The organism is Streptomyces sp. NPDC025721 (assembly GCF_055558595.1).
In genome coordinates this window covers 113515-171185 of the sequence record NZ_JBVHMF010000018.1, presented here as the reverse complement: position 1 = coordinate 171185, position 57671 = coordinate 113515, and the positions used below count along the sequence as shown (strand labels likewise).

Genomic DNA, 57671 nt, shown 5'->3' with positions numbered 1-57671 from the left:
GTCGCCAGGATCGGCCGCGGCATGGTCGCCGCGCTGCGGGCCGCGCACCGCGCCGGAGTGCTGCACCGCGACGTCAAGCCGGGCAACGTCCTGCTCGGTGTCGAGGGCGGCGCGCCCGTCGAGGGCGCTTCCGCGGAACAGGGCTACGGCAGCGGGCGCGTGGTCCTCACCGACTTCGGCATCGCCCAGGCGTCCGGCACCTCCACCCTCACCCGGACCGGCGAACTCATCGGCTCCATCGACTTCCTGTCGCCCGAGCGGATCAGGGGCGCCCTGCCCGGACCCGAGGCCGACCTGTGGGCGCTGGGCGCCACCCTCTACCAGGCCGTCCAGGGCGAGTCGCCCTTCCGGCGGCCGACCGCGATCGAGACCGCGTACGCCATCGCCGAGGAGCCGGTGCTGCCGGCCGCCAACGCGGGCGCGCTGACCCAGGTGATCGCCGGGCTGCTCGCCAAGGAGCCGGCCGAGCGGCTGTCCGCGGCCGAGACCGAGCGGCTGCTGCGGATTCCGCTGGCAGAACCCGACACCGGGCATGTCGACACCGACCGGTTCACCTACTCCGCGGGCGACGGCCGGACCGCCACCGTGACCCAGGTGCCCGGCGCCCCGCCCCCCGGCGGCGCGCACTCCCCTCCGTACGCCGACTCCTTCGGGCCCCCGCCGCCCTACTCCACGGGAACCGGTACGGGAACGGCCGCCGGTTTCGGTACGGGCGCGGGCGGTTCAGGCCCCGACACCGGCCCGCACTCCGGCGCGCACCGCCCCGAACGGCCGCGCCGCCGTACCGGAGCGTGGATCGCGGGCGTCGCCGTCCTCGCCCTCGTGGCCGCGGGCACCGCCTTCGCCGTCATCCACAACGGCGGCTCCGGTACGGACGCGAGCCCCGGCCCCACCACCGCGGTCAGCACACCGCCCACCGGCACCACGTCCTCGGCCGGTCCCACGCCGAGCACCACGGCGCCGCCCCCGCCGGTCCCCGACGGCTACCACCTGGTCACGGAGTCCGACCACGGTTACGCGGTGCCGGTGCCCGACGGCTGGACGCGGCAGGTCAAGAACGACGGCGACGAGGTCGACTTCATCGACCCGACCGGCAAGATCGGCCTGAAGATCAGCTCGCTGGACTTCGGCAGCGACGACCCGTACGAGCACTGGCTGACTCTGGAGCCGCAGACCCAGGAGCAGGTTGACGAGTACCACCGTGAACGGATGATCCGCACCGTGCAGTTGGGGATGCCCGCCGCGCTGTGGGAGTTCACCTTCCAGGGCTCGGTCCGCAAGTTCCATGCGATCGACCTCGGATTCGGCAAGCCGGGTGGTCGTGAGTACGCGGTCTACCTGTCGGCTCCGGACGCCGAATGGGACACCTACCGACCGGTGTTCACGAACGCTGTGGCCGGTTTCCGGCTATCGAACCCATAAGCCGGGTTCGCTTCCGCGTCCCCCGTTCGGGGATGATGGGTGTTTACACGTCCAGCACTCCAGAGGGATCCCATGAGCGAGGTCGAAAGTACCGACGGACGCGTGCTCGCCGACCGGTACCGCCTCGGCGAAGTCCTCGGCAAAGGCGGCATGGGCACGGTGTGGCGCGCCGTCGACGAGACGCTGGGCCGTACCGTCGCGGTCAAAGAGCTGCGTTTCCCCGGCAACGTCGACGAGGACGAGAAGCAGCGCCTGGTCACCAGGACCCTGCGCGAGGCCAAGGCCACCGCGCGGATTCGCAACACCGGCGCGATCACCGTCTTCGACGTGGTCAAGGAGGACGACCGGCCGTGGATCGTCATGGAGCTGGTCGAGGGCCGCTCGCTGTCCGACGCGATCCGTGAGGACGGCCCGCTCACGCCCAAGCGCGCCGCCGAGGTCGGCCTCGTCATACTCGACGTCCTCAAGGCCGCCCACAACGCCGGCATCCTGCACCGCGACGTGAAACCCTCCAACGTCCTGCTCGCCGACCGCGGTTCGGACCCCGCGGGCCGCGGCGCCGGGCGCGTGGTCCTCAGCGACTTCGGCATCGCCCAGATCGACGGCGACCCGTCCGTCACCTCCACCGGCATGCTCGTCGGCGCCCCCTCGTACATCTCGCCGGAACGCGCGCGCGGCCAGAAGCCGGGCCCGCCCGCCGACCTGTGGTCGCTCGGCGCGCTGCTCTACGCCTCGGTCGAGGGCCGCCCGCCCTACGACAAGGGGTCGGCCATCGCCACCCTGACCGCCGTGATGACCGAGCCGGTCGGGCCGATGACCAACGCCGGGCCGCTCGCCGAGGCGATCAAGGGCCTGCTGGTCAAGGACCCGGCCCAACGCCTCGACCACGACGCCGCGTACGCCCTGCTGTCCACCGTCGCGCACGCCCCCGAACGCCCGGTCGCGCCGCCCACCTCCGACGCCCGTACCGTCGTGCTGAACGTGGACCCGCAGCCCACCCCGACCGACGCTCCCGCTGCCTCCGGCGGGGGGACCCCCACCGCCGGAGGCGAAGCCGCCGCCGACCAGGCCCGGGTCCGCGACGCGCTGCGCTCGGTCCGCAAGGCCGCCGCCGCCAAGATCCCCGCGAAGCCCGCGACGTCGGCCGCCGCCCCTGAGCCGGGCGGCCCCGTCCCGCCGCCCGCCCCGCCGCGCGCGTCGCTCACCGACGTCGTACCGCGCCGCACGATGGTCATCGTGGCCGCGGCGATCGTGATCGTCCTGCTGGGCACGGTGATCGGCATAGCGCTCGCCAACTCCGGTGGCGGCGACGGCGGGAACGGATCGGCGTCGAAGCCGAAGGGCGGGGCCTCGGCCTCCGCGTCGACCGGCGCGAAGAACGACGACGACAGCAAGGGCGGCACGGACGACAGCAAGTCGCCGTCGTCGCCGGGCAGTTCGGCCTCCGCGCCGACCACCCCCGCCTCGTCCCCGCCGGCCACCGGCGGCTCGGACGCCGTACCGGCGGGCTTCTACCGCTACGACGACTCCGAGGGCTTCTCGATAGCCCTGCCCAACGGCTGGAAGCGCGTGGGGGACAACGGGTACGGCAGCGGCTCGAAGTTCCGGGGCTCGGACGGCAGCGAGTTGCTCGTGGACTGGACGCATTCGCCGGGGCCGAGCGCGCTCAAGGACTGGCAGAACGCGGCGAAGACCGCAAAGTCCGGCCGGAACGGCATGCCCGGCTACCAGGAACTCAAGGTGGCCCAGACGCAGTACCGCTCGTACGACGCGGCCGACTGGGAGTACAAGCGGGACGTGAAGGGTAAGCAGGTACACGTCCTGAATCGCGGCATGGTGACGGACCCGAAGCACGGGTACGCCATCATGTTCACGACTCCGGCCGACGCGTGGACCAGCGATACCAGCACCAAGGCCCTCACGACCTTCTTCGCTACCTTCAAACCGGCCAAATGAGCCTTCCGCAGCACGTATTGTGAGTAGCCGTGGACTGTCCGCAGCCGGAATCCGTTCGGATCGGACCGCTTCGGGTACAAGGTGGGGTGCGGGCGAGGGTTCCCGCACGGATGGCATCGGGTCGGGAAGGGCCGGAGAGGGGGCGTCGTGGACGAATACGCGGGCCGCGTGCTCGCCGACCGGTACCGGCTGCCCCGGCCGCCCGCCGACGAGTTCGAACTGGTCGAGACGCGCGCCTTCGACACCTACAGCGGCCAGGAGGTCCTGGTCCGGCAGGTGCTGCTGCCCGAGGTCGTCACGGCCGAGGACCCGGGCGACGACCGGGGCTACGGCGACCAGGACGCGCTGAGCGACAGCGCCCGGCGCGCCCTTGAGGCCGCCCGCGCGGCGGCGGCGATACCCGACCACCCCCGCCTGGTCCAGGTCTTCGACATCTTCATCGAGGGCGGCAGTCTCTGGATCGCGAGCGAACTGGTGTCCGCCCGGCCGCTCGCCGCGTTACTCGCCGACCGGCCGCTGGACGCCTACCGCGCCGCCGAGGTCGCCTCCGACGTGCTCACCGCGCTGCGTGCCGTGCACGCGTACGGCTGGACGCACCGCAATGTGACCGCGAGCACCGTGCTGGTCTGCGACGACGGCCGGGCGATGCTCGCCGGGCTCGCCGCGGGCGCCGCCCAGGAGGCGCTGTGCGGCTACGACCCCGTGCCGCAGCACATCCAGGTCCTCGCGGGCGGCGGCCTGTCGGGCGCGGGTGAGGACCAGTCGTGGCACGGCCCCGAGTCCGCGCTCGAACAGGAGCGGGCCCGGCAGAACCGGATCACCGTCATCGGCGCCGTCACCGAGCGCTGGGCGCCGGAGCAGGCGCACGAGGTGCACGAGAACTGGCGGCTGTCGCCGCCGGTCGGCCCGGCCGCCGACCTGTGGGCGCTCGGCTCGCTGCTCTTCCGTACCGTGCAGGGGCATCCGCCGTTCCCCGAGGAGAGCGCCGCCGAACTGGTGCAGATGGTGTGCGCCGAGCCGCCCGCCTTCGCCGAGGAGTGCGGCGCGCTGCGGCCGATCGTCGAGTCGCTGCTCCGGCCCGACCCCGAGGAGCGGCCGGAGGCCGAGGAGTTGGGCGGCTGGCTGCGGTCGCTGATCCGCTCCGCGCCCGAGCCGGATCTCGGCCTCGACATGGTCCAGGTGCCGACGGATCCGGCCAAATTGCCGATCGTGCGCCGCAAGGGCGAGTTGGTACGGCGGCGGCGCCGCAAGGCCGCCGCCGAGGCCGACGTCGCCGGGATTCAGCACCGCAGGCACGCCCGCGGCAAGCAGGCCAGGGTCACCAAGGCCAAGCGCGAGCAGGCGCGGCGCAGCGAGATGCGGCAGGAGCAGATCCACCAGGAGCAGGAGGTCGTCTACCGCAAGCCCCCGCGCGGCGGCGACGAGGCACCGCGCAAGCTGGGCGTGCGGCTGCTGATCGCGGTCCTGGTGGTGCTCGCGGCCGTCGTCGCGTACGCGGTGCTCGCCATGCCCGGCAACGGCGACACGTCGGACAACGGGGCCAAGGGCGGCGACCGTACGGTCCCGGCCGAGGTGCCGGGCGGGCACAGCGGCGGCAAGAAGCCGACGCCGACGCCCACTCGTACGACCGCGGCGCCGACGACGAAGCCGGCCACCACGAAGCCGGCCCCGCCGCCGAGTACGGCGGTGCCGCCGCCGGACCTCGGCAGCGACTTCGTCATGCGGACCGATTCCGCCGGGTTCACCGTCGCCGTCCACACCGGGTGGCAGCGCTCCGGCAAGAACGGTCAGGGGCAGGTCCGTTACTCCGGCAGCGACCTCCAGCTCACCGTCGTGCCCGGCCGTGACAAGGTCTCCGACCACGGCAGCGATCCGCTCGCCTACCAGCTCGAAGAGCCCGAACTGGCCGCCTTCCGCGGCTCCTCCTGGTCCGCCGCCTCCGGTCTCCACACGCTCGACCTGCGCGGGCACAGTGCCGCCGAGGGCGAGTACAGCTACCGCGACGCCAACGACACGCAGATCTACGCCCTCAATCTCGCGGTCATCATCGACGGCTCGTACCACGTCGTCGTCGTCAGCGGGCCGGACGCTCGGCGCGCCGATGTCCAGCGTGCCTTCGACAAAGCCGTCGAAACCTACGCGGCGAGCTGACGCCCGCCCCACGCCAAGGGCTCGCCGCCCCGGCCCGTTCACCAGGGGCCTGCGCCCCTGCCCGTTCACCTTCCGCGGTGGGGTCCGCCCCCATCGGCCGGTGGTGGGTTGCTCGCGCAGTTCCCCGCGCCCCTAACGGGGCCCACCTCTTCCGCCCGGGACGGTGAGCCGATCTTTTAAGGGGCGCGGGGAACTGCGCGACAAGCCACGACGCTTCCGCTGGTCACCACCGGCCCCGGTGGGGCGGTTCGGTTGTTTTCGGGCCGCGGGCCCGGTGGGGGCTGGTCGCGCAGTTCCCCGCGCCCCTGGAAGACAGGCCCTGCGCAAAGGGGGGCGCGCTGGGGAGGAGGCCCTGGGAGCGGACGCCCTGCGGGGAGGGGCCGTTCGGGGCGGGGGCCCTGGAGGGTGGGCCGGGGTGGGGAGGGTGGATAGCCTGGGGGGTATGGGGAGTGACGGGGGGTGGACGGCGGAGGCGGAGCCTCGGGATGTGGTGGCGGGGAGGTACCGCATCACGGGGCGGCTCGGCCGCGGGGGGATGGGGACGGTGTGGCGGGCGGAGGACGAGCTGCTGCACCGACCGGTGGCGGTCAAGGAGCTGCACCTGCCCGAGGGCGGCCAGGACCGGGCACTGCGCGAAGCGCGCAGCGTGGCCAGGATCAGGCACCCGCATGTGATCGTCGTGTACGACGTGCTGGAGCAGGACGGCCGCCCGTGGATCGTGATGGAGCTGGTGGACGGCCGTTCGCTGGCGGACGTGCTGGCACAGGACGGCCCCCTGGAACCGCGGGAGGCGGCGCGGATCGGCGCGGCCGTGGCGGGCGCGCTGCGGGCGGCGCACGCGAGCGAGGTCCAGCACCGTGACGTGAAACCGGCGAACGTGCTGATCGAGCGCGGCACCGGACGCGTCGTGCTGACGGACTTCGGAATCGCCCGGGTCGCGGGCAGCGCGACGATCAGCGAGACCGGGTCCTTCGTGGGGTCGCCGGAGTACACCTCGCCCGAGCGGATGTCGGGCCGTGCGGCGGGCCCGGAGTCCGACCTGTGGTCGCTCGGCGCGCTGCTGTGCGCGGCGGTGGACGGCGAGTCCCCGTTCCACCGCGAGTCGATAGGCGAGATCGTGCACGCGGTCGCGATCGACACGATCAGGACGCCCGAGGCGGCGGAGCCGCTGCTGCCGGTGGTCACGGCGCTGCTCGACCGGGACCCGGGCCGCCGGATGGGCGCGGCGCGGGCGCAGACGCTGCTGACGGCGTACGCGGAGACCGGTGAGCCGCCGCCCGCCCAGCACGTACCGGTGGTCCCGGCGGCCGAACCCCCGCGTGACGCGGAGCCCGAGCGGCGGGCGACCCCCCGCCCGAAGGGCCGCAGGCGCCGTGTCCTCGCCGCCGCCGTGAGCGTGGCGGCCCTCGCGGTCGGCGGCGGCGCGCTGGCCGCGGTGCTGGTCGTCCGGCACGACGACGGCGGCGCCCGCGCCGCGTCGCCCCCGCCGAGCACGGCGCCGGTGACGGGCACGACCCCGCCGCCCACGACGCCGCCCACGACGCCGAGCCCGACGACACCCCCGCCGACGGCCCCGGCCCTCCCGGCCGGGTACGAGCGCGTCACCGATCCGACCGGCTTCTCGCTGGCGCTGCCCGCCGGATACGTACGCGACGCGCAGCGCGACAGCAGCGGCGTCCTGCGGGTGTACTACTGGTCGCCCGACCGCGCCTTCCGCTTCGGTGAGCGCGAGCAGTCGCCCGACCCGCGCGGCCCGTACGCGGTGCTGCGCGACCAGGATCTGGCAGGTCCCCGGGCGGGCAGTGTCTATCCCGGGTACCGGGACGGCGTGATCACCGAGACCACGCAGCGCGGGCGGCCCGCCGCGCTGTGGCAGTTCACGTACGACGGTTTCGCGGACGGCAACGGCGCGCGCCGGACGTTCGACCTGTGCTGGACGGAGGGCGGCCGGATGTACGACATGTGGCTGTCGGCGCCGATCGAGCAGGTCGAGCGGGCACGGGACACCTTCGACGCGGCGCGCGCCGCCTTCCGTCCGCACTGATGTTCCACCGACACGTACGCGCCCCGAGGGCGCCCGGCACCTGCCGCCACTGCCCCTCCGGGCAACCCTCGTGACCTGCGAAGATCCGTATGACGCCACCGATTGCTGGCTTAGTTGCACGGATCACGAGGAAAATACTTACTCACGGGTATCCAATCGGTGCCGGACGGTCGTAATCTCACCGGCATGACGGATTCGCTGGAGCGCAGCACGCCCCCCGCAGACGGCCGCCCCACCGACGGCCCCACCGACGGAAACCCGGTCGCGCCCACCACGGCGCGCGGCCCGAAGGACGTCGTCACCCCCGATCTGGTCGCCCGCCTCACCCGCGACGTCATCGGCTGGGGGTCCCCCCGCTGGCAAGCAGGGGGAGGCCGTACCGCCAGCCACACCCCGCTGACCGGCGACAGGCTCGCCGAGCTGCCGGAGACCACGCCCGAGGAGGTCGCGGAGGCGTTCGCGCGCGCCCGCACGGCGCAGAAGGCGTGGGCCGCCACCCCCGTACGGCAGCGCGCCGCGGTCCTGCTCCGCTTCCACGACCTGGTGCTCGCCCGGCAGGCCGAGGTGCTCGACCTGATCCAGGTGGAGACCGGCAAGGCGCGCATGCACGCGCACGAAGAGGTGCAGGTGGTCGCGATGGCGGCCCGGCACTACGGCCGCAAGGCCCCCGCGTACCTGAAGCCCAAGCGGCACACCGGCGCCATCCCGACGCTGACCAAGGCCGTGGAGCTGCGGCAGCCGCGCGGGGTCGTCGGCCAGATCGCGCCCTGGAACTACCCGCTGGAGCTGTCCGTCGGCGACGCGCTGCCCGGACTCGTGGCGGGCAACGCCCTGGTGATGAAGCCGGACACCGAGACCGCGCTGACCGCGCTGTGGGCGCGCGAGCAGTTGGTCGAGGCGGGGCTGCCCGCCGACGTGTGGCAGATCGTGATCGGCGAGGGCCCGGTCGTCGGCCCGGCCCTGGTCGAGCACGCCGACTACGTGTCCTTCACCGGCTCGACGCGCACCGGCCGCGACGTGGCCCAGCGCGCCGCCGCCCGGCTGATCGGGGCCTCCCTCGAACTCGGCGGCAAGAACCCCCTGTTGGTGCTGCGCGACGCGGACCTCGACAAGGCCGCCGACGGCGCCGTCCGCGCCTGCTTCGCCTCCGCCGGTCAACTCTGCGTCTCCGTCGAGCGGTTGCTGGTGGACGAGTCGGTCGCCGACGCGTTCCTGGAGAAGTTCGCCGCGCGCACGAAGGCGATCAGGCTCGGCACGGCCCTCGCGTACGGCGCGGGCATGGGATCGCTGGCCGGGGAACGGCAGTTGGAGACCGTCGTCCGGCACGTCGAGGAGGCCCGCGAGAAGGGCGCCACGGTGGTGGCCGGCGGCCGGGCCCGCCCCGACATCGGCCCGTACGTCTACGAGCCGACGATCCTGGACGGCGTCGAGGCCCCGATGGCCGTCTGCGCGCAGGAGACCTTCGGCCCCGTCGTGTCCGTCTACCGCTTCCGCGACGAGGAGGAGGCGATCGAGCGCGCCAACGACACCGACTACGGCCTCAACGCCAGTGTGTGGACCAAGGACACCCGGCGCGGCGCGCGGATCGCGGCCCGGCTGCGCTCCGGCACGGTCAACATCAACGAGGCGTACGCCGCCGCGTACGGCAGCGTCCGGGCGCCGATGGGCGGCATGAAGGACTCCGGGCTCGGCCGCAGGCACGGCTCCGAGGGCATCCTCAAGCACACCGAGGCCCAGACCGTCGCCACCCAGCGCCTCCTGCCGATGGCGCCCTCGCTCGGCATGACCGACGAGACGTACGCGAAGTTCCTCACCGTCTCGCTGAAGGCGATGAAGGCCCTGCGGATGCGCTGACCCCCCGCCCGCCCGCGCGCTGCCCGGCCCTCGCCCGCCGCCCGCGCCCCGCCCACGCCCTGCCCGCGGACCCGGCCGGACCGGACGAGTCCCGCACCGACGCACGGAGGATCACGTGTCACAGGAAGACGGCTACGACTACGACGTCGTCGTCATCGGCTCCGGCTTCGGCGGCTCCGTCTCCGCGCTGCGGCTGACCGAGAAGGGCTACCGGGTCGGCGTGCTGGAGGCCGGCCGCCGCTTCGCCCGCGACGAACTGCCGAAGAACTCCTGGGACGTCCGCAACTACCTGTGGGCGCCCGCGCTCGGCCTCTACGGCATCCAGCGCATCCACGTCCTCGGCAACGTCCTGGTGCTGGCGGGCGCGGGCGTCGGCGGCGGCTCGCTGAACTACGCCAACACCCTGTACGTGCCCCCGAAGGCGTTCTTCGAGGACCGGCAGTGGGGCGCGATCACCGACTGGCAGCAGGAGTTGGCGCCGTACTACGACCAGGCCCAGCGGATGCTCGGGGTGCGCACCAACCCCACGCTCACCCCCTCGGACGAGCATCTGAAGGCGGCGGCCGAGCGGATGGGCGTCGGCGACAGCTTCCACCTCGCGCCGGTCGGGGTGTTCTTCGGCGACGGCCAGGACGCGGGCGGCGCGTCGAAGGCGGCGCCCGGCGGCGAGGTGCCCGACCCGTACTTCGGCGGAACCGGCCCCGCGCGGCGGGCCTGCACCGAGTGCGGCGAGTGCATGACCGGCTGCCGGCACGGCGCGAAGAACACCCTCACGGAGAACTATCTACACCTCGCCGAGCGCGCGGGCGCCGTCATCCACCCGATGACCACCGTCACCGACCTCACCGAGGACCCCGAGGGCGGCTACCGTGTCACCGCCGTCCCCACCGACCAGCGCAAGAAGGGCGAGCGTGCGGTGCTGAGGGCCCGTCAGGTCGTGGTCGCGGCGGGCACGTACGGGACGCAGACGCTGCTGCACGCGATGCGCGACGGCGGCCGGCTGCCCGGCATCTCGGCGAAGCTCGGCGAGCTGACCCGTACCAACTCCGAGGCGCTGGTGGGCGCGCAGACCTCCACCCGCCGCTACCGCAAGCGGCACCCGGACCGCGCGCTGGACTTCACCAAGGGCGTCGCGATCACCTCGTCCGTGCACCCCAACGACCACACCCACATCGAGCCGGTCCGCTACGGCAAGGGCTCCAACGCGATGGGGAATCTGTCGATCATGGCGGCGCCGTACGGCGGGAAGGTGCCGCGCTGGGCCGAATTCGCCGTCAACTACCTGCGCCACCCGGCGGTCGGCCTCCGCTCGCTGTCCAACTTCCACTGGTCGGAGCGGACGATCATCGGCCTGGTCATGCAGACCAGCGACAATTCGCTGACCACCTACCGCAAGACCAAGGGCCTGGGCAAAGGGCTGCTGACGGCCCGTCAGGGCCACGGCGCTCCCAACCCGACGCACATCCCGGAGGGCGCGCGGGCCGCGGAGTTGATAGCCGAGGAGATCAACGGCTTCGCGGGCAGCAATGTCGGCGAGGCCACCGAACGCCCCATGACCGCGCACTTCCTGGGCGGCTGCCCGATCGGCGAGGACGCGGACCACGGCGTCATCGACCCGTACCACCGGCTCTACGGGCACCCGGGCATCCATGTGGTCGACGGTTCGGCCGTCTCGGCGAATCTCGGCGTCAATCCGTCGCTGACGATCACCGCGCAGGCGGAGCGCGCGATGTCGCTGTGGCCCAACAAGGGCGAGGCGGACCCGCGTCCGGCCCAGGGCGAGGGCTACCGCAGGATCGCCGCGGTACGGCCCGCCGCCCCGGTGGTGCCGGAGGGAGCCTTCGGCGCGCTGCGGCTTCCGATGCTGCCGGTCCCCGCGGTGCCGCCCAGGTCCGCGGCAGAGTGACGCGGCTGAACCGGCTGAACCGGCTGAACTGCCTGAACTGACTGCGGTGACTGACGCGTTCGGGTGACGCGTCCGCGCGCGCCGACGCGTACCCGTGCGCACGGGCACGCGCTGTGTCACCCGATCGTGGACGGGAAGTCCGTGCCGGGAGCCGTACATGAGTAATGTGGGTTCTCGCAGAGCGGCCGGATCCAAGCGTCCCCGGAGCCGACCGCCTCTTTGAGTCGTGACCGGGCTGCTGTCCCCTGCCGTCCGGTCACATAGCACCGACACGAGGTCCCACGGCGACCGCACACCTGCGGTCGCCTCATCGCATCGGTCACACCCCGCCTAGCTGCGTCTAGGCGGTGTCCAGTTCCACGCGTGGTGTTGGGTTACCGCCCCTGGATGGCACGGACACCACCTCCAACGAAGCCATCGCGGGCCGGTCACGTGCCGTACGGGTGATGCCGCTCGAAAGGGCGAAACGTCACGCCTCGCGGGCCGCTCCGGCCGCGCCGCTCACACCTTGCCGCGGCACAGTTCCAGCAGCGTCATCGCCAGTGACGTGCCCGGCCTCCCCAACTCCGCGCTGTAGTGCGTCAGCACCTCCATCTCGCGGTTCAGGCTCACCCGGCGACCGCCGGACGTCATGCGGGCGCGCTGGATGTCGGCCGACTCGGTCATCCGTTCCCTGACCAGGCCGATGATCCGGGTGTCGAGATCGTCGATCCGCCGCCGCTTGCGCGCGATGACCGCGTCCGCGGACTCCGGGACGCCGTGGGTGTCCGGGGCGTCCGGGACGCTCTCGGTGCCCGCGGTCGCGGGGGCCGGGGCCGGAATGGGGGCCGGGACGGAGATAGGTGTCGGGGTCGGGGTCGTCATGTCTGCTCTCCTCGGGAGGGGCGGGCGGCGCCGCGGGCCTCGGGTCCCGGGGGAGCGAAACGACAGGCGCCCCGGGCCGTCCGGCCCGGGGCGCCTGGGAAGTCGCTCGTCAGCTCACGCGACGCGACCATGGCAGCCGGACCAGCCGGTGCCATAGGTAAACGTGACGCTGCGCGTGTGCATGGCGTCAGTGTGCCCCCCTCGCCTCCCGCGGGGCAAGCCGGGGGAAGGAGGGAGTCCGCCGCCCCGGTAGAATCGGGTCCTATCCCCGTTGGAACCGCCGGAAGGCACACCGTGGTAACGCCAGTCGCCCCCGCCCCCTCGTCGGGCACACCGGATACACCGGACCTGGTCCTGGTCGTGGACTTCGGTGCGCAGTACGCGCAACTGATCGCGCGCCGGGTCCGTGAGGCCCGGGTGTACAGCGAGATCGTGCCCTCCACGACGCCGGTGAGCGAGATGCTGGCGAAGCGGCCGAGCGCGATCATCCTGTCCGGCGGCCCGTCCTCGGTCTACGAGCCGGGCGCCCCCACCCTGGACCCGGCGATCTTCACGGCGGGCGTCCCCGTCTTCGGCATGTGCTACGGCTTCCAGCTCATGGCGACGGCGCTCGGCGGGACCGTCGACAACACCGGGGCGCGGGAGTACGGCCGCACCGCGCTGGCCGTCTCCAAGCCCGGCTCCACCCTCTTCGAGGGCACCCCCGCCGAGCAGTCGGTGTGGATGTCGCACGGCGACGCCTGCTCGGCCGCGCCCGAGGGCTTCGCCGTGACGGCGTCCACCGACGTGGTGCCGGTCGCCGCGTTCGAGAACGACGAGAAGCGGCTGTACGGCGTCCAGTACCACCCCGAGGTGCTGCACTCCACGCACGGCCAGCAGATCCTGGAGCACTTCCTCTACCGCGGCGCGGGCCTCGCGCCGACGTGGACGACCGTCAATGTCGTGGACGAGCAGATCGCGCTGATCCGCGAGCAGGTCGGCAGCAGCCGGGCCATCTGCGGGCTGTCCGGCGGCGTGGACTCCGCGGTCGCCGCCGCCCTCGTCCAGAAGGCCATCGGTGACCGGCTCACCTGCGTGTACGTCGACCACGGTCTGATGCGCAAGGGCGAGACCGAGCAGGTCGAGAAGGACTTCGTGGCCGCGACCGGCGTCCAGCTCAAGGTCGTGGACGCCACCGACCGCTTCCTGGACGCGCTCGCCGGGGTCAGCGACCCGGAGCAGAAGCGGAAGATCATCGGCCGGGAGTTCATCCGGGTCTTCGAGCAGGCGCAGGCGGAGATCGTCGCCGAGGCGCCCGGCGACGAGCCGGTGGAGTTCCTGGTCCAGGGCACCCTCTACCCGGACGTGGTCGAGTCCGGCGGCGGCACCGGCACCGCGAACATCAAGTCGCACCACAATGTCGGCGGCCTGCCCGAAGACCTCCAGTTCACGCTCGTCGAGCCGCTGCGCAAGCTGTTCAAGGACGAGGTGCGGATGGTCGGCCAGGAGCTGGGCCTGCCCGAGGAGATCGTGCAGCGGCAGCCGTTCCCCGGCCCCGGGCTCGGCATCCGGATCGTCGGCGAGGTCACCCGCGACCGGCTCGACCTGCTGCGCGAGGCCGACGCCATCGCCCGCGAGGAGCTGACCGCGGCCGGGCTCGACCGCGACATCTGGCAGTGCCCGGTGGTGCTGCTCGCCGACGTCCGCTCCGTCGGCGTCCAGGGCGACGGCCGCACCTACGGCCACCCGATCGTGCTGCGCCCGGTCTCCTCCGAGGACGCCATGACCGCGGACTGGTCGCGGCTGCCGTACGAGGTGCTGGCGAAGATCTCCACCCGGATCACCAACGAGGTGGCCGACGTCAACCGCGTGGTGCTCGACGTGACGAGCAAGCCGCCGGGCACCATCGAGTGGGAGTGACGCGCGGTCAGTGCGCCGCCAGGCTCTCGCGGGCCGCGGTGACGTAGCGGCTCCTGGCCGCCTTGTACTCCTCCCACGCGCTGTCCGGGATCTCGTCCATGTCGTAGAAGGACCGGATGCGGCCGACCAGGGCCTTCGCCTCGGTGAGCGGGCCGCCGCCCTCGATGTCCAGCACATTGAGGGCGGCCTGGGTCCTGCCGTACGCGGCCTCCGTACGCTCCAGGAGGTCGGCCCTGTCGGTGTGGTCGCCCTGCCTGCGGTGCCAGACGACGGACGCCTCCTCGTCGGTCGCGGTGAGGAAGTCCGCGTAGTCGTCGCGGTGGGCCAGGTAGATCGTCAGGTCGTACGGCAACTCGGATACCTCCACCCGTCGGGTCCGTGCGATGCCTGAGTATCGGGGGCGGGGCCGCGTACTGCCAGAGACGTGCGGGTCTTTCTGCGGGTCCCACGGTTTCCGCCCGCCGCCTTGAGTGACAGCCGCCGGGCGTACGTATGTCCCCCCGAGGGCGCCGTACCGGCAGAATCGTTCTCATCAGGGAACGCACGGGCGGCGGGATTGGCGGAACACGATGCTCGAACGGCTCGACGTCCGGCGGGACACCGCCCGTCGCTACGCACTGCTGCCGCTGCGGATCTTCCTCGGCGTTACGTTCATCTACGCCGGGCTCGACAAGCTGACCAGCGACACCTTCTTCACCGACTCCGCGAACGGCTCGCTGGTGCAGATCCTGCACGGCGCCCACGACACCGCGGCGATCCCGGCGATGATCGACCTCGCGCTGAAGGCGCCGCACGGCTTCGGGTACGCCATCGCGCTCGGTGAGACAGCGGCGGGGCTCGGCACGCTGTTCGGGCTCCTCGGCCGGGTCGCCGCCCTCGGCGGCGCGCTGGTCTCGCTCAGCCTGTGGCTGACGGTGAGCTGGTCCTCGACGCCGTACTACTACGGCAACGACCTCGCGTATCTGATGGCCTGGCTGCCGCTGGTGCTCGCGGGCACGCCCTATCTGTCGCTGGACGCGCTGCTCGCGCGGCGGCGCGGCAAGGGCGACGGCGCGGTGCCGGGGCCCGGCGCGCACGCCGCCGACGGCTCGGGCTCCGCTACGCGCGGCGGCGCTTCCGGCGCCCCCGTACCGCCCTCACGACCTGTGTGACGATCGCGGTGGCCACCGTCAGGGCCAGACCGCTGACGACGAGCGGGACGGAGTCCTCGGGCCGCAGGTCCCAGACCTGGCAGGCGTCGAGGATGAAGCACGCCGTCAGCCAGAGCAGCACCAGGCCCATGACCAGGACGGCGGGTTCGAAGCGGTGCCTTCTCATCGGTTCACCTGTCCTGCGGGCGGGCCGGGCACGCCGGGTACGGGCACGTGGCGCGCGCCGGGTACGGCGGGCGCGGTCGGCGCGAGCGGGGCCGTCCCCGTGCCGGTCCCGGCGGTGGCGGGCTCGATCCGCAGGTCACCGGCGCCGATCCGCACGTGGACGTTGACCGTGCCGGTGTTCATGGTGCCCGCGGGCGGGGCGAAGACGACCGGCACGGCCCCTTCGCTGTTGACGTTCAGCCCGCCGTGGTCCTTCTCCGGCAGGCGGATGGCGCCGACGGCGACGTGGTAGGTCAGGTGCACGGTCGCGTCCTTGGGCAGTCTGATCAGCACTTCGCCGACGCGCAGGTCGACCCGTGTGTTGACCGTCCTGCCGTCGAGCGTCAGGTCGGTCAGGTCGAGGACGCCCTGTCCGCTGCCGCGTTCGTACGTCGGCTGGACGGCGGCGGCGGTCATCGGCCTCCAGGTGTCGCGCCACCCGGCGTTGTCGTGCGGCACCGACGCGGTGCCGATCAGCCCGGCGAGGGTCAGCAGGGTGAAGAAGACGGTGCCGCCGCGCGCCCGCCCGGCGAACGACGCGACGACGAAGGCCAGGCCGAAGACGCCGAGCACCGCGATCAGGCCGATCTCGACGCTCACGGCGGGGGACTGGTACGGCGCCGCGGCCCCGGTGCCGATCGCGCCCGCCGCCACGACCAGCACGAAGACGGTCAGGCCGAAGACCCACGAGCTCTCCTTCTTGCGGGCCGCGCGCTTGCGCTCCCGCCAGGCGACCTTGTCCTCGTCGCCGTAGGGGCCGTCGTCCGGGCCCCACAGATACGACGGCTCCTTGGTCAGCGGGCCGCGCCACCAGGACGCGGAGCCGCCGGGCTCCGGCGGCGCCTGCACGGCGGGCGGCGCGTCCACCACCGCGCTCGCCGCGCCCGACGGGGAGGCGGCCTCGCCCGCGGCCTGCCGACGCCGTACCTGGGCCCAGTAGTAGACGGCGCCGGTCGTCGCGGCCAGCAGGATCAGTGAGAACGCCTGGTCGTCGCCGTTGTCCAGCATCGAGGCGTACAGCCCGCAGCCGACCAGCGCCATCAGCACGGCGGTCAGCGGCGCGCCCTCGATCCGGCCGGACAGCAGCCGCTGCGCCTCGCTCTGCCGCTCGCCCTCCAGCGGGATGACCAGCCAGCCCATGCCGTAGATGATCAGACCTATGCCGCCGGTGAGGGAGAGGACGGCCAGCACCACGCGGAAGATCACCGGGTCGATGTCGAAGTAGCGGCCCGCCCCGTCGCACACGCCCGCGAGGACTTTGTGGTCGCGGCCACGGGTCAGCCGCCGCTTGGGCGCGGCGCTGTCGCCGTCCGGGCCGCCGGTGCCGCCGGTGCCGAGGTCGCTGCCGTCGGCGTCGTCGGCGCGCGGTGCACTCGGCCGGTCGCGCGGCTCGTCGCTCGGCTCTTCGGGTGGCTGGTCCGTCATACGACCATGGTGACGGTTCGCGGGGGCGGCCGGCATCGGCCCCGACCCTGGTACGTCCCTGATCCGTACCCTGCCCTACCCCTGGGGGGACAACCCTGATGCCCCGGGCGGCCCGGACGTGTGACGATCGGGGTATGTCAGCGAGCAGCCCGGCCGGAGCGTCCGGCATGCCCGGAGCGTCCCGTATGCCGGGCGGGTCCGGCGGACCCGGCGTGCCGGGCGGTCCCGGTCCCGGCGGTCCCGGCCCGGGCGGCTCCGGTGGTCCCGGTCTCGGCGGGCCCGGTGCTCCGCGGGGTCCCGGCGGTCCCAGCGGGGCGTCCTTCCTCTCCTCGCCCCTGTCCTCGCACGAGCCGGGGGACTCCGGGGTGCGCAAGCTCTACCGCAGCTCCGAGGGGCGGATGGTCGGCGGCGTCGCGCGCGGCCTGGCCGGGCACTTCGGCCTGCCCGTGCTGTGGGTACGCGGCCTGTTCGTGCTGCTCGCCTGCTTCAACGGCATCGGCGTGCTCCTCTACGCCGTCTTCTGGTTCTTCGTACCGCTCGGCGTCGGCGGTGTCGCCATGGCCAAGGAGCCGCGCGACGCCCGCTCGTGGCTGGCGGGCAAGCGGCCCGACAAGGGCCAGATCATGGCCCTGATCGCGCTGGCCGTCGGCGCGGGCATCCTCATCGACAACCTCAACCTCGGCGCCGCCAACCGCGCCGTGTGGCCGCTGCTGGTCATCGGCCTCGGTGTCGCGCTGGTCTGGCGGCAGGCCGACAACGCCCGCAAGGCCCGCTGGGTCGAGATGAGCCACGGCAAGCGGTTCTGGCCGCTGGCCCGCGCGGCGGCCGGTGTCGCCCTGGTCGTCGCGGGCGTCACCGGCTTCATCGTGGTGCGCGGATCCGGCAGCCACCTCGGCGGCATCCTCCAGGCCGCGCTCGCCGTCCTCGTCGGCGTCGCGCTGATCGCGGGCCCGTACCTGGTCCGTATGACACAGGACCTGTCGGCGGAGCGGCTGATGCGCATCCGGGCTCAGGAGCGCGCCGAGGTCGCCGCCCACGTCCACGACTCGGTCCTGCACACCCTGACCCTCATCCAGCGGCACGCCGACGAACCCCGCGAGGTCAACCGGCTGGCCCGCGCCCAGGAACGCGAGCTGCGCGCCTGGCTCTACCGCCCCGAGGGCACCGGGCGCGACGACGAGCCGACGACGGTCGCCGAGGGCGTACGCGCCGCCGCCGCCGAGGTCGAGGACGCGCACGGCGTCCCGGTCGAGGTCGTCTGCGTCGGCGACTGCCCGCTGGACGAGAAGCTGGCGGCGCAGATGCAGGCCGCGCGGGAGGCGATGGTGAACGCGGCCAAGTACGGTGGCAGCGGACCCGTTCAGGTCTACGCGGAGGTGGAGGGCGTCAAGGTGTTCGTCTCCGTGCGCGACCACGGCCCCGGATTCGACCTCGACCAGGTGCCGGACGACCGCATGGGCGTCCGCGAGTCGATCATCGGCCGGATGCAGCGCAACGGCGGCGAGGCCCGGCTGCGGGCCGCACCCGGCGGCGGTACGGAAGTCGAACTGGAGATGGAGAGGGTGGCGGCATGAGCACACCGAGTGCGCCTTTGGCGGGGGAGCGGCGGGTACGGGTGGTGCTCGTCGACGACCACCGCATGTTCCGTACCGGGGTCCAGGCGGAGATCGGCGCCACCGAGGAGACCGGTGTCGAGGTCGTCGGCGAGGCTGCCGACGTCGACCAGGCGGTCAGTGTCGTCACCGCGACCCGGCCCGAGGTCGTCCTCCTCGACGTGCACCTGCCCGGCGGCGGCGGTGTCGAAGTCCTGCGCCGCTGCGCCCCGTTGGCCGCCGACCCCGACAACCCGGTGCGTTTCCTGGCCCTTTCGGTCTCCGACGCGGCCGACGACGTCATCGGTGTCATCCGGGGCGGCGCGCGCGGTTATGTCACCAAGACCATCACCGGGCCCGACCTGATCAACTCGATCTTCCGGGTGCGCGACGGAGACGCCGTCTTCTCCCCGCGGCTGGCCGGTTTCGTGCTGGACGCCTTCGCGTCCACCGACGCCCCGCCGGTCGACGAGGACTTGGACCGGCTCACCCAGCGCGAGCGCGAGGTCCTGCGCCTGATCGCGCGCGGCTACGCGTACAAGGAGATCGCCAAGCAGCTCTTCATCTCGGTCAAGACCGTCGAGTCCCATGTCTCGGCCGTCCTGCGCAAGCTCCAGCTCTCCAACCGCCATGAGCTCACGCGGTGGGCGACGGCACGGCGCCTGGTCTGAGCCGGGCGCGCATGCGGGAGCCCGCAGGAGAGCCCGTACGCGAGCCTGTACGCGAGCCCGCAGGAGAGCCTGGCCGCGAGCGTCGCGTCACGCCCGGGCGTGTGCTGTGGCTGGCGTGCCTGGTCCTCGTGTGGGCGCTGCTGCTGCTGGCCGGGGTGCTGGACGTCGTCGCCTTCGTCGCCAGCGCGTCCGACACCCCTTACCAGGGCCGGGCCGACGACCGTACCGCCGCCTGGTGGACGCTCTTCGGCCTGGTGATCCCGCTGGCCTTCCTGGCCGCCGTCCTGACCTCCCTGGAACGCCGCGCCCGCCGTCGCCGCGGCGGTCCGCCGGGCGGTGACCGCAGGTCGCTGACGGACGGCAGCGTCGGATAAGCGGTGTCAGAGGGCGGCGATACGGTCGCCCGCATGACGGAATCCACCGACCTGACGGACATCCGCGCGGCCTACGACACCGTCGCCGACAGCTACGCCGACCTGCTGCGGGACGCGCTGGCGGCCGGCGTCCTGGACCGCGCGACGCTGGGGGCGTTCGCCGAACTGGCCCAGCGGGGAAGGCCGGTGGCGGACATCGGATGCGGCCCCGGCCGGATCACCGGGTATCTGGCGGAGCTGGGACTCGACGTCTTCGGCGTCGACCTCTCGCCCGAGATGGTCGCCGTGGCCCGCCGCGATCTGCCCGGACTGCGCTTCGACGTCGGCTCGATGACCGACCTGGACCTCCCGGACGGCTCCCTCGGCGGCCTCGTCGCCTGGTACTCGATCATCCACCTGCCCCCGCGCCTGCTGCCGCGCGTCTTCGCCGAATTCCACCGCGTCCTGGCCCCCGGCGCCCCGCTCGCCGTGGCCTACAAGATCGGCGACACCCGCCACCACCTCTCCCACGGCTACGGCCACCCCATCTCCCTCGATGTCTACTGGCATCCCCCCGCCCGTATCACCGCCCTCGCCGAATCCGCCGGCCTCACCGTCACCGCCACCACGACCCGCGCTCCGGCCCCGGACGAACGCCAGCCCCAGGGCTACCTGTTGGCGGCCAGGCCCGTCTGAAGGGCGGGGGTCAGGCCAGGGCGACGGTGATGATCTCGCGGCTGGCCGGGGTGATCGGGGTGCGGGGCCAGTCGCCGTAGCGGGACTCGGTGCGGAAGCCCGCGGCGGTGAGGAAGGTGTCGAGGGCGGGCTCGGAGAGGAAGCGGAGGGTGGAGCGGTCGGTGTGGAGGGGGGTGCCGTCCGGGGCGGCGGTGGTGGTGGTGAAGGTGACGAGGTCGGGGGTGACGGAGTCGACGCTGTGCCAGACGCGGAGCGGACCGGCGGTGGGGTGGGTGGTCGTGACGGGGTGACCGGGGGTCCAGGACAGCCAGGCGCGGGCCTGGGGGTGGCGGGTCTCGAAGACGAAACGGCCGCCGGGGCGCAGGGCGGCGCGGACAGCGGCGAGCGAGTCGCGGATGTCGTCGTCGGTGAGCAGGCACTGGAAGGCGTGCCCGGTCATGATCGCCAGGTCGAAACCGGCGCCGGGCGGGGCGTCGGCGGCGCGGCCGTCGAGCCACTCGATGTCGGTACGGCGCCGGGCCCGGCGCAGGGACGGGGGGTGCGGGTCGAGGCCGACCAGACGGCCGTGGTGGCCCAGCGCCCGCGCGTGATGCAGCGTCATGCCGGTGCCGCAGCCCACGTCGAGAACGGAGTCGGCGGCCATGACCAGGTCGGTGTAGAACCGGTCGCCGGGTGACCGCTCGGGGTCCCACTGATTGAGCAGGTCGTAGAGCACGGCATCGTCGTCGTCGGTGAACACCGGGACAGTATTGAGGCGCGGCCGTCCGCGGCCAACCGGTTATTCCGGCCGCCGGGAAGGTGCCCCCGGCACGTATGCCTTTCCGGCGCGCTCCGCTATTCGGCCGGCCTCGCCGTTCCGCGCCAATCCTTACGAACACGGGGGTTCGTAGTCACCACCCGGCGACCGGTGATTCGATACGCGGCTGTAGGTATCGCTGAGCGTGGGGTGGGGGAAATGGCTCGGGGTGGAGCGGGGCTGTTCGGCGTGCGCGAGGGGCGGTTGAGGCCGCGCGCGGCGGGTGCGGTGCGTGTGAGCGCCGCCGTACCGCCGACGACGGGAGCCATTCCGGGAGTGCCGCCCCTGCCGACGTCACCTACGGATTCCGGTCGTCCGGATTCCGCCGCTCCGGATTCCGCCGCTCCGGATTCCGGCTATACGGATTCCGCCCGTCCGGATTCCCGCGCGAATACAAAAGCGTCCACGGCTTCCGCCCCGTCCGGGGCCGTCGCCTCGCGAACGGCCCTCTCCTCCGGCGGCGGCGACACGGCCGGGGCGGCGGCGCGTCGGGAACGGGCCGCCGCGGTCGTCGGCGGGTGACGGCCGCCGGGCGGGGCGGGACGGACCGGCCCGGCCAGGCGCGTGGTGATCGTTCGTGGGGTTGTACGGCCGCGGGGCGGGATGTCCGTCCGCGGCCGGTGTCGGGACTGCTCGTGCCGCGGTGCTCCGGTCCGCGGCCGTCATTCACCAGGGGGTTGTCATCGTGAGATCGGGATTCGCCGGCCGCGGGCGGCGGGCACGCGCCCGCGCGTACCTGCCGGGCAGGCGCGCCAAGCTGTTCGTCGTGGCGCTCGCCGCCGCGCTGACCGTGCCGGTCGGGCTGAGCCCGCTCGCGCACGCCGCGCCGGGGCCGCTGGGCCGCCCCGATCTGCCCGCGCCGCGCAACGGCACGGTGCACACCGCGGGCCTCGGCGCGCAGCAGGCCCGCGCGAAGGCCGCGGCGGGCAAGGCGGCCGACGACCGGAGCGCGCGGCGCGCGCTCGCCGAGCAGCACACGACCTGGCCCAAGGGCAGCACCCTCAAGAGCGCCGCGTCCGGCACCTCCGAGGTCACCGTCCTGGACCGGGCCGCGACGGACGCGGCAGGCGTACGAGGTGTGCTGCTCGCCGTCACACCGCGGGCGCGCGAGGCGAGTTCGGCCTCCGCCGCGCACACCGGCCCGGCCGGCGCACGCGCCCACGTCTCCGTCGACTACTCCTCCTTCGCCTCCGCCTACGGCGGCGACTGGTCCGGCCGCCTGCGCCTGGTGCGGCTCCCGGCGTGCGCCCTGACCACCCCGCAGAAGGCGCGGTGCAGGACCCGGACCCCGGTCCCTTCGTCCACCAACGACCTTGCCCGGCAGACGGTTTCGGCCGACGTCAGTGCCGATGCCGGTGCCGGTGCCGGTGGTGACGCCAGCGCTGACGCCACCGACGACGCCCCCGCCACGGCCGGTACCGACGCCGGCACCCTGAGCGCCTTCGCCGTCACCGCCGACAGCGGCGAGTCCGCCAAGGGCAGCGGCGACTACGGCGCCACCCCCCTGTCGGCGTCCTCCAAGTGGTCGGCGGGCACCTCCTCCGGCTCCTTCGACTGGTCGTACCCGATGGAGGTCGCCCCGTCCGTCGCGGGCCCGGTGCCCGCGGTGACGCTCACCTACGACTCCGGCAGCATCGACGGCCGCACCGCATCGACCAACAACCAGGGCTCGCAGGTCGGTGAGGGCTTCACCGTCTCCGCCGACTCCTACGTCGAGCGCCAGTACGGCGGTTGCGACAAGGACGGGCACGCCGAGGTCTTCGACCAGTGCTGGAAGTTCGACAACGCCTCGGTCGTCCTGAACGGCAAGTCCACGGAGCTGGTCAAGGACGACACCACGGGGAAGTGGCGGCTGGCCGACGACGACGCCTCCACCGTCACCCACTCCACGGGCGCCGACAACGGCGACGAGGGCGACAGCGTGGACGGCGCGGGCGAGTACTGGACGGTGACGACCGGCGACGGCACCCAGTACGTCTTCGGCCTCAACAAGCTCACCGGCGCGGGCACGCAGCGCACCAACTCCGTATGGACCGTCCCGGTGTTCGGCGACGACTCCGGCGAGCCCGGCTACGCCAAGGGCAGCGCCTTCGCCGACCGCTCCTACAACCAGGCGTGGCGCTGGAACCTCGACTACGTCGTCGACACCCACGGCAACGCCGAGTCGTACTGGTACACGGCGGAGTCCAACTTCTACAAGAAGAACGGCTCGAAGACCGCCAACGCCTCCTACACGCGCGGCGGTCACCTCGACAAGATCCTCTACGGGCAGCGCTCCGACACGCTCTTCAGCGCCACCGCGCCCTACGAGGTGACCTTCGGCTACACCGAGCGCTGCACCGCCTCGGACTGCTCGAAGCTGACCAAGGACACCGCGCACAACTGGCCCGACGTGCCCTTCGACGCGATCTGCGCCTCCGGCGCGTCCGACACCGACTGCGCCGCCCAGGCGCCGTCGTTCTTCACCCGCAAGCGCCTCACCTCGGTGCAGGCCCTGGTGCTCTCGGGGACCTCGTACACGCCCGTCGACACCTGGGCGCTGGCGGAGAAGTACCTGGACGCCGGTGACCTCGGCGACAGCAGCGACCAGACGCTGGTGCTCGACTCGATCAAGCGGACCGGCGAGGCCGGCACCGCGGTCCCGCTGGACCCGGTGTCGTTCACCTACCAGATGCTGGCGAACCGGGTCGACGCCACCGACGACATCCTGCCGCTGCACCGGCCCCGCATCCAGTCGGTCACCTCGGAGACCGGCGCGGTCACCAGCGTCACGATGTCGACGCCGGAGTGCGTGCGCGGCTCGCACATGCCCGCCGCCGAGGACAGCGACACCATGAACTGCTATCCGCAGTACTGGCACATCAACGGCGCCGAGGACGCCGGGCTCGACTGGTTCCACAAGTACCGCGTCGTGGACGTCACCACCTCCGACCCGGCGGGCAACAACGAGGCGCTGGAGCAGAGTTACGTCTACACCGACCCGGCCTGGCACTACAACGACAGCCCGTTCACGCCCGACGACGAGCGCACCTGGTCGGTCTTCCGCGGCTACGGCACGGTCACCTCGTACTCCGGGACCGGCGCGGGCAACCGGCTCAGGACCGTCACCCGCTACATGCAGGGCATGAACGGCGACAAGGTGAAGGCGGGCGGCACCCGTACGGTGACCGTGGCGGGGCTGACCGTGCCGGGACTGACCACGGCGGCGCTCACCGACTCCGACCAGTACGCGGGCTTCCAGCGCCAACAGGTCACCTACAACGGGGACACGCCCGTCTCGGCGACCGTCAACGACCCGTGGTCGGTCAGGACCGCCACGCAGCACAAGTCGTACGCCGACGTCGAGGCGTACTACGTGCGCACCGCGAAGACGTACTCCGACACCTATCTGACCGTGCCCGCCAAGTGGCGCACCAGCACCACGGCCAGCACGTACGACTCCTACGGCATGCCGGTCACGGTCGACGACGCGGGCGACACCGCCAAGAGCGGCGACGAGACGTGCACCCGCACCTGGTACGCCCGCAACGACAGCGCGGGCATCAACTCCCTGACCTCCAGGGTCCGTACGGTCGGCCAGCCGTGCGGCACCGCCGACGCGTCGCTGTCGCTGCCCGCGAACAGCACCACGCGCGGCGATGTGCTCGCCGACACCGCGACCGTCTACGACAGTTCGGCCGCGACGGCCTGGACCGCGAACCAGAGCCCGGCCAAGGGCGACGCGATGTGGAAGGGCCGGGCCGCCGCGTACCCGGCGGGCGCGGACGCCAACGGCGACCGCAACCCCAGTAGTTGGCAGACCACGGGCACCTCGGCCTACGACACCCTCGGCCGGATGACCCTCGCCAAGGACGGCGCGGGCAACCCGACGTCCAACACCTACACCCCGACCGGCGCGGGCGTCCCGACCCGTTCGGTGATCACCAACGCCAAGAGCCAGAAGACCACGACCTTCTACGACGGTCTGCGCGGCCTGCCGACCACCACCTACGACGTCAACACCAAGAAGACCGAGCTGACCTACGACGGTCTGGGGCGGCTGACCGGCGTGTGGCAGCCGGGCCGCGTCAAGTCGGCGGGCGACAGCGCCAGCATCGTCTACGGCTACCACATGGAGCGCGGCTCGGCGCCGTACGTCAGCACCTCCACGCTCGGCCCGAACAACGTCCGCAGGGTCACCTACCAGATCGACGACGCGCTGCTGCGCCCGCTCCAGACGCAGTCGCCGAGCCCGCTGGGCGGCCGGGTCCTCACCGACACCCGTTACGACTCACGGGGGTTGGCGTACGAGACCTTCGCCGGGATCTTCGACCAGGACCACACGCCGAGCGGCACGTACGCCCGCGCCGAATACGGCGGCGCGCCCACCCAGCACGAGATCACCTTCGACGGCGCGGGCCGCACCACCTCCGACAAGCTGCTCGTCTACGGCGTGCAGAAGGGCGTCACCGTCACCTCGACGTACACCGGTGACTCGACGGCCACCAGCGCCCAGCCGGGCGGCACCGCCTCCCGCGTGATCACCGACGCGCTCGGCCGCACCGTCGAGCGCCGCGACTACTCGGGCGCCTCGCCCGCCGACGCGGACTACGGCGGCGCCGCCCCGCTGCCCGCGCACACCAGCACCCTGTACGGCCTGACCAGGGACGGCAAGCAGTCCACCGCCACCGGCCCCGACAACGCCAAGTGGAGCTGGGGCTACGACCTGTTCGGCCGTCAGGTCTCCGCGAACGACCCGGACATGGGCGCCACGTCGACCACGTACAACGCGCTCGACCAGATCGCCACGACGACCGGCTCCACGCACAAGACGCTGCTGTTCGATTACGACACGCTCGGCCGCAAGACCGGCGAGTGGGAGACGGCCAGGACCGACGCGACGAAGATCGCCGCGTGGACGTACGACACGGCCGCCGCGGGACAGCTCGACACCTCCACCCGCTACGACGGCGGACTGGCCGGGAAGGCGTACACCCAGAAGGTCACCGCGTACGACGACGCCTACCACGTCACCGGCAGCGAGATCGACCTCGACGCCAACGACCCGCTGGTGAAGTCCGGTGCGGCGAAGGCCAGTTACAGCTACTCCGCCTACTACAACGTCGACGGCAGCCTCCAGCACACCACCGAGCCCGCCGTCGGCGGCCTGCCGCAGGAGTCGGTCAGCTACGGCTACACGCCGACCGGCCAGATCGAGACCGCCACCGGCACCAGCGGCTACCTCCAGGACACCGCCTACTCCGCGCTCGGCGAACCGCAGCAACTCACCCTGGCCACCGCGGCGTCCGGGGTGAAGAAGGCGTACATCACCAACGTCTACGAGGAGGGCACCAGCCGGCTGACCCGCTCCTCGGTCACCGACCAGACCCACGCGTACATGACGCAGGACCTCAACTACAGCTACGACGACGCCGGGAACGTCACCAAGATCGCCGACCCGACCACGCAGGGCGGCACCGCGCAGGCCGACACGCAGTGCTTCGGCTACGACGGCTACCAGCGGATGACTAGCGCCTGGACGCCCGCCAACGCCGACTGCGCGAGCACCACGACCGGCGGCGCGGCCCCGTACTCCACCGGCTGGACCTACAACCCGGCGGGGCTGCGGCTCACCCGGACCCAGCACACCGCGACCGGCGACAGCACCGCCCAGTCCTGCTACAACGACTCCGCCCACCCGCACGCCCTGACCACCGTCACGGCGGCGGCGAGCTGCACCGGGGCGACCGCCACGTACGGCTACGACGAGGCGGGCGACACCACCAAGCGGCCCGGCCCGAGCGGCACTTCGCAGACGCTGGCCTGGAACAGCGAGGGCGACCTGACCAGGACCACCGAGGGCGCCAAGGTCACCGACTACCTCTACGACGCGGGTGACAACCTGCTGATCCGCCGGGCGTCCGCGGGCGACGGCGAGAGCGTCGTCTACCTGGGCGCCACCGAGATCCACAGCAAGGTCAGCGCCGGGAAGACCACCACCTGGGCGGTCCGCACGTACACCGCGGGCGCCGGGGGACCGGCGATCGCGGTGCGCTCCACCCAGTCCGGCGCCACCACCCTGACCTGGCTCGCGGGCGACAACCACGGCACCAGCAGCCTCGCGGTGGACGCCGGCACGCAGGCCGTCACCAAGCGCTACACCGACCCGTTCGGCGCCGCCCGCGGCAGCGCGCCCGCGACGGCGTGGCCCGACGACAAGACCTTCCTCGGCAAGCCCGCGGACACCGGCACCGGACTCGTCCACATCGGCGCCCGCGAGTATGACCCGTCGACCGGCCGCTTCATCAGCGTCGACCCGCTGCTCCAGACCGACAAGGCGCAGACCCTCAACGGCTACGTCTACGCCGCCGACAATCCCACCGGGCTCGCCGACCCGACCGGCGAGGGCGTTCCCGAGTGCATGACCGGTGTCATCACCGGCTGCCACAACGGCGTGCCCGGCAAGGGCTCGGTCTACCACCCGGACCGCGACCCGGGGAACCGGCCGTCCCACAGCGGCGGCAAAGGCAACGGCAACAGCAACAGCAGTGGCAGCGGCGGCTGCGACCGGGCCTGCCAGAACGCGCTCGCCGCGCTCCAGCAGAACACCTGGAAGGACGACAAGAACGAGAAGAACGTCCACGCGGCGCTGGCCAAGGAACTGCGCGACTACGTCCTCGCCCTCGCCGGGAACACCAACCCCTGCAAGGTCGGCGCGTCCGTGACCTCCGGCACCATGGCCGCCTGCAACCAGATGGGTGGCAACTCGCCGCAACTGACCTGGACCGACCTGCTGCAACTGTGGCTCGGCGGCAAGGGCGCCAATGTGCCCTTCGACGCGAACAGCCTGCTCACCAAGCAGTTGGCGTTCAACGGCCACAGTCTCCAGATCATCAAGAATCTGGCCAGGGCGGTCTCGGACGCCGACTTCGGGGCCGACATTGACGCGCTCGGAGGCCAGGACGACTATGTCGACGGGAAGAACCTCGGGGAGAAGATGAAGAACCTGCCCAAGGACCTCAGCGGCATGGCCACCAGGGGGCGCGTGGGCACCAAGGTCCCCGAAGCCTTCACCGGCGGCTACGACCTCGTGTACCAGGTGATCAACCAGAACAAGAAGGACCACTCCATGACCGTGGCCTTCGCCGCGTTCAACGACACCGGCACCGCGTCCGCCTTCCACTTCGGGGTCCCGGACATCAAGCAGGGCTACGGAGGAGCGAGCGTGTACCAGGAGTACTACTGGTCCGTCACGGTGAGCGTCGAGTGACCACCGGTCCGCAGGCCACGCTCCCCGCCGCACCGGACGGCGGGGAGCCCGGGGGGCCGGGCTCCGGCGGTCACGGCTCCGGGCCCGCCGCCCGGCTCGACCGGCTCTGGGGGCCCGCCCGCTGGGCGCTGCTCGCCGTGCTGGTGCTGTCGTTCGCCACCGTCCTGCTGCGGATCGTGCCGGGCGGCGGGTCGACCGGCGCCCTGGCGCGGGACATCGAGGCCGGGCGGACCCACTCGGTACGGGTCGACGACCAGGGCTCCGACGGGATCACCGTCCGCTGGAGCGCCGGGCCGCTGACCGAACGGCAGTACACCTACCGGCCCGCGAACCCCTTCCCCGGCGGCCGGAACGGTGTCGTCGGGGAGTTCACCGCGGACATCAGGCGGCAGGCGGGACCCGCGGCCGACGGCCTCGCCGTACGGAGCTTCGACAGCTCCTACGGCGCCGGGGGCCTGACGCTGCTGGTGCCCGTCGCCTACGTCCTGCTCACCCCGTGGGCGTGGCTGCGGGCGGCGGCGCTGCTCGCCGGTCTCCTGGTGGTCGTACGGACGCTGGCGGTGACCCGGCACCGGCGCGCGAGCGGCCCCGCGTGGCTTCTGGCGTGCGCGGTGACGGGGGCCGGTTTCTTCGGCTACCTGTGGGCGGAGCCGGGAGGCGGCCCCGGCACCTCGGGGGACGGGTCCGTACGGGCGCCGCGGTGGACGCGGGCCTGGCTGGCGTCGCTCGCCTCGGCGGCCGGGCTGGCCGTCCTCGGCGCGCTGCTGCTGCTCGTCGCCGGGCGGTACTGACCCGGCGACCGGCGGAGGCGCACGGCCGCGGGCGCGCGCTCAGCGCAGGATGCCCGCGGCCGTCGCCGTGCTCAGCGCAGAATGCCCGCGGCCGTCGCGGCCTTCAGCCAGGTCGGGAACTCGGTGAGCAGGCGGTCGTACAGCTCGGCGTCGGAGAGGCTGGCGATGTCGTCGACGGCGAAGAAGCCGACGTTGTCCACGCGGCGGCCGGTCATGGTGTCGAAGCGCTCCAGGACGCCGTAGTTGGACTGGCCGAGTCCGACGAACTGCCAGAACAGCGGCTCCTCGACGGCCCCGCGCAGCTCGCGCTCGATCTCCGCGTTGCGGTAGACACCGCCGTCGGAGAAGAAGAGCACGAGGGTCGGGGCGGCGGACGGCTCGCCGCGCACGTAGTCCCGTACCTGCGCGATGACCTTCTGCTCCTCGTTGCCGAAGCCGACCAGCTTCATGTCCACCTGGCCGTTCGGAGACGGCTTGCGGCGCTTGAAGATGCCGATCGCGCCGACCCGGACGTGCAGTTCCAGCCACTGCGGCAGCGAGCCGAGGTCGAGGTCGGGCAGCCGCGCCGGGTTGCTGGCGAAGGTCCACGCCTGCATGACGCCGTCCGGTACGAGCGCGGCGGCCACGGCCGCCATCCGCTCCACCACGTCGTGCACCACGCGCCGCGAGTACAGGTGGGACATCGACCCCGACGCGTCCAGCACGATGATCACCCGCGCCCGGACGTTGTCGGCGCCGTGCTTGCGCAGGCTCACCGCGACCTGCTCCTTGCGCAGCGACAGCCGCTTGCGCATGTCGACCGGCAGGTGCTCCTCGCCCTTGACGAGCGAGGGCGCGCCGGAGCCGGGGGCAGGCGCCGACGCGTATCCGGACGCGGGCTGCGCGCCGTACGCAGAGCCGTACGGGGAAGCGGGCTGGGCGGGCGCAGAGCCGTACGGGGAAGCGGGCTGGGCGGGCGCAGAGCCGTACGGCGAGGGCGCCGCGTACGGGGACGCGGGCGGCGGGGGCGCGGCGGGCATCGGCGGCGCGGCGGCGGGCGCCGTCACGGGAACGGGCGCCGCTTCCTCCTCCTCCGCGTCCACGCTGATGCCGAAATCGGTGGCGAGCCCCGCGAGGCCCGAGGCGTACCCCTGGCCGATCGCGCGGAATTTCCAGCCGTCGCCGCGCCGGTACAGCTCACCCGCGACGAGCGCCGTCTCGGATGTCGCGGTGACCGGGAAGTACGCCAGTTCGGCGCCGGACGCCGCGTCCAGCAGCCGCAGCCCGAGGCCGGTCATCGCGCCGAAGGTGCCGCCGTCGGCGGACGCGCACAGCATGATCCGCTCGATCCCCGGCTCGACGCGCGCCAGGTCCACCTCGATGGTGTCGGTGACCACGGCCGCCTGCCGCTTCCCCGCGTGCCGTACGGCCCCCGACGCGTGTCCTGGCTGGTTGTAGAAGACGAAGTCGGCGTCGTCCCGCACCTTCCCGCCGCCCGCCAGCAGCAGCGCCGACGCGTCGGCGTCGGGCCCGCCGCCCGCTCCCCAGGCCAGTTCGGCCCGTACGGCGGGCACGGCGACCGGCACATTCGCACCCTTGCTCAGCGGCGTAGACGTCATGGGGCAAGTCTGCCCGGAGTCGGGCGGTTCGTCAGGAGAAGAGCTTGTCCGGATTTCGTATCAACATCTGACGTACGGACCGGTGGGCGGGGCGGACGGGCCGACGGCCGGGCTCAGCGGGCGGGGCGGACGGGCCGACGGCCGGGCTCAGCGGGCGGGCGGCCTCGGTCAGGTGGGGCGGGTGGCTCCCGCGAAGGGCATCTCGGAGATCGGGGCGATACGGACCGGGGCGCCCGGGTGCGGGGCGTGGATCATCTGGCCGTTGCCGATGTAGAGGCCCACGTGGCTGATGCCGGAGTAGAAGAAGACCAGGTCACCGGGTTGGAGCTGGGACTCGGAGACCCGGGTGCCCGCGTTGATCTGGGTGTACGTGGTGCGCGGGAGCGAGACCCCCGCGGCCCTCCAGGCGGCCTGGGTGAGGCCGGAACAGTCGTACGAGTTGGGCCCGGTGGAGCCCCAGACGTACGGCAGGCCGAGCGCGCGGTAGGCGAAGGCGACGGCCTGGGCGGCGCGCGAGGACGGCGCGGCGACGGGCGTCGTGTCGCCGGGCAGCGGCGTACGGGCGCTGGCGCGGCTCGCGGCGGCCGGTCCCGACGACGGGGTGTCGGCGGCCTCGACGGCCGCGCGCTGGGCGGCCGTCAGCCGGTCGAGCAGCGCCCGCGCCGCCCGCAGCTTGCCCTGCACGGTCGCTTTGCGCGCGGCCAGCTTGGACTGCGCCTCCTTGAGCGCGTCGAGTTTCGCGTCGGCCGCGTCATGGGTACGGGTGACGTCCCGCTGCTCCTCGGTGAGCTGCGCGAGCGCGGTCGCCGTCCGCGAGTCGAGGCGGTTGAGCATCCCGGCCCGGTCCAGATACGTGTCGGGCGAGGAGCTGAGCGCGAGCTGCACGCTGGGGTCGAGCGAGCCGGTGCGGTACTGCGCCGCCGCGAGGGCGCCGATCGTGTCGCGGGTGGCGTTCAGCCGCGCGGTCTTGCGGGCCAGTTCGTTCTGCAGATCGGCGACCGCGGCGCGGGCCTGATCGGCCTGCTCCTTCGCGCCGTTGTACTGCTCGGTGGCGGCCTCTGCCTGCCGGTAGAGCATGTCGACCTGGTCCTTCACCTCGCTGAGCGAGGCCGGTGCCTGCGGCCGCGGGTCCGCGAGGGCGGATTCGCCGAGCAGGCTCACGGAGGCGGCGGACGCGAGCGCCACGGTGAGGGCGGCGCGGGTCGCGGTGAGCGCCGACGTGCGGGCGGACGTACGCGCCGCCGAGGTTCTGCGGTGTGAGGCGGGACTGTGGGAGGCCATGCGGCCGTCATTCCTTCCAGTGCTCCGACGGGCCCGCGCGGAGGCCCGGCGACGCCTGCACGGGGGAGCAGAGCGCCGCCGGACCTTCGGCGGGGGTGACCGCGCCGCCACGGTCCTGACGGCTGTGGGGATCGGTCACCTGGGGAGCGACGCTAAACCTGACCGGGGGTGCGCCAGGGGAAGGAGACCGGGACTGCTCCGATTCGACCGGCCCGTGACCGTAAACGACCGCCGTTCGACGGGTGACCCGGTCATATGCGCGCGCCTGCTGACCAAAGTGCCCGGTCGGGAGGTCCGACCGGGCACGGGGTGCTATGCGGGGCTGTGAGCCCGGCGGTCCTGAGGCTCCGCGGACGCGGGTTCAGGCTGCACGGGTTCAGGCGATACGGGCTCAGACTGCACGGGCTCAGGCGGTGCGGGCCCTGGTGATACGGCTCAGGCGATGCGGCGGGCCGCAGCGAAGGGCATCCAGCTCATCGGGGCGACCTCGACGACCGCGCCGCTGTGCGGGGCGTGCACGATCTGGCCGTTGCCGATGTACATGCCGACGTGGCTGATGCCGGAGTAGAAGAACACCAGGTCGCCGGGGCGCAGGTCGGACTGCGAGACCGCCGTGCCGTCCTTGACCTGGTCCCACGTGGTGCGGCCGATGGAGATACCGGCGGCGCGGTAGGCGGCCTGGGTGAGCCCGGAGCAGTCGTACGCGTCGGGGCCGGTGCGGCCGGAGCCGTACGGCTTGCCGCGCTGCGACATCGCGAACTGGATGGCGGCGGCGGCGCGGCCGGACGCCGGGCCGTTGTAGGTGTAACTGACGTTGCTCGCCGTGGAGTTCGAGGAGTTCGAGGAGCCCGCGGTGTTGGTCGGGGCGGTGGGCCGCATCGCGGCGAGCTTGGCGCGCTCCTGCGCGTTGAGGCTGTTGAGCAGCTTCTGCGCGGCGGCCAGCTTCGTCTGGACGTTCTTCTTCGCCGCCGCGAGCTTGTTCTGCGCGCTGGTCAGCTCGTTGAGGCTCTTGGTGGCCTGCGCGCGCTGGATGGACGCCTGCTCCTGCTGGACCTTGAACGTCTCCAGCGCCTGTTCCTGCGTGGTGGAGATGCGGTCCATCATGTGCGACTGGTCGAAGAACTTCTGGGGGTCGTCCGTCAGCAGCAACTGCGTCGTCTGGTCGAGGCCGCCGTCGCGGTACTGCGCGGTGGCGTACTGCCCGAGCACCCGCCGCGTCTCGTTCATCTTCGCGGTCTTCTGCGCGACCTGCTCCAGGAGCTGATTGGCCTTGGCCCGCTGGTTGTCGGTCTTCTCCTTGGCGGCGTCGAAGTGCTGCGTCGCTACCTCGGCGTCCTGGTTGAGCTGGTCGATCTGCGCCTTGACCTCGGTGATCGAGGGCTTCGCGGGCGCCGCACTGGCGCTCTCGCTGAGCAGGGTGACCGACGCGAGGGCCGCTGTGGTGATCCCGACGGCGGCCCGTGGACCGGCCGTGGACAGTATGCGATTGCGCGGCTTGCGGTGCGACGCCAAGGGAGGCGACTCCTTCCGAATACCGCCGACCGGGTTAGCTGACGGGTTCGGGCTGAAGGTCGCCCTACGGTCCCGACGCCTGCTGCGGCGTCCGTTCCGATTCACCCCACGTGCTGTTGGGTCCCCGGCTCCGGCCTGGGCCGGATTGAGCGGAGGTGATTCGCTGTCGGCTCTTCAGCCGACGGGGAAGCTCACCACCTAGCGGGCTACCGTAGTCAACTTGTGCGAGCCTTGGGAAGTTTGGATTGCAATGTGACCGAAATCGCTTTGTGATCTTACCGTTTGTGAGCGCGACGGCGTCCGGACAAGTCGGACTATGCCGGGTGGACTATGCGGGACGGACCGCCCCGTAGAACGGCATTTCGGTAATCGGGGCGATCTTGACCACGGTGCCGGTGTGCGGCGCGTGGATCATCTGGCCGCCGCCGATGTAGAGGCCGACGTGGCTGATGTCGCTGTAGAAGAAGATCAGGTCGCCCGGCCGGAGATCCGACTCCGACACCCGCGTGCCGACGTTCACCTGATCCCAGGTCGTGCGCGGCAGATCGACCCCGGCCGCCTTCCACGCCGCCTGGGTGAGCCCCGAGCAGTCGTACGACGTCGGCCCGGTCGCGCCCCACACGTACGGCTTGCCGAGCTGCTTGCGCGCGAAGGCGATGGCGTCGTCGGCCTTCGAGGAACCCGTGCTCGGCACGGTCGGCGTCGAGGAGTCCTTCGCGGCCTTCGCCGCCTTCGCCGCGGCCTCGGCCGCCGCCTTCTCCTTGGCCGCGATGGCGGCGGCCTTGACGCGCGCCTCTTCCTCCTGCTTGGCCCGCAGCGCCGCGAGCCGCGCCTTCTCCTGCGCGTTGAGGCTGTTGAGCAGCTTCTGCGCCTCGCCCAGCTTGGCCTGCACATCCCGCTTGGCGGTGCGCAGTTCGCCCTGCTGGGTGGTGAGCGTCGCCAGGCTCTTGGCCGCCTCGATGCGCTGCTGCGTGGCCGCGGCCTGCTGCACCCGGTACGACTCGACGGCCTTCTGCTGCCGCTTGCCGAGCACGTCCGACAGGTGCACCTGGTCGAGCATCGACTGCGGGTCGGTGGCCAGCAGGTAGCGGCCGGTCGAGTCGTCGCCCCCGGTGCGGTACTGCGCGGCGGCGTACTGCCCGAGGACCCGGCGCGAGTCGTTCAGCGCCTGCGTCTTCTTCGCCGCCTGCTCCAGGAGCCGGTTGACCTTCGCGTTCTGCGCGTCGGTCGACTCCTTGATGCCGTTGTACTTCTCCGTGGCGACCTCGGCCTGGTGCGTCAGCCCGTCGACCTTCGCCTTCACCTCGGCGATGCTCGGCTGCTTCGGCTTGGCCGGCTCGGCGCTGGCGCTCTCCGCGAAGAGGGTCACGGTGGCCAGCGCGGCCGTCGTGATCCCCACGGCCGCACGCGGGCCGGGGGTGCTGAGGATCGCGGCGCGAGCCTTACGGTGTGTCGCCATGGCGCGCGGACTCCTTTCGGACGCCCATCCGGACGCTGCTGGAGCGAGACCGTAGCCAACGCTCCGGGCTGCTGGGAAGAGCGGTGTCCGATAGGCCCGATACCTTTTCGTAATCATTTCCCATTGTCACGGTGCGTGGTAACGGGACTACGGGGTAAAGGTACGTGGTTGCCCCGGAGGCGGCCGTTGGGCGGGGGGCCGGGGTTCCGGGCGAAGGGGTCGTGGGGGGGTCGCCGGGGGCCGTCGTACGGGGGTCGTGGGGTGTCGGCCGGGGGCTGTGCGGGGAAGGGCCGTGGGCTGTCGGTGCCGGGCTCTAGACTCGGGGAGCGATGAGCAGCCTCTTTGACGACAACTTCCTGAACGGTCTGCATGTGGCCCCCGAGCCCGCCGACCCCACCGCTCCGCCGCCCCCGGAGGACGGGGGCCCCGGCGGCGAGCACGTACCGGACGACCTGTTCGGCGGCCGGTTCGACGGACCGCCGCCGCAGGCCACCGGGCGGGACGCGTATTACCGTGACGGCGCCCCGCGGCCCGCCACCGACCCCGCGCAGCTCCTGGAAGGGCTCAACGAGCAGCAGCGCGCCGCCGTCGAGCACGCGGGCGGCCCGCTGCTCATCGTCGCGGGCGCGGGCTCCGGCAAGACCCGGGTGCTCACCCACCGGATCGCCTATCTGCTCGGCGCCCGGCACGTGCACCCCGGCTCCATCCTCGCCATCACCTTCACCAACAAGGCCGCGGGCGAGATGAAGGAGCGCGTCGAGGAGCTGGTCGGCCCGCGCGCCAATGTGATGTGGGTCTCCACCTTCCACAGCGCGTGCGTGCGCATCCTGCGCCGCGAGTCCAAGTCGCTCGGTTTCACCTCGTCGTTCTCGATCTACGACGCCGCCGACTCCAAGCGGCTGATGGCGCTGGTCTGCCGGGACCTCGACCTGGACCCCAAGCAGTACCCGCCGAAGTCGTTCAGCGCGAAGATCTCGAATCTGAAGAACGAGCTGATCGACGAGGAGACCTTCGCGGCCACCGCGGAGAACCCCTTCGAGAAGAAGCTCGCCGAGGCGTACGCGATGTACCAGTCGCGGCTGCGGGACGCCAACGCGCTGGACTTCGACGACATCATCATGACCACCGTCAATCTGCTCCAGGCGTTCCCCGACGTCGCCGAGCACTACCGGCGGCGCTTCCGGCACGTCCTGGTCGACGAGTACCAGGACACCAACATCGCCCAGTACACGCTGGTCCGCGAGCTGGTCGGCACCGACCAGGACGAGGACGCGGCCGAGCTGTGCGTGGTCGGTGACGCCGACCAGTCGATCTACGCCTTCCGCGGCGCGACGATCCGCAACATCCTCCAGTTCGAGGAGGACTACCCGCAGGCCCGCACGATCCTGCTGGAGCAGAACTACCGCTCCACGCAGACGATCCTCACGGCCGCCAACGCCGTCATCGAGCGCAACGCGGGGCGGCGGGCGAAGAACCTGTGGACCGAGTCCGGCGACGGCCCGGTCATCGTCGGCTACGTCGCCGACCAGGAGCACGAGGAAGCGCAGTTCATCGCCGAGGAGATCGACCGGCTCACGGACGCGGGCGACGCCCGCCCCAGCGACGTCGCCGTCTTCTACCGCACCAACGCGCAGTCCCGTGTCTTCGAGGAAGTCTTCATCCGCGTCGGCCTGCCCTACAAGGTCGTCGGCGGCGTCCGCTTCTACGAGCGGCGCGAGGTCCGCGACGTCCTGGCGTATCTGCGGGTGCTGTCCAACCCCGAGGACACCGTGCCGCTGCGCCGCATCCTCAACGTGCCCAAGCGCGGCATCGGCGACCGCGCCGAGGCGATGATCGACGCGCTGGCCGCGCGCGAGCGGATCACCTTCCCGCAGGCGCTGCGGCGGGTGGACGAGGCGTACGGGATGGCGGCCCGCTCGGCGAACGCCGTCAAGCGCTTCAACACCCTCCTGGAGGAGCTGCGCACCATCGTGGAGTCCGGTGCGGGCCCCGCGGTCGTCCTGGAGGCCGTGCTGGAACGCACGGGCTATCTGGCCGAGTTGCAGGCGTCCACCGACCCGCAGGACGAGACCCGCGTGGAGAACCTCCAGGAACTGGCCGCCGTGGCCCTGGAGTTCGAGCAGGAGCGGGACGCGGACGAGCCGGGCACCCTCGCCGACTTCCTGGAACGGGTCGCGCTGGTCGCCGACTCCGACCAGATCCCCGACGAGGACGACTCCGGCGGCGTCATCACCCTCATGACCCTGCACACCGCCAAGGGCCTGGAATTCCCCGTGGTGTTCCTCACCGGCATGGAGGACGGCGTCTTCCCGCACATGCGGGCGCTCGGCCAGGTCAAGGAGCTGGAGGAGGAGCGGCGGCTCGCCTACGTCGGCATCACCCGCGCCCGCGAACGGCTCTACCTGACCCGCTCGACGATGCGCAGCGCCTGGGGCCAGCCCTCCTACAACCCGCCGTCGCGCTTCCTGGAGGAGATTCCGCCGACGCTGATCGAATGGAAGCGGCTCGGCTCCGCAGGGGGGTCCTCGGGGCCCATGACCAAGTCCGCCTCCGCGGCCTCCTCCGTCACCGCCCGCGGCCGGTCCGGCGCCGCCGGCGGCTTCGCCACCCGCCGCTCCTCCGGTGACCGCCCCGTCATCTCCCTCAAGGTCGGCGACCGCGTCACCCACGACCAGTTCGGCCTCGGCACCGTCATCTCCGTCACCGGCCAGCCGGGCGACGAAAAGGCCACCATCGATTTCGGCGACGAACGCCCCAAACAGCTTCTTCTCCGCTACGCCCCCGTAGAAAAGCTCTAGCCCCTCCCGCGCGGGGCCTGGTCTTTAGGGGCGCGGGGGGTTCACCTTGCGCGGGGCCTGGTTTTTAGGGGCGCGGGGAACTGCGCGACAAGCCCCCACCGGCGGGTGGTCCGGGGACAACCGGACTGCCCCGCCGGGGCGGGTGGTGACCTGCGGGAGCGCTGCGGCCGGCCGCGCAGTTCCTCCCCCCACCTCCGGCCGGGGGGCCCAGCGCCCCACACGGGGCACAGCCCACCCGCAGGGTGAACGCACAGGGGCCGCGCCCCTGACGGGGCGCACCGTCATGCGCAGGGTGGACGTCGCGAGTGGGCCCGCCCGCAGGGCGTCAGCGGGGGTCGAGCCCGTGGGCCAGAAGCCAGGGCAGCGGATCGATCGGAGATCCCCCGTGGGGCCGCACCTCGAGGTGCAGGTGCGGACCGGTGGTGTTGCCGGTGTTGCCGGAGTAGGCGATGACGGTGCCCGCCTTGACCGACCCGCTGCGAATCTTCGTACTGCTGAGGTGGCAGTACCACGTCTCCGTGCCGTCGGCCGCCGTGACGATCGCCATGTTGCCGTAGGAGCTGTTCCACTGCGTGCGGACGGTGCCGTCCGTGACCGCCATGACCGGCGTCCCCACCGACACGGGGAAGTCGATGCCGGTGTGCAGCGCCATCCAGTTGACGCCGGCCTGGCCGAAGTACGCGCTGAGGCCCTTCTCCGTCACCGGCAGCAGGAACTTCGGCCGCAGCGCCTCCTTGCGGGCCGCCGCGTCCGCCTTGGCCTTCTTCGCCGCCGCCTCGCGGTCCTTGAGGTCGATCCGCTCCTGCGTCCGGCTCGCGCGGTCCGCGAAGTCGTTCGCGTCGGCGCTCACCCCGGCGAGCTGCCGGTCGAACTGCGTCGTCGGCGCGTTCGCGTCCGTCGCCGCGCTCCCGCCGTCGGCCTGCGTCTTCGAGGATTCGGCGACGCCGACCCCGGAGACCGCCGCCGCGCCCACGGCCGCCACGCCCATCACCGCGACGGAGGGGACCGCCACGGTCAGCAGCGCCGACCGCCGGGCGGGCTTTCGTCGTCGGCTGCGCGCCACCGGCTCGCCGTCCGCCGGGAACGCGTCCGCGTAGGCGTGCTCCACGGCGGGCTCGTCGTCGCGGGCCGCCTCGGCCGTCGCCGTCGCCGTCACGGGCTCGACCGCGTCGACCGCCTCGAACTCGGCCGTCATCGCGGCGGGTTCCGCCACCGGCTCCTCGACCCGCGGGTGCGGCTGCGGCTCCTCGTGGACCGGCGCCATCTGCTCGTACACACCGGTGTCGCCGCTGGCGTCGTAGCCGTACCCGTAGCCGTACGTCGGATACGCGCCCGAGTCCCAGTCCTGCTGCGGCTGTTGGGCCGGAGCCTGCGGCTCCTGATACGGCTGCTGGTAGAACGCCGTGCTGTCGTACGTCCCCGTGTCGTAGTACGTCCCCGCGGCCTGCGTCGCGTACGGGTCGTACGCCGCGTAGCCGCCGGTGTCATACGTCCCGGTCTCGTACGTCCCGGTCCCGGCCGCGTACATGCCGGTGTCGTAGACGCCCGTGTCGTACGTGCCCGTGTCGTACGAGGTGTACGTGCCGGTGTCGTACGCGTCGGCGGGCTGGGACTGCGCCGGTACGTGGGGCTGCTGGACCTGGGTCTGGGCCTGCGGCTGCCCCTGGTCGTAGCCGTAACCGGTGTCGTAGCCGTACCCGTGTGTGTACTGCGGGGGCTGCGGGGCATACGCGTAACTACCGGTCGCGTCGGGCGCGTGGCCGTACAGCGGATCGGCGTCAGCGAAGGTGGTGCCGACGGTCTGGTAGGCGCCCGTGGAATAAGCGTCGTACCCGTAGGCGTCGTAGTCGGGGACGTACCCCGACGCAGGACGTTCGTTCACCGCCAGCTTCTCTTTCGCCTAGGCAGCAGGAGAATTAGCGGTGACTGTAGCTCCCCGTACGGGGAGCCGACAATCTTCTGCGGTGACCTGGCGTCCGCCTTGCCCGGTGTTCGGTTGATATTCGACCGTTACGTGTCCGTTATGCGGCGTCGATCGCGCCCCTCCAGAGCTCCTTCCCGCTCAGCGCTTGCCGTATCTCGGCGGCCACACCCCGGTGCACGGGCAGTGCCAGGTGGCCGATCCCGCTCACCCGGATGTTCTCCGCCGAAAGATCCGGGTGTTCGAGGCGCGCCGCGGCCACCGGGACCATCAACTGGTCGAGGTCGCTCCAGAACGACACAAAGCGCGTCCCGCACCCCCGCGCGGGCTGCGACAGCTCCTCCAGCAGCGCCGACCCCGGCCGCATCTGCCGCACGATCGGCAGCGGCGTCAGCAGCGGCACGACCCTGGTCCCGGTGTGCGGCGTCCCCAGCGTGACCAGCGTCCGCACCCGCGCGTCACCGCCCAGCCGCTGCACGTAGTACCGCGCGATCAGCCCGCCCAGGCTGTGTCCCACCAGGTCGACCCGGCTGTGCCCGGACTCCGCGCAGATCCGCTCGACGTGCCGCCCCAGCAGCTCGGCCGCTCCGCGTATGTCACAGGTCAACGGTGAGTAGTTCAGCGCGTCGACCCGTGTCCAGCCGTGGTGCAGCAGGGAGCGGCGCAGCAGGGTGAAGACCGACCGGTTGTCCACGAAGCCGTGCAGCATCACCACGGGCGGGTGGGCCCTGCCCTCGGTCGGCAGCCGCAGCGCCCCGCCGGGCGCCCGGCCTATCGCGGGTGTCTTCGGTGAGGGGGCGGCCGTCCGCGCGGGGAGTATCCCCGTGGGGTAGAGCAGCAGGTGGCCCGCCAGGATCGCCAGGTCGAACGCGGTGGCCTTGACCAGCGCCGCGCCGTGCAGCAGCCGGGCCAGCGGGGCCGTCGCCGCCCCGGCGGACGGACGGTCCGCCTGCGGGTCCTCCGCGGCCCGCGCAGGGCCGGTGGCGGCCGGGGTGCCGGCCGGTGTCGTGGCGTCCGGCGAATCGGCTGGTCCGACGGTCATGGCCCACCTCCCGTCACGGCACGCTCCGTGCGGCCCGGTGGCCCGGCGTGCCCTGTCGAGGGCCGGAGCGGAGGCCGTGTCCCCGTGCTCTGCGGCTGCGAGCGCGGGAACACGGCATCCTGGCAGCGGCTCCTCCACAGCGGGCCGGACCGGTGAGCGACGGCTCCGGCGTGTCCCACACCGTGACGAGCCGTTTCCCGGGGTCCCACCCGTGGTGAATGTGTCCCACTGTGTGATTTCCCCCTCCCTGGGTCCCGCGAAACTGTCGGGCGGCGGAGCGGGGCGATAACGTTCGTTCACACTGTGGGACGCTCTCCGCGACCGCAGCCCCGAATTCCCGGCCCGCGAGCCGTACGCATGGAGGCAGTGATGGGAGTGTCCGGTCCGATCCGCGTGGTGGTGGCCAAGCCGGGTCTCGACGGCCACGATCGCGGGGCCAAGGTCATCGCCCGCGCCCTGCGGGACGCCGGTATGGAGGTCATCTACACCGGCCTGCACCAGACGCCCGAGCAGGTCGTCGACACCGCCATCCAGGAGGACGCCGACGCGATCGGCCTGTCGATCCTGTCCGGCGCCCATATGACGCTCTTCGCGAAGGTCCTCGAACTGCTCAAGGAGCGCGACGCCCTGGACATCAAGGTCTTCGGCGGCGGCATCATCCCCGAGGCCGACATCGCGCCCCTCAAGGAACTCGGCGTCGCCGCGATCTTCACCCCCGGCACCCCGACCACGGCCGCCGTGGACTGGGTGCGCGCCAACGTCCACCAGGCCACCGGCGCCTGACCGCCGCCGCCCCGTCCGCCCGAGCCCGCCGGGCCCTCCGAGCCGCGCCAGGCCCCGGAGCGCCCGGGCCGCGGTGCGCACCGCCCGCCGTACCGTCCGCATGATCACTCACCCCCGTCCCCCGGCGCCCCGGGGGCGGTGGCCTCGCCGCGCAGCTCGGCCAGCATCACCGCGCGCAGCCGCAGCGTGCCCGTCAGCCGCTGGAACGCCTCCGACCAGTACGCGCCCGCGCCCGGCGAACCGTCCGGCGGCTCCTCAGCCGCCGCGCTGAGCACCCCGACCTGGTCGGCCGCCGCCGGATCGAGACAGCGCTCCGCCAGACCCATCACGCCGCTGAAGCTCCACGGGTAACTGCCCGCGTCCCGCGCGATGTCCAGGGCGTCCACCACGGCCCGGCCCAGCGGCTCCGACCACGGCACCGCGCACACGCCCAGCATCTGGAACGCCTCGGACAGCCCGTGCGTGGCGATGAACTCCGCCACCCACGTGGCCCGTTCGTCCTCCGGCAGGATCGACAGCAGCTTCGCCGGGTCGCCGACCGCCGCCACCGGCGAGGACGGCGCCGGGGGAGGGCCGAGCAGGGCCCGCGCCCAGCCCGTGTCGTGCTGCCGTACCGCCGCCCGGCACCAGGCGGCGTGCAGATCGGCCTGCCAGTCGTCCAGGACCGGGAGCGCGATGATCTGTTCCGGGTCGCGGTCGCCGAACCGCGCGCCCCAGGTCGCCAGCGGCGCCGCGTCCACCAACTGGCCCAGCCACCAGGCCCTTTCACCACGCCCGCTCGGCGGCTTGGGCGCCACCCCGTCCCGTTCCATCCCCGCGTCGCACTCGTACGGCGCCTCCACCGTGATGCCGTCGGGGCCCAGCGACACACAGCTCCTGGCCCGGTCCGCCATCCGCCCGGCCAGCGCCGACTCGGGCAGCGCGGCCAGCAACTCGGCCGCCGTCGAGCGGACATTGCGACTGCGGTCGGTCAACGCCTGTTCCAGGAAGGGCTCGTCGGCCCCCGACAGGCCCACCCGCAGCGAGTCCAGGAACATCAGCCGGTCCTCGGCCCGCTCGCCGCTCCAGGTGGACACCAGCAGCGCCAGCGCGCGGGCCGGGTCGGCCAGCCTGATCCGGGTGAGCAGCGCGACCCGCTCCGCGAACAGGCCCTCCTCCCACAGCCGTTCGGCCGCGTCCGGGTCCTCGGGCGCCGCCGCCAGGCCCCGGTGGCCCGAGCGCAGCACGAACTTCCAGTCCGGATTCAGCCCGGCCAGCCACAGCCCGCGCGGTCCCGCCAGCGCCACCGCGTCCGTCCGCAGGTCCGTCCGCGCCCTGGCGGCGTCCAGCAGTGCGGGCAGCAGCGCGGGCGGCGCCCCGTACCCGAGGAGGTTGGCCTCCGCGAGCCACTGCGGCAGCAGCTCGGCCAGATTCGGCGCCGACCCCCGCCGGTTGCCGGAACCGCCGCCGGTGCGGTCCGTCAGCAGCCGGTCCAGCCGCTGCCGGGCGGCCTCGGGCAGCGGCCGTCGTGTGTCGGGCGGCGCCAATCCCGGCCGCTCCCGAGCCACCCCAGGCCGTACACCGGCACGCCGCCGCACCACCCCGGCCGCCGCCGCGTCCAGCAGCCCCGCCGCCGCCTCGTCCGCGTCGCCCGCCACGATCGCGGGCCGCCGCCGCTCGGTGCCCAGCAGCGCGCTGCCGACCAGATCGTCCCAACCGATGCTCATCACATTCCCCCTTCGCACTCCACGACGTCGCCTCGCGGATCTCCTCCGCGTCGTCCGCTTCCCCTGCGCTGATCCCGCTGCTGCCTACTGCCTGATGCCGCTGCTCCGGCCGGGTCCGGCCCGCCGGGTTCCCGTGCGCGGCTGCCCCCTCCGCAGTCGCGCACCGTTCCCCGGGCGGGCCGCCCCGCGCCCCCGTACCCGTCCCCCCGTAAACCGTGCGTTCCACGCCGGGCCCTGCTCCGGGCTCCCCGCGCTTCCGGCGCGGTTAGAGCGGCACCGTCTCCCCGCCGTCCGGCCAGACCGCCAGCGCGCGCAGGCCCGTCGGACCCAACTCACCGAAGACGGTGACCGGGTGGCCGCCGGAGACCGAGGCGAGGCGCCACAGGCCGGTGGTGGCCGGGGTGAGCGGGACGGCGTCCTGCCCTTCCCTGTGCGCCAGTTGCCAGCGGTTCGGCCCCGGTATGGGGACGACTCCCGACAGGACGACGGGCCACGCGTCGAGCCAGGGGTCGTCCGCGAGCGCGCTGCCGTAGGACGCGAGCGCCGCGTCGATCCCGGTCCCGACCGGTGCGCCGCCCGTACCGCCGCCGGAGGGGGCGCCGCCCGCGCCGACCGTGCCGTGCCGGGTGCCGAGCGCGGCCCGCAACGGCAGCGCCGCCGGGTGGTAGGCCAGCTCCGCGTCGAGCACCGCGCCCACCGGCAGGGCCAGTTCGGGCGCGCGGCCGACCGCCCCGAAGGACAGGAGCAGCGCGAAACGGCCGGGCTCCCGGTCGTACAGCCAGATCCGCCGAGTCGTCAGGCGCTCGTCCGCGCTGTCGTACTGCGCGAGGACCTGCCAGTGGCCGCGGACGGTCGGCCCGGCCAGCAACTCCGCCGTGTCGACGGTGAATCCGACCCGCGACCTGACCGTGTCGGCCAGCGGCCCCGGCAGCCCCTGGCGGCCGAGGAAACCGCGCGCCAGCAGATGCAGCAGCGCCGTCTCCTCCAGCATCCGCGACGGCCAGTCGCCGCCCGCCGCGACCACCGTCCCCAACTCCCGCACCCGCGTGGCCAGTCCCGGCGCCTGCGCGTCGACCATGCGGGCCGCGATCTCGTCCCACTGCTGATAGCCCGCGCGGTCCGCGCCCGCGAGCCCGCCGCGCAGCAGGTCGGTGAGCCGCTGTTCCAGCTCGGCGGCCCCGCCCTCGACGCGGACCGCGCGCCGCTCGGCCCGCCGCCGCGCCGCCGTCGGGTCCGCGGGGCCCGACTCCGCCCGGACCGCGGCCGTCTCGGCCACCGTCTCGGCCTTCTTCCGCCGGGCGTCGATCCACTGCTCGGCCCACTCCGGCACGTCCCCCGCGCCGACCGGCCCCGCCCCGCCCTCGGACCACAGCAGCAGCAGTCCGAGCGCGTGCTTGCACGGGAATTTCCGGCTCGGGCAACTGCACCGGTACGCGGGCCCGTTCACATCCACGACCGTCTGGTACGGCTTGCTGCCGCTGCCCGCGCACAGCCCCCACACCGCGCCGCCGGCCGTCCCCGCACCGGACCACGGCGCGGGTGTGGCGAGCCGCGCGCCCGCCTTGCGTGATGCGGCGTCAGGCGCGAGCGCCAGGACCTGATCCGCTGTCCACCGTGCTTCCGTCTCCATGTCCTCGAAGGTAGAACCCCCCACTGACAATCGCTCTGACCTGCGCGGATCGCGCGCTGTGACCGATTGTCAGTGGTCGGGTGCATCGTGGAGAACAGCTCGGACCACGCGGGTCCGACGGATGAGTGGGGGAGAGCCATGACCGGTACGACGGGTGCCGAGACCGACAGCGGCACCGGCGCCGAGCAGGCCCTGAGGCCGCACGCGGAGGACGCGTTCGCGGACGAGCTCAAGGCGCTCGCCGCGGCGGACGACCGGCCGCGCCCCGCCCGGTGGAATCTCTCGCCCTGGGCCGTGGCCACCTACCTGCTCGGCGGGACACTGCCCGACGGCACGGTCGTCACACCGAAGTACGTGGGCCCGCGGCGGATCGTCGAGGTGGCCGTGACCACGCTCGCCACCGACCGGGCGCTGCTGCTGCTCGGCGTGCCGGGCACCGCGAAGACCTGGGTGTCGGAACACCTCGCCGCCGCGATCAGCGGCGACTCGACACTGCTGGTGCAGGGCACCGCGGGCACCCCCGAGGAGGCCATCCGCTACGGGTGGAACTACGCGCAGCTCCTCACCAACGGCCCCAGCAGGGACGCGCTGGTGCCCAGCCCCGTCATGCGGGCGATGGCCGAGGGCCGGCTCGCGCGCGTCGAGGAGCTGACCCGCATCCCGGCGGACGTCCAGGACTCGCTGATCACGATCCTGTCCGAGAAGACCCTGCCGATACCGGAGTTGGGCGCCGAGACACAGGCCGTACGCGGCTTCAACCTCATCGCGACCGCCAACGACCGCGACCGCGGGGTCAACGACCTCTCCAGCGCGCTGCGCCGCCGCTTCAACACGGTCGTGCTGCCGCTGCCCGCCTCCGCTGAGGACGAGATCGACATCGTCTCCCGCCGGGTCGACCAGCTCGGCCGCGGCCTCGACCTTCCGGCCGCCCCGGAGGGCGCCACCGAGATCCGCCGGGTCGTCACCGTCTTCCGCGAACTGCGCGGCGGCGTCACCGAGGACGGCCGCACCAAGCTCAAGTCCCCCTCGGGCACGCTCTCCACGGCCGAGGCGATCTCCGTGGTCACCAACGGCCTCGCGCTCGCGGCCCACTTCGGGGACGGCGTGCTGCGGGCCGGTGATGTCGCCGCGGGCATCCTCGGCGCGGTCGTCCGCGACCCGGCCGCCGACCGGCTGATCTGGCACGAGTATCTGGAGACGGTCGTCCGCGAGCGGGACGGCTGGAAGGACTTCTACCGCGCCTGCCGCGAGGTGTCGGCATGACGGTCATGGACGCCGCCACCGGCGGCACGACGACGGGTGACCGCGCGGCGGGCGGCACGCGGACGGCTGACGGTACGGCGGTGCCCGGTCGCGCGGAGGACGGTGCGACGGCGGCCGGAAGCGGGCCGGAGGACCGCGCGGCGGAAGGACTCCGGGCCGGGGCGGTGCCCGCCGCCGTCGTCCGCGGCGGTGCGGGCGGCCACTACGGCGACGACCTCGTACTGCTCGGGGTCCGGCACCACGGGCCCGGGTCCGCGCGGGCGGTGCGGGCCGCGCTCGACGCCTACCGGCCGCAGGCCGTGCTCATCGAGGGGCCGCCGGAGGCCGACGCGCTGCTCGCGCTGGCCGCCGACCCCGCGATGCGCCCGCCCGTCGCGCTGCTGGCGCACGTGGTGGACGACCCGGCGCGGGCCGGGTTCTGGCCCTTCGCCGAATTCTCGCCCGAGTGGGTGGCGATCCGGTGGGCCGCGCAGGCGGGCGCCGACGTCCGCTTCATCGACCTCCCGGCCGCGCACACCCTCGCGCTGCGCGCCGCCGCGGAGGAAGAGGAGGCCGCGTCCGGCGGCCCGGACGCGGAAGGGCCGGTACGGGGGCCGGTGCGAGAAGGAGAGGAAGAGGAGCAGCCCGCCGAGGGGGAGGCGGCCGGAGGGGATACGGACGACGGCGGGGCGGCGGCTGCCGCGCGGATCGACCCGCTGGCCGTCCTCGCCAGGGCCGCCGGGTACGACGACCCGGAGCGTTGGTGGGAGGACGCGGTCGAGCACCGGGGCGGCACGGCGGACGGCGACGGCGACGGCGACCCGCTCGTCCCCTTCGCGGCGCTCGCCGAGGCCATGGCGGCGATCCGCGAGACCTACGGCGACGGCGGCCACGCCCAGGACCCGCTGCGCGAGGCCCACATGCGGCTGCGGGTCCGCGAGGCGCGCAAGGCGTACGAGCGGACGGCGGTGGTCTGCGGCGCCTGGCATGTGCCCGCCCTCACCGAGCGGACGACGGCCACCGCCGACCGGCAGCTCCTCAAGGGCCTGCCCAAGGCGAAGGTCGAGACGACCTGGGTGCCGTGGACCCACCGGCGGCTGGCCAGGGCCAGCGGATACGGCGCGGGCATCGACTCGCCGGGCTGGTACCGGCACCTGTTCACCGCGCGGGACCGCCCGGTGACCCGCTGGATGACGAAGGTGGCGGGGCTGCTCAGGGAGGAGGACCTGCCGGTCTCCTCGGCCCACGTCATCGAGGCGGTACGGCTGGCCGACACGCTCGCCGCGATGCGGGGCCGCCCGCTGGCCGGTCTCGGCGAGACCACCGACGCGGTCCGCGCGGTGATGTGCGACGGCTCCGACGTGCCGCTCGCCCTGATCCAGGACCGGCTGGTCGTCGGCGACGTGCTCGGTGAAGTCCCGCCGGACGCGCCCGCGGTGCCGCTCGCCCGTGACCTCGCCCGCGAGCAGCGCAGGCTCCGGCTCAAGCCCGAGGCGCTGGAGAAGGAGCTGGAGCTGGACCTGCGCAAGGAGATGGACGCGGGCCGCAGCCGCCTGCTGCACCGGCTGACGATGCTCGGCATCGGCTGGGGCGAACCGGCCGTCGCCCGGCACGGCAAGGGCACCTTCCGTGAGACGTGGCGGCTGCGCTGGGAGCCGGAGTTGGCGGTACGGATCGCCGAGGCCGGGATCTGGGGCACCACCGTGGGGTCGGCCGCCACGGCCAAGGCCGAGGACGCCGCCGTGCACAGCGACGCGCTCGCCGCCGTCACCTCGGTCGCCGAACAGTGCCTGCTCGCCGGGCTGTCCGACGCGCTCCCCGTCGTCATGCGCGTCCTCGCCGACCGCGCCGCGCTCGACGCCGACGTCTCCCACCTCGCCGCCGCGCTGCCCGCGCTGGTCCGTGCCGTCCGTTACGGCGACGTCCGCGGCACCGACTCCGCCGCCCTCGGCGAGGTCGCGGAGGGCCTGGCCTCCCGTATCTGCGTCGGCTTCCCCCCGGCCTGCGTCGGCCTCGACGCCGACGGCGCGGCGGCGCTGCGCACCCACATGGACGAGGTCCACCGCGCGATCGGCCTCCTCCCCTCCCCGGCCCCGCACCCTGCGGTCGGCCCAGGACCGGCGGTTGGCCCGGCCCAGACGGACGCACCCGCCCCCGACTCCGAGCCCGCCTCCGGCACCGCACCCGCGCCCGGCACCGCACCCGCACCCGGCACCGCACCCGCCTCCGGCACCGCGCTGGTCTCCGGGGCCAGCCCGCAGGGGTGGGGGGATGTTTCTGGGGGGGACCTTCGGGAGCGGTGGGCGGGGACGCTGCGGGGGTTGGCCGAGCGGGACGGGGCGATACCCGGGCTGCTGCGGGGGGCCGCGACGCGGCTGCTCATGGACGACGGGCGGATCGAGGCGGAGGACGCGGCGCGGCTGATGGGGCTGGCGCTGTCGCCGGGGACGGGGCCCGCGGAGGGGGCCGCGTGGATCGAGGGGTTCCTGTCCGGCGGCGGGATGCTGCTGGTGCACGACGAGCGGCTGCTGGCGCTGGTCGACGGCTGGCTGGCGGCCGTACCGGCGACGGCGTTCAACGACGTGCTGCCTCTGCTGCGGCGGACCTTCGCGGACTTCGAGACCGGAGTGCGGCGCAGCGTGGGGGAGTTGGTGCGGCGCGGCCCCTCGGCGGCGCGCCGCCCGGCCACCGCGTCGGACCCGGGCCTGCCCGGCTTCGGCACCGGCCTCGACGCGGCCCGCGCCGACGCCGTCCTGCACACCGTCCGGCTGCTGCTGGGCACGACCACCACGACCGATCTCGCCGCCAGGCTGACCAACGAGGGGGACCAGGCAGATGACTGACACCGATGAGCGGCTGCGCCGCTGGCGGCTCGTGCTCGGCGGCGGGGGCGCCGACGGCACCGGGTGCGAACTGACCGGCAGGGACGCGGCGATGGACCGTACCCTCGGCGCGCTGTACGGCGGCACGGGCAGCGCCTCGGGGCGCGGGGCGGACCGTTCTGCGGGCCTCGGCGGCTCCGCGCCGCAAGTGGCCCGCTGGCTCGGCGACATCCGTACGTACTTCCCCAGCTCCGTCGTCCAGGTGATGCAGCGGGACGCGATCGACCGGCTCGGGCTGTCGGCGCTGCTGCTGGAGCCGGAGATGCTGGAGGCCGTGGAGGCCGACGTGCACCTGGTCGGCACGCTGCTGTCGCTGAACAAGGCGATGCCCGACACCACCAAGGAGACGGCGCGGATGGTGGTCCGCAAGGTCGTGGACGACCTGGAGAAGCGGCTCGCCACCCGGACCCGCGCTACCCTCACCGGCGCGCTCGACCGCTCGGCGCGGGTCAGCCGCCCTCGGCACCGGGACATCGACTGGAACCGCACGATTCGCGCCAACCTCAAGAACTACCTGCCCGAGCACGGCACCGTCGTGCCCGAGCGGCTGATCGGTTACGGCCGCGCCGACCAGGCGGTGAAGAAGGACGTCGTCCTCTGCATCGACCAGTCGGGTTCGATGGCCGCCTCCGTCGTCTACGCGTCCGTCTTCGGCGCCGTCCTGGCCTCGATGCGCTCGATCGCCACCAAGCTCGTCGTCTTCGACACCGCCGTGGTCGACCTCACCGACGAGCTGGACGACCCGGTGGACGTGCTGTTCGGCACCCAGCTCGGCGGCGGCACCGACATCAACCGGGCGCTCGCGTACTGCCAGGGCCTGATCACCCGTCCGGCCGAAACCGTCGTCGTACTGATCAGCGATCTCTACGAGGGCGGTATCCGCGACGAGATGCTGAAGCGGGTGGCGGCCATGAAGGCGGCCGGCGTCCAGTTCGTGGCGCTGCTCGCGCTGTCCGACGAGGGCGCGCCCGCCTACGACCACGACCACGCCGCCGCGCTCGCCGCCCTCGGCGCTCCGGCGTTCGCCTGCACCCCCGACCTCTTTCCCGATGTGATGGCAGCGGCGATCGAGAAACGCCCGATTCCGATACCGGAGGCGTGAACGACGATCGGGAACGGACTCGGACGGTGATCTGTGACCGTTCTCACCGCCCACATGTGATCTGCGATTTAGCCCGTCACCGCCCTCGGCGATAACCTGCGAGACGGACATGCCGCGTACTCGGTCACCGTGTGCGCTTCCCTTGTGACAGTGCAGTCGCCCTGCCCGTAGCGGCACGCCCAGGCAGATCAGGCAGAAACGCACGCAGCGCCGCACACATCAGGCGGCAGCAGCTTGCGAAATGCTGAATTCCAGGGAAACCAGGAACCCTGGAAACCAGGGAAAAGGGAGACGGACGCGCGTGGACCTGTTCGAGTACCAGGCGAGGGACCTCTTCGCCAAGCACGGTGTACCGGTGCTGGCCGGTGAAGTCATCGACACGCCTGAGGCGGCGCGCGAGGTGGCGGAGCGACTGGGCGGCCGTGCGGTCGTCAAGGCTCAGGTCAAGGTGGGCGGCCGCGGCAAGGCCGGTGGCGTGAAGCTGGCCGCCGACCCGGCCGACGCGGTGGCCAAGGCCGACGCGATCCTGGGCATGGACATCAAGGGCCACACGGTCCACAAGGTGATGCTCGCCGAGACCGCGGACATCAAGGAGGAGTACTACGTCTCCTTCCTGCTGGACCGCACCAACCGCACCTTCCTCGCCATGGCCTCCGTCGAGGGCGGTGTCGAGATCGAGGTCGTCGCCGAGGAGAACCCGGACGCGCTGGCCAAGGTCCCGGTCGACGCCCTGGAGGGTGTGACCCCGGAGAAGGCCGCCGAGATCGTCGCCGCCGCGAAGTTCCCGGCCGACATCGCCGACCAGGTCGCCTCCGTCCTCCAGCAGCTCTGGACCGTCTTCGTCAAGGAAGACGCCCTGCTGGTCGAGGTCAACCCGCTGGTCAAGACCGGCGAGGGCAAGATCGTCGCGCTCGACGGCAAGGTCTCGCTCGACGAGAACGCCGCGTTCCGGCAGCCGGAGCACGAGGCGCTCGAGGACAAGGCCGCCGCCAACCCGCTGGAGGCGAAGGCCAAGGCCAAGGGCCTCAACTACGTGAAGCTGGAAGGCGAGGTCGGCATCATCGGCAACGGCGCGGGGCTCGTCATGAGCACCCTCGACGTCGTCGCCTACGCCGGTGAGGCGCACGGCGGCGTGAAGCCCGCCAACTTCCTGGACATCGGCGGCGGCGCGTCCGCCGAGGTGATGGCCAACGGCCTGGAGATCATCCTCGGCGACCCGGACGTCAAGTCCGTCTTCGTCAACGTCTTCGGCGGCATCACCGCCTGCGACGAGGTCGCCAACGGCATCGTGCAGGCCCTGGAGCTGCTCAAGTCCAAGGGTGAGAACGTCACGAAGCCGCTGGTCGTACGCCTGGACGGCAACAACGCGGAGCTGGGTCGCAAGATCCTGTCCGACGCGAACCACCCGCTGGTACAGCGCGTGGACACCATGGACGGAGCGGCCGACAAGGCCGCCGAGCTGGCTGCGAAGTAAGGGACGAGGACACCGACAACCATGGCTATCTTCCTGACCAAGGACAGCAAGGTCATCGTCCAGGGCATGACCGGCGCCACCGGCATGAAGCACACCACGCTCATGCTCGCCGACGGCACGAACATCGTCGGCGGCGTCAACCCGCGCAAGGCGGGCACCACCGTCTCCTTCGACCAGGGCGAGGTCCCGGTCTTCGGCTCCGTCAAGGAGGCCATCGAGGCCACCGGCGCGGACGTGACGGTCATCTTCGTCCCGGAGAAGTTCACCAAGGACGCCGTGGTCGAGGCCATCGAGGCCGAGATCCCGCTCGCCGTGGTGATCACCGAGGGCGTCGCGGTGCACGACTCCGCCGCGTTCTGGGCGCTCGCCCAGGCCAAGGGCAACAAGACCCGGATCATCGGCCCGAACTGCCCCGGCCTGATCACCCCCGGCCAGTCCAACGCGGGCATCATTCCGGGCGACATCACCAAGCCCGGCCGCATCGGCCTGGTCTCCAAGTCCGGCACCCTGACGTACCAGATGATGTACGAGCTGCGCGACATCGGCTTCTCGTCCGCCGTCGGCATCGGCGGTGACCCGATCATCGGCACCACGCACATCGACGCGCTCGCCGCGTTCGAGGCCGACCCCGACACCGACCTGATCGTCATGATCGGCGAGATCGGCGGCGACGCCGAGGAGCGGGCCGCGGCCTTCATCGAGAAGAACGTGACGAAGCCGGTCGTCGGCTACGTCGCCGGTTTCACCGCGCCCGAGGGCAAGACGATGGGCCACGCGGGCGCCATCGTCTCCGGCTCCTCCGGCACGGCGCAGGCCAAGAAGGAGGCCCTGGAGGCCGCGGGCGTCAAGGTCGGCAAGACGCCGTCCGAGACGGCGCGCCTCGCGCGGTCGATCCTGGCCGGCTGACCCGCGGTCGGTTCGGCACGCCACACGGCGCGGGTCCGGTTCCCTTCCTCGGAAGGGGCCGGACCCGCGCCGTTTCCGCGTCGCGCGGACGGAGCTCGGCCCAGCGGCCGTTCGCCGCTGCCCGTCCCCGCCCGGACCGCGCCTACGGCCAAGACCTCAGGGCAGCGGCGGTTTGCCGGTGTCCGGGCGGAGTCGCGCCCCGTGCGCGTCCCGTAGGCCGGGGCGGGGGTTGCGGTGTGCGGCCGGGGGGACGCGGGGCGGGACGCGCGGGGGTACGTCGGTGCGTGCGTCCGTTGCCGCGCGCGCCGGGTCGTCGGAGGGGGCGTGGCCCGGGGCGCCGGGGGTATCGGCGCGGTTCTGGCCCGCCTCGCGGGCGTGCCGGGGCGGCACCGGCTTGCTGTGGTCGGGCGCGACCGCCATGGTCACGACGGTGGCCGTCACGATCAGGGCGGTCAGGGCGAAGGCCGCGACCGTACGCCGCCGTACACCGCGCTCGCTCGCGTCCCGTACGGCGGCCGGTTTCCGGGTACGCGCGGGCGCGGCGTCGTCCTGCTCGTCGGCGAGCAGCGCGCCGAGTTCCACGGACAGGGGCTGGCCGTCCTCGGAGAGTTCCGGCAGCGCCGTGGTCAGGGCGGCCCGCGCGTGGGTGATGCGTGCCGCGGTGATGGGCGTACTGGACTCGGTCTCGGCGGCGGTGCCGGGCAGATCGAGGCCGAGGCCGTCGTAGAGGAGCAGGGCGCGGCGGTGCTCGGGTGGCAGCCGCAGCAGGGCCGCCGCCAAGGGGGCGGGGGCGGCCGGGGCGGCGGGTTCGCGGCGGTGGGCCGGGGCCCAGCGCTGCCAGGGCGCGAGGGCGAACGCGTAGGCGTTCGCGCGCAGCCAGCCGACCGGATCGGCGTCCCGCGCCACCTCCGGCCACCGCTGCCACGCCTGGTCGAAGGCGCGGGCCACGGCGTCGTCGGCGAGCCGCGGACTGCCGGTCAGGACCAGGACCTGGCGTACGAGCGGGTCCGCGCAGTGCGCGTACAGCGCGTCGAAGGCGGCCTCGGGGCTCGGGCCGGGGAGCACCGGCGGGGCCTGTGCCACGACGGGCACGGCGACGACCGCCACGCGGCCCAGACCGACCGGCTCACGGGTGGGCGCGGGGGAGCGCGGGGGCCTTTTGCGCGCCGGAGCCGTGGGCGGAGGGGTCTTCGCCGCGGGGCTCTTGGACGGCGGGCTCTTCGCGGCCGGCCCCTCGGGCGCCGGTCTCTTGGGCGCGGGACCCGCGGGGCTCTCAGGCGGAGCCGGGTCCGCGGCAGGTGCGGGCGCGCCGGACGACGGCGGTTTCTGCCGCTGCCGCGACGTCGGCTTCTGCTTGGCCGGTACGGGCTTGGGCGGTGACTGTGTCCCGCCGGTGCGCCTGCGGGCGCTCACCGCGGCGACCCCGAGCCGTCACGCCGTACCCGTGCTCGTACGGATACCCGTACATGTGACAGTGTGAAAAAAGGACACATAGCGCCCATCATGTGCGACACGACGACCTTTCGCCCGCTGCCGGGGCGAAACGGGTGTTGTTGGCACCATGGGTCGCCGTGACCCATACGACCGATCGCATCGCGGCACTGTCCGCCGAGGCCGCTGCCCGGCGGGTCGCGGCGGCACGCGCCACCGCGTTCGCCGGGGGAGCGGTCGCCGCCGGGCTCGGCCTCGGCGTCCTCGGCGCCGTCGTCCTCCTGCTCTGGATCGCCTCGCCCTTCCCCGACAGCGGCCTCGGCGGCGCCCTGCACGTCGGCGCCGCCCTGTGGCTGCTGGCCCAGGGCGCCGACCTGGTCCGTACGGAGACGCTCTCCGGCGCCGCCGCGCCCATCGGTGTGACCCCGCTGCTGCTCACCGCCCTGCCGGGCTGGCTGCTCTTCCGCGCCGCGGCCTCCGCGGTCCGCACGGCGGCCGGGGGCGAGGACGGCCCGCGGCCCGCGGCCGACGTCCGTACGGTGGCCGCCACCGCGGGCTGGCTGCTCGGCGGATACCTGGCCGCCGCGTCCGGCGCCGTCGCGTACGCCGCGGGCGGGTCCTTCCGCGTCGACGTCCTCGCCGCGCTGCTTTACGTGCCGCTCTTCGCGACCGCCGTGACCGCCGCCGGGGCGTGGTCGGGGTGCGGGCGGCCGTCACTCGCGCGGGTCGGGCCGTACGGCCGGGAGGCCGTCGTCGCGCTGCGGGCCGCCGGGACGGCGGTGGGCGTCGTCATCGGCGGCGGCGCGCTCATCGGCGCCGCCGCCCTCGCGTGGCACGCCGGGGCCGCCGGGCGGACCTTCGCGCAGCTCAGCGCGCCACCGGCCGGACAGCTCGCCGTCCTGCTCGTCGCGGTCGCGCTCGTCCCCAACCTCGCCGTCTGGGGGGCCTCGTACGCGCTCGGGCCGGGGTTCGCCGTCGGCGTCGGCAGCGCGGTCGCTCCCGCCGGGGCCTCCGGCTATCCGACGCTGCCCGGATTTCCGCTGCTCGCGGCGTTGCCGGACGAGGGGAGCGGGGGGTTCGTCGGGTGGGCCACCCTCGTCGTGCCCGTTTGCGCGGGGGTTCTCGTCGCCCGGTCCGTGGGGCGCGCCGCCGACGCGTGGAGCCTGCGGCGTACGGCCTCGGTGGCCTCGGCGGCGGCCCTCGTCACCGGGGTCGCCTTCGCGCTGCTCGCCGCCGTGTCGGGCGGGCCCCTCGGCACCGTCACCCTCGCCGCCTTCGGCCCCTCCTGGTGGGCCACCGGCCTCGCCGCGCTCGCCTGGACGCTGCTGCTCGGTGCGCCCGGGGCCGTGGCGCTGCGCTGGCACCGGGACGGGGCCGCGGTCTTCCGCCCCCGGACCTGGGCCGGTTGGGTCCGGGCCCTGCGGCCCCTCGGCTGGCCTGCCGCCACCGCGCGCGCCGCGCGCGGGCTCTGGGGGCGGTGCGGCCCCGCGGTGCGGCGCCGTGTCGCCGCCTTGCGGCCGACCCGCGCCGTTTCGGCGTCCGCCGAGGTACCGGTACCTGCGGTTCCACCGCCACTTCCTGCGGAGCCGCCTCCTCCGGCCGTTCCGCCCATGCCGACGCTGCCGCCTGCTCCGGTCGCCGCCCCCGACCCCGTCGTCCCCGACCCCGAGCCGGACCCCGGGCCCGAGTAGGCCCCCCCGCCGGGGTCTCGCCGCGCAGTTCCCCGCGCCCCTGAAAAGCAGGCCCTTCGTCTGCGCCCGGCAGAAGAGGTCGAGCCCCGTAGGGGCGCGGGGAACTGCGCGACCAGCCCCCACCGGGCGGACGCTCGGCGGATACGTGGCTGCCCCCCACCGGGGTCGGTGAGGGGCAGGAAGGTCACGCGCCCCCTGGAGGGGGGACCCGAATTCACGCGCCACCCCCCCGGAGGGGGTCAGCGGAGGCCGGGGAAGTCGCGGAGGGGGCTGGGGAGGAGATTCTGGCAGGAGTGCGACGCGGGCGTGGTGAGGGCGTCGCTCTTGCAGGTGAAGTAATCGCGGTAGGCGTACTGCAAGGAGTACGTGGTGACGACCAGCGCGAGCGTCACGGCACTGGTGATGATGCCGCTCCAGGCCGCGGTGACGAAGGAGCGCTGGGCGTCGGGCCCGGGCGCGGGCGGGGCGGGCCGGGGCGTCTGGGTGGCGTCGGCCAGGGCGGAGGCCGCCTCGGCGCGGGCCTTGGCCCGGTCCTGCGGGCTCATGCGGAGCGCGGAGATCCCCCAGTAAAGGGCGAGCGCGCCGAGCAGGAGCCCCACCGGGGTCCAGCCCAGGAGGGCGAAGATCAGTCCCCAGCCGCCGCAGACCAGCGAATAGCGCGACCGCCGCTGGGCGGGGTCGGTGGGGTCGAAGCGCGGGCCGCTGCCCGCGGGTCCGGTGGGACCGCCGCCCTGCTCCGGCCTGCGTCCGAACGGGTCAGGGCGTCCGCCCTGGGGCTGCTGATTGCTCCACCCGTGGCCCCACGCGGTGGGCGCGCCGTGCGGTGGCGGGGGCGGACCCTCCGGCTTGTCCCCGGAGCCGCCTTCCGACGAACCCTCCGACGAGCCCTCCTTCGACGAACCGTCCGAGGGCTGCTGTCGCGGCTGCCATGGACGGTCGGGCGCGCCCTCCGGCGGCGGCGCGAAGGGATTGTCCTGCTGATCGCCCTCGGGCGCGCGCAGCGCGAGACGAATACGGCCGCTGCTCATGATGTGATGCGCCATCCCCTTGGGCTCGACTCCTTCTTCGGCTTGTACCGACGTGTACTGACGTCTTGCAACGACCGTACGACGATGTGCCATCCCTGTCAGATGCGTCACTTACGCCCGCGTGCGGGGCGCGCGAAGTGCCGCTCTCCCGGCAGACGCTACCGTCCGCGCGCTCCCCCGTCCCGTGGGGGCCGCCGGGAGTGCCGGTATCGTTGCTGACGGTCGGCGGCCTCGTAGGGTTCCCCGTCATCCGATCGGCCTCCGACTCGTACGATCCTCTAAACGAGAGAGCACCGCCAGTGGCCGCGCCCGCACACGCCTCCACCCCCGCCCGTCTCGTCGTCCTGGTCTCCGGTTCGGGGACCAATCTCCAGGCGCTGCTCGACGCCATCGAGGCCGATCCCTCGTACGGGGCCGGGGCCCGTGTGGTCGCCGTCGGCGCCGACCGCGACGGCATCGCGGGCCTGGACCGCGCCGTCCGCGCGGGCCTGCCCACCTTCGTCGTCCGCGTCAAGGACCACGAGGACCGCGCCGCCTGGGACCTCGCGCTCGCCGAGGCCACGGCGCGGTACGCGCCCGACCTCGTCGTCTCCGCGGGCTTCATGAAGATCGTCGGCAAGGAGTTCCTGGCCAGGTTCGGCGGCCGGATCATCAACACCCACCCCGCGCTGCTGCCGAGTTTCCCCGGCGCCCACGGTGTACGCGACGCGCTCGCGTACGGCGCCAAGGTGACCGGGTGCACCGTCCACTTCGTCGACGACGGCGTCGACACCGGCCCGGTCATCGCCCAGGGCGTGGTCGAGGTCCGGCCGGACGACACGGAGGACGCGCTCCACGAGCGCATCAAGGAAGTCGAGCGACGACTGCTCGTCGAGACCGTGGGGCGCTTGGCGCGCCACGGCTACCGCATTGAGGGACGAAAGGTTCATGTCGGTGAATAAGCCCATCCGTCGCGCGCTGATCAGTGTCTACGACAAGACGGGTCTCGAAGACCTGGCCCGCGGTCTGCACGAGGCGGGGGTGGAACTGGTGTCGACCGGGTCGACCGCCGCGAAGATCGCCGCCGCGGGCGTCCCCGTCACCAAGGTCGAGGAGCTGACCGGCTTCCCCGAGTGCCTGGACGGCCGGGTCAAGACGCTGCACCCGCGCGTCCACGCGGGC

The 57671-nt window shown here is 73.1% G+C and carries 39 protein-coding genes, 1 pseudogene and 1 riboswitch (2 of these 41 only partly in view); of the genes and pseudogenes, 24 read left to right on the top strand and 16 right to left on the bottom strand.

The genetic code is table 11. From position 1 onward, the window contains the following. The 6 genes from ACZ4EF_RS24325 to ACZ4EF_RS24300 all read left to right on the top strand — a co-directional run. Positions 1-1422, top strand: the 3' portion of a protein-coding gene (locus ACZ4EF_RS24325; protein WP_467506382.1) for a serine/threonine-protein kinase. It extends 357 nt beyond the left edge of the window; the window shows 1422 of its 1779 coding nt (coding positions 358-1779); its start codon lies beyond the left edge, outside the window; its stop codon occupies positions 1420-1422. A 72-nt stretch (positions 1423-1494) separates the two neighbouring features. Next, positions 1495-3378 (top strand): serine/threonine-protein kinase, encoded by a 1884-nt coding sequence (locus ACZ4EF_RS24320; protein WP_391163406.1) that lies wholly within the window; start codon positions 1495-1497, stop codon positions 3376-3378. Positions 3379-3525: 147 nt separating this feature from the next. Next, on the top strand, positions 3526-5529 hold the full coding sequence (locus ACZ4EF_RS24315; protein ID WP_355336806.1) for a protein kinase family protein: 2004 nt from the start codon (positions 3526-3528) through the stop codon (positions 5527-5529). A 487-nt stretch (positions 5530-6016) separates the two neighbouring features. Then, positions 6017-7573: a serine/threonine-protein kinase gene (locus ACZ4EF_RS24310; protein ID WP_467506381.1), complete on the top strand. Its 1557-nt coding sequence runs from the start codon at positions 6017-6019 to the stop codon at positions 7571-7573. A 186-nt stretch (positions 7574-7759) separates the two neighbouring features. Continuing rightward, positions 7760-9427, top strand: coding sequence for a succinic semialdehyde dehydrogenase (locus ACZ4EF_RS24305; protein WP_401309309.1), 1668 nt, complete (start codon positions 7760-7762; stop codon positions 9425-9427). 115 nt (positions 9428-9542) lie between these two features. Then, positions 9543-11333: a GMC family oxidoreductase N-terminal domain-containing protein gene (locus ACZ4EF_RS24300; protein WP_467506380.1), complete on the top strand. Its 1791-nt coding sequence runs from the start codon at positions 9543-9545 to the stop codon at positions 11331-11333. Between the two features lie 501 nt (positions 11334-11834). On the opposite strand, the gene ACZ4EF_RS24295 is transcribed toward ACZ4EF_RS24300, so the two are convergent. Continuing rightward, positions 11835-12197, bottom strand: coding sequence for a chorismate mutase (locus ACZ4EF_RS24295; protein ID WP_391163401.1), 363 nt, complete (start codon positions 12195-12197; stop codon positions 11835-11837). Positions 12198-12491: 294 nt separating this feature from the next. Here ACZ4EF_RS24295 and guaA point away from each other — a divergent pair, with 294 nt between their 5' ends. Next, positions 12492-14096: a glutamine-hydrolyzing GMP synthase gene (gene guaA, locus ACZ4EF_RS24290; protein ID WP_355336815.1), complete on the top strand. Its 1605-nt coding sequence runs from the start codon at positions 12492-12494 to the stop codon at positions 14094-14096. A gap of 7 nt (positions 14097-14103) precedes the next feature. On the opposite strand, the gene ACZ4EF_RS24285 is transcribed toward guaA, so the two are convergent. Next, entirely contained in the window at positions 14104-14463 is a 360-nt protein-coding gene (locus ACZ4EF_RS24285) for a hypothetical protein (protein ID WP_355336816.1), read from the bottom strand. Between the two features lie 202 nt (positions 14464-14665). Between ACZ4EF_RS24285 and ACZ4EF_RS24280 the strand changes: the two are divergent. Continuing rightward, a pseudogene (locus ACZ4EF_RS24280) lies at positions 14666-15142 on the top strand (DoxX family protein); the annotation flags it as partial. A 52-nt stretch (positions 15143-15194) separates the two neighbouring features. Here the strand turns inward: ACZ4EF_RS24280 and ACZ4EF_RS24275 are convergent. Beyond that, positions 15195-15413 (bottom strand): hypothetical protein, encoded by a 219-nt coding sequence (locus tag ACZ4EF_RS24275; RefSeq protein ID WP_355336817.1) that lies wholly within the window; start codon positions 15411-15413, stop codon positions 15195-15197. Further along, on the bottom strand, positions 15410-16876 hold the full coding sequence (locus tag ACZ4EF_RS24270) for a PspC domain-containing protein (protein ID WP_467506379.1): 1467 nt from the start codon (positions 16874-16876) through the stop codon (positions 15410-15412). Before ACZ4EF_RS24270 ends, ACZ4EF_RS24275 begins: the two co-directional genes overlap by 4 nt. Positions 16877-17010: 134 nt before the next feature. Between ACZ4EF_RS24270 and ACZ4EF_RS24265 the strand changes: the two genes are divergently transcribed. From ACZ4EF_RS24265 to ACZ4EF_RS24250, 4 genes are all read left to right on the top strand, one after another. Continuing rightward, positions 17011-18450 (top strand): ATP-binding protein, encoded by a 1440-nt coding sequence (locus ACZ4EF_RS24265; RefSeq protein ID WP_401724861.1) that lies wholly within the window; start codon positions 17011-17013, stop codon positions 18448-18450. Next, on the top strand, positions 18447-19139 hold the full coding sequence (locus ACZ4EF_RS24260; protein ID WP_188281968.1) for a LuxR C-terminal-related transcriptional regulator: 693 nt from the start codon (positions 18447-18449) through the stop codon (positions 19137-19139). The genes ACZ4EF_RS24265 and ACZ4EF_RS24260 overlap by 4 nt, the downstream gene beginning before the upstream one ends. Positions 19140-19240: 101 nt before the next feature. Beyond that, positions 19241-19513, top strand: a complete 273-nt coding sequence (locus tag ACZ4EF_RS24255; protein WP_355336820.1) for a hypothetical protein — start codon at positions 19241-19243, stop codon at positions 19511-19513. Between the two features lie 33 nt (positions 19514-19546). After that, positions 19547-20188, top strand: coding sequence for a class I SAM-dependent DNA methyltransferase (locus ACZ4EF_RS24250; protein WP_355336821.1), 642 nt, complete (start codon positions 19547-19549; stop codon positions 20186-20188). 10 nt (positions 20189-20198) lie between these two features. Here the strand turns inward: ACZ4EF_RS24250 and ACZ4EF_RS24245 are convergent, their stop codons facing one another. After that, a complete protein-coding gene (locus ACZ4EF_RS24245) occupies positions 20199-20927 on the bottom strand; it encodes a class I SAM-dependent methyltransferase (RefSeq protein ID WP_467506378.1) in 729 nt (242 codons plus the stop codon). 742 nt (positions 20928-21669) lie between these two features. Here ACZ4EF_RS24245 and ACZ4EF_RS24240 point away from each other — a divergent pair. Both ACZ4EF_RS24240 and ACZ4EF_RS24235 read left to right on the top strand, forming a co-directional pair. Beyond that, a complete protein-coding gene (locus ACZ4EF_RS24240) occupies positions 21670-28233 on the top strand; it encodes an RHS repeat domain-containing protein (RefSeq protein ID WP_467506377.1) in 6564 nt (2187 codons plus the stop codon). Beyond that, positions 28230-29024, top strand: a complete 795-nt coding sequence (locus ACZ4EF_RS24235) for a hypothetical protein (protein ID WP_467346748.1) — start codon at positions 28230-28232, stop codon at positions 29022-29024. Before ACZ4EF_RS24240 ends, ACZ4EF_RS24235 begins: the two co-directional genes overlap by 4 nt. 71 nt (positions 29025-29095) lie before the next feature. On the opposite strand, the gene ACZ4EF_RS24230 is transcribed toward ACZ4EF_RS24235, so the two are convergent. The 5 genes from ACZ4EF_RS24230 to ACZ4EF_RS24210 form a co-directional block, all read right to left on the bottom strand. Then, positions 29096-30622, bottom strand: coding sequence for a VWA domain-containing protein (locus ACZ4EF_RS24230; protein WP_467346749.1), 1527 nt, complete (start codon positions 30620-30622; stop codon positions 29096-29098). A gap of 168 nt (positions 30623-30790) precedes the next feature. Continuing rightward, the gene (locus tag ACZ4EF_RS24225; protein WP_467506376.1) at positions 30791-31903 is read right to left on the bottom strand and encodes a C40 family peptidase; all 1113 of its coding nucleotides are present in this window, start codon (positions 31901-31903) and stop codon (positions 30791-30793) included. A 7-nt stretch (positions 31904-31910) separates the two neighbouring features. Further along, positions 31911-32042, bottom strand: a complete 132-nt coding sequence (locus ACZ4EF_RS24220; RefSeq protein ID WP_355336827.1) for a hypothetical protein — start codon at positions 32040-32042, stop codon at positions 31911-31913. Positions 32043-32338: 296 nt separating this feature from the next. Then, positions 32339-33415, bottom strand: coding sequence for a C40 family peptidase (locus ACZ4EF_RS24215; protein WP_467506375.1), 1077 nt, complete (start codon positions 33413-33415; stop codon positions 32339-32341). Positions 33416-33423: 8 nt separating this feature from the next. Continuing rightward, positions 33424-33577, bottom strand: a riboswitch (cyclic di-AMP (ydaO/yuaA leader). Positions 33578-33743: 166 nt separating this feature from the next. Then, positions 33744-34874: a C40 family peptidase gene (locus ACZ4EF_RS24210; protein WP_355336829.1), complete on the bottom strand. Its 1131-nt coding sequence runs from the start codon at positions 34872-34874 to the stop codon at positions 33744-33746. A gap of 329 nt (positions 34875-35203) precedes the next feature. On the opposite strand from ACZ4EF_RS24210, the gene pcrA reads away from it, so the two are divergent. Beyond that, a complete protein-coding gene (gene pcrA, locus ACZ4EF_RS24205) occupies positions 35204-37672 on the top strand; it encodes a DNA helicase PcrA (RefSeq protein ID WP_391123490.1) in 2469 nt (822 codons plus the stop codon). Positions 37673-37997: 325 nt separating this feature from the next. Here the strand turns inward: pcrA and ACZ4EF_RS24200 are convergent, their stop codons facing one another. Both ACZ4EF_RS24200 and ACZ4EF_RS24195 read right to left on the bottom strand, forming a co-directional pair. Continuing rightward, positions 37998-39554: a M23 family metallopeptidase gene (locus ACZ4EF_RS24200; RefSeq protein ID WP_467506374.1), complete on the bottom strand. Its 1557-nt coding sequence runs from the start codon at positions 39552-39554 to the stop codon at positions 37998-38000. Positions 39555-39693: 139 nt separating this feature from the next. Then, on the bottom strand, positions 39694-40635 hold the full coding sequence (locus ACZ4EF_RS24195) for an alpha/beta hydrolase (protein ID WP_401855637.1): 942 nt from the start codon (positions 40633-40635) through the stop codon (positions 39694-39696). Positions 40636-41004: 369 nt separating this feature from the next. On the opposite strand from ACZ4EF_RS24195, the gene ACZ4EF_RS24190 reads away from it, so the two are divergent. Further along, positions 41005-41418 carry a cobalamin B12-binding domain-containing protein gene (locus tag ACZ4EF_RS24190; protein WP_355336833.1) on the top strand — a complete coding sequence of 138 codons (414 nt, stop codon included), beginning with the start codon at positions 41005-41007 and terminating at the stop codon, positions 41416-41418. Positions 41419-41522: 104 nt separating this feature from the next. Here the strand turns inward: ACZ4EF_RS24190 and ACZ4EF_RS24185 are convergent, their stop codons facing one another. Together ACZ4EF_RS24185 and ACZ4EF_RS24180 are read right to left on the bottom strand one after the other, a co-directional pair. Beyond that, the gene (locus ACZ4EF_RS24185) at positions 41523-43124 is read right to left on the bottom strand and encodes a DUF5691 domain-containing protein (protein WP_391050470.1); all 1602 of its coding nucleotides are present in this window, start codon (positions 43122-43124) and stop codon (positions 41523-41525) included. Between the two features lie 265 nt (positions 43125-43389). Continuing rightward, on the bottom strand, positions 43390-44754 hold the full coding sequence (locus ACZ4EF_RS24180; protein ID WP_467506373.1) for an SWIM zinc finger family protein: 1365 nt from the start codon (positions 44752-44754) through the stop codon (positions 43390-43392). A 138-nt stretch (positions 44755-44892) separates the two neighbouring features. On the opposite strand from ACZ4EF_RS24180, the gene ACZ4EF_RS24175 reads away from it, so the two are divergent. From ACZ4EF_RS24175 to sucD, 5 genes are all read left to right on the top strand, one after another. Then, a complete protein-coding gene (locus ACZ4EF_RS24175) occupies positions 44893-46017 on the top strand; it encodes an ATP-binding protein (protein ID WP_355336836.1) in 1125 nt (374 codons plus the stop codon). Continuing rightward, on the top strand, positions 46014-48839 hold the full coding sequence (locus tag ACZ4EF_RS24170) for a DUF5682 family protein (protein WP_467506372.1): 2826 nt from the start codon (positions 46014-46016) through the stop codon (positions 48837-48839). The genes ACZ4EF_RS24175 and ACZ4EF_RS24170 overlap by 4 nt, the downstream gene beginning before the upstream one ends. Beyond that, entirely contained in the window at positions 48832-49980 is a 1149-nt protein-coding gene (locus ACZ4EF_RS24165; RefSeq protein WP_355336838.1) for a VWA domain-containing protein, read from the top strand. The genes ACZ4EF_RS24170 and ACZ4EF_RS24165 overlap by 8 nt, the downstream gene beginning before the upstream one ends. A gap of 301 nt (positions 49981-50281) precedes the next feature. Next, entirely contained in the window at positions 50282-51454 is a 1173-nt protein-coding gene (sucC, locus tag ACZ4EF_RS24160; RefSeq protein WP_355336839.1) for an ADP-forming succinate--CoA ligase subunit beta, read from the top strand. 21 nt (positions 51455-51475) lie between these two features. Continuing rightward, positions 51476-52360, top strand: a complete 885-nt coding sequence (gene sucD, locus ACZ4EF_RS24155; protein WP_355336840.1) for a succinate--CoA ligase subunit alpha — start codon at positions 51476-51478, stop codon at positions 52358-52360. 156 nt (positions 52361-52516) lie between these two features. Here the strand turns inward: sucD and ACZ4EF_RS24150 are convergent, their stop codons facing one another. Continuing rightward, positions 52517-53467: a SigE family RNA polymerase sigma factor gene (locus ACZ4EF_RS24150; RefSeq protein WP_467506371.1), complete on the bottom strand. Its 951-nt coding sequence runs from the start codon at positions 53465-53467 to the stop codon at positions 52517-52519. A gap of 464 nt (positions 53468-53931) precedes the next feature. Here ACZ4EF_RS24150 and ACZ4EF_RS24145 point away from each other — a divergent pair, with 464 nt between their 5' ends. Next, positions 53932-55482 (top strand): cell division protein PerM, encoded by a 1551-nt coding sequence (locus ACZ4EF_RS24145; protein WP_467506370.1) that lies wholly within the window; start codon positions 53932-53934, stop codon positions 55480-55482. 239 nt (positions 55483-55721) lie between these two features. On the opposite strand, the gene ACZ4EF_RS24140 is transcribed toward ACZ4EF_RS24145, so the two are convergent. Then, on the bottom strand, positions 55722-56525 hold the full coding sequence (locus ACZ4EF_RS24140) for a hypothetical protein (RefSeq protein ID WP_355336843.1): 804 nt from the start codon (positions 56523-56525) through the stop codon (positions 55722-55724). A 284-nt stretch (positions 56526-56809) separates the two neighbouring features. Here ACZ4EF_RS24140 and purN point away from each other — a divergent pair, with 284 nt between their 5' ends. Both purN and purH read left to right on the top strand, forming a co-directional pair. Continuing rightward, positions 56810-57451 (top strand): phosphoribosylglycinamide formyltransferase, encoded by a 642-nt coding sequence (gene purN, locus ACZ4EF_RS24135; RefSeq protein WP_355336844.1) that lies wholly within the window; start codon positions 56810-56812, stop codon positions 57449-57451. Continuing rightward, a protein-coding gene (purH, locus tag ACZ4EF_RS24130) for a bifunctional phosphoribosylaminoimidazolecarboxamide formyltransferase/IMP cyclohydrolase (protein ID WP_355336845.1) crosses the window boundary here: on the top strand, positions 57438-57671 show its beginning. 1317 nt of this gene lie beyond the right edge of the window; 234 of the gene's 1551 nt are visible here — the first part of the coding sequence; the start codon lies at positions 57438-57440; the stop codon falls past the right edge of the window. Before purN ends, purH begins: the two co-directional genes overlap by 14 nt.

Excerpts from the sequence above, each read along its gene's own strand:
- ACZ4EF_RS24320 (WP_391163406.1), top strand. The coding sequence starts at position 1,495 with ATGAGCGAGGTCGAAAGTACCGACGGACGCGTGCTCGCCGACCGGTAC.
- ACZ4EF_RS24305 (WP_401309309.1), top strand. The coding sequence starts at position 7,760 with ATGACGGATTCGCTGGAGCGCAGCACGCCCCCCGCAGACGGCCGCCCC.
- ACZ4EF_RS24295 (WP_391163401.1), bottom strand. The coding sequence starts at position 12,197 with ATGACGACCCCGACCCCGACACCTATCTCCGTCCCGGCCCCCATTCCG.
- ACZ4EF_RS24275 (WP_355336817.1), bottom strand. The coding sequence starts at position 15,413 with ATGAGAAGGCACCGCTTCGAACCCGCCGTCCTGGTCATGGGCCTGGTG.
- ACZ4EF_RS24270 (WP_467506379.1), bottom strand. The coding sequence starts at position 16,876 with ATGACGGACCAGCCACCCGAAGAGCCGAGCGACGAGCCGCGCGACCGG.
- ACZ4EF_RS24265 (WP_401724861.1), top strand. The coding sequence starts at position 17,011 with ATGTCAGCGAGCAGCCCGGCCGGAGCGTCCGGCATGCCCGGAGCGTCC.
- ACZ4EF_RS24260 (WP_188281968.1), top strand. The coding sequence starts at position 18,447 with ATGAGCACACCGAGTGCGCCTTTGGCGGGGGAGCGGCGGGTACGGGTG.
- ACZ4EF_RS24250 (WP_355336821.1), top strand. The coding sequence starts at position 19,547 with ATGACGGAATCCACCGACCTGACGGACATCCGCGCGGCCTACGACACC.
- ACZ4EF_RS24230 (WP_467346749.1), bottom strand. The coding sequence starts at position 30,622 with ATGACGTCTACGCCGCTGAGCAAGGGTGCGAATGTGCCGGTCGCCGTG.
- ACZ4EF_RS24225 (WP_467506376.1), bottom strand. The coding sequence starts at position 31,903 with ATGGCCTCCCACAGTCCCGCCTCACACCGCAGAACCTCGGCGGCGCGT.
- ACZ4EF_RS24210 (WP_355336829.1), bottom strand. The coding sequence starts at position 34,874 with ATGGCGACACACCGTAAGGCTCGCGCCGCGATCCTCAGCACCCCCGGC.
- pcrA (WP_391123490.1), top strand. The coding sequence starts at position 35,204 with ATGAGCAGCCTCTTTGACGACAACTTCCTGAACGGTCTGCATGTGGCC.
- ACZ4EF_RS24195 (WP_401855637.1), bottom strand. The coding sequence starts at position 40,635 with ATGACCGTCGGACCAGCCGATTCGCCGGACGCCACGACACCGGCCGGC.
- ACZ4EF_RS24190 (WP_355336833.1), top strand. The coding sequence starts at position 41,005 with ATGGGAGTGTCCGGTCCGATCCGCGTGGTGGTGGCCAAGCCGGGTCTC.
- ACZ4EF_RS24185 (WP_391050470.1), bottom strand. The coding sequence starts at position 43,124 with ATGAGCATCGGTTGGGACGATCTGGTCGGCAGCGCGCTGCTGGGCACC.
- ACZ4EF_RS24180 (WP_467506373.1), bottom strand. The coding sequence starts at position 44,754 with ATGGAGACGGAAGCACGGTGGACAGCGGATCAGGTCCTGGCGCTCGCG.
- ACZ4EF_RS24175 (WP_355336836.1), top strand. The coding sequence starts at position 44,893 with ATGACCGGTACGACGGGTGCCGAGACCGACAGCGGCACCGGCGCCGAG.
- ACZ4EF_RS24170 (WP_467506372.1), top strand. The coding sequence starts at position 46,014 with ATGACGGTCATGGACGCCGCCACCGGCGGCACGACGACGGGTGACCGC.
- ACZ4EF_RS24165 (WP_355336838.1), top strand. The coding sequence starts at position 48,832 with ATGACTGACACCGATGAGCGGCTGCGCCGCTGGCGGCTCGTGCTCGGC.
- sucD (WP_355336840.1), top strand. The coding sequence starts at position 51,476 with ATGGCTATCTTCCTGACCAAGGACAGCAAGGTCATCGTCCAGGGCATG.
- ACZ4EF_RS24140 (WP_355336843.1), bottom strand. The coding sequence starts at position 56,525 with ATGGCGCATCACATCATGAGCAGCGGCCGTATTCGTCTCGCGCTGCGC.